General features: G+C 66.4%; 62 protein-coding genes and 2 pseudogenes. 35 read left to right on the top strand and 29 right to left on the bottom strand.

The features are described 5' to 3' along the window. Window positions 1–158: pseudogene (locus ACZY08_RS28215) on the bottom strand (DUF732 domain-containing protein); the annotation flags it as partial. A gap of 47 nt (window positions 159–205) precedes the next feature. Beyond that, complete coding sequence (locus ACZY08_RS28220) at window positions 206–1,366, bottom strand: alkaline phosphatase family protein (protein WP_463747916.1); 1,161 nt, start codon at window positions 1,364–1,366, stop codon at window positions 206–208. 100 nt (window positions 1,367–1,466) lie between these two features. Here ACZY08_RS28220 and ACZY08_RS28225 point away from each other — a divergent pair, with 100 nt between their 5' ends. After that, a complete protein-coding gene (locus tag ACZY08_RS28225; protein ID WP_463747917.1) occupies window positions 1,467–2,021 on the top strand; it encodes a hypothetical protein in 555 nt (184 codons plus the stop codon). Between the two features lie 17 nt (window positions 2,022–2,038). Here ACZY08_RS28225 and ACZY08_RS28230 read toward each other — a convergent pair whose 3' ends face one another. After that, complete coding sequence (locus tag ACZY08_RS28230) at window positions 2,039–2,350, bottom strand: hypothetical protein (protein ID WP_463747918.1); 312 nt, start codon at window positions 2,348–2,350, stop codon at window positions 2,039–2,041. Between the two features lie 329 nt (window positions 2,351–2,679). Here ACZY08_RS28230 and ACZY08_RS28235 point away from each other — a divergent pair, with 329 nt between their 5' ends. Both ACZY08_RS28235 and ACZY08_RS28240 read left to right on the top strand, forming a co-directional pair. Next, window positions 2,680–3,894, top strand: a complete 1,215-nt coding sequence (locus ACZY08_RS28235) for an acyltransferase family protein (RefSeq protein ID WP_463748065.1) — start codon at window positions 2,680–2,682, stop codon at window positions 3,892–3,894. Between the two features lie 155 nt (window positions 3,895–4,049). Then, the gene (locus ACZY08_RS28240; protein ID WP_463747919.1) at window positions 4,050–4,739 is read left to right on the top strand and encodes an Rv0518 family GDSL lipase; all 690 of its coding nucleotides are present in this window, start codon (window positions 4,050–4,052) and stop codon (window positions 4,737–4,739) included. A gap of 8 nt (window positions 4,740–4,747) precedes the next feature. Here ACZY08_RS28240 and ACZY08_RS28245 read toward each other — a convergent pair whose 3' ends face one another. After that, window positions 4,748–5,719 (bottom strand): GlxA family transcriptional regulator, encoded by a 972-nt coding sequence (locus ACZY08_RS28245; protein ID WP_463747920.1) that lies wholly within the window; start codon window positions 5,717–5,719, stop codon window positions 4,748–4,750. 141 nt (window positions 5,720–5,860) lie between these two features. On the opposite strand from ACZY08_RS28245, the gene ACZY08_RS28250 reads away from it, so the two are divergent. Further along, window positions 5,861–6,514: an HD domain-containing protein gene (locus ACZY08_RS28250; protein WP_463747921.1), complete on the top strand. Its 654-nt coding sequence runs from the start codon at window positions 5,861–5,863 to the stop codon at window positions 6,512–6,514. A gap of 27 nt (window positions 6,515–6,541) precedes the next feature. Here the strand turns inward: ACZY08_RS28250 and ACZY08_RS28255 are convergent, their stop codons facing one another. Both ACZY08_RS28255 and ACZY08_RS28260 read right to left on the bottom strand, forming a co-directional pair. Next, the gene (locus ACZY08_RS28255; RefSeq protein WP_463747922.1) at window positions 6,542–7,204 is read right to left on the bottom strand and encodes an MOSC domain-containing protein; all 663 of its coding nucleotides are present in this window, start codon (window positions 7,202–7,204) and stop codon (window positions 6,542–6,544) included. An 18-nt stretch (window positions 7,205–7,222) separates the two neighbouring features. Then, window positions 7,223–7,474 carry a hypothetical protein gene (locus ACZY08_RS28260; RefSeq protein WP_463747923.1) on the bottom strand — a complete coding sequence of 84 codons (252 nt, stop codon included), beginning with the start codon at window positions 7,472–7,474 and terminating at the stop codon, window positions 7,223–7,225. 103 nt (window positions 7,475–7,577) lie between these two features. Between ACZY08_RS28260 and ACZY08_RS28265 the strand changes: the two genes are divergently transcribed. Further along, entirely contained in the window at window positions 7,578–8,543 is a 966-nt protein-coding gene (locus ACZY08_RS28265; protein WP_463747924.1) for an o-succinylbenzoate synthase, read from the top strand. Between the two features lie 160 nt (window positions 8,544–8,703). After that, window positions 8,704–9,027 carry a hypothetical protein gene (locus tag ACZY08_RS28270; RefSeq protein ID WP_463747925.1) on the top strand — a complete coding sequence of 108 codons (324 nt, stop codon included), beginning with the start codon at window positions 8,704–8,706 and terminating at the stop codon, window positions 9,025–9,027. Window positions 9,028–9,031: 4 nt separating this feature from the next. Here ACZY08_RS28270 and ACZY08_RS28275 read toward each other — a convergent pair whose 3' ends face one another. Further along, window positions 9,032–9,925 carry an aminoglycoside phosphotransferase family protein gene (locus tag ACZY08_RS28275; RefSeq protein WP_463748066.1) on the bottom strand — a complete coding sequence of 298 codons (894 nt, stop codon included), beginning with the start codon at window positions 9,923–9,925 and terminating at the stop codon, window positions 9,032–9,034. A 61-nt stretch (window positions 9,926–9,986) separates the two neighbouring features. On the opposite strand from ACZY08_RS28275, the gene tpx reads away from it, so the two are divergent. Continuing rightward, on the top strand, window positions 9,987–10,478 hold the full coding sequence (gene tpx, locus ACZY08_RS28280) for a thiol peroxidase (RefSeq protein WP_463747926.1): 492 nt from the start codon (window positions 9,987–9,989) through the stop codon (window positions 10,476–10,478). 56 nt (window positions 10,479–10,534) lie between these two features. Here tpx and tenA read toward each other — a convergent pair whose 3' ends face one another. Then, on the bottom strand, window positions 10,535–11,218 hold the full coding sequence (tenA, locus tag ACZY08_RS28285) for a thiaminase II (RefSeq protein WP_463747927.1): 684 nt from the start codon (window positions 11,216–11,218) through the stop codon (window positions 10,535–10,537). A gap of 336 nt (window positions 11,219–11,554) precedes the next feature. Here tenA and ripD point away from each other — a divergent pair, with 336 nt between their 5' ends. From ripD to ACZY08_RS28300, 3 genes are all read left to right on the top strand, one after another. Next, complete coding sequence (gene ripD / locus ACZY08_RS28290; RefSeq protein ID WP_463747928.1) at window positions 11,555–12,181, top strand: NlpC/P60 family peptidoglycan-binding protein RipD; 627 nt, start codon at window positions 11,555–11,557, stop codon at window positions 12,179–12,181. Window positions 12,182–12,258: 77 nt separating this feature from the next. Further along, entirely contained in the window at window positions 12,259–13,317 is a 1,059-nt protein-coding gene (locus tag ACZY08_RS28295; RefSeq protein ID WP_463747929.1) for a M48 family metallopeptidase, read from the top strand. A gap of 55 nt (window positions 13,318–13,372) precedes the next feature. Next, the gene (locus tag ACZY08_RS28300; protein WP_463747930.1) at window positions 13,373–14,155 is read left to right on the top strand and encodes a hypothetical protein; all 783 of its coding nucleotides are present in this window, start codon (window positions 13,373–13,375) and stop codon (window positions 14,153–14,155) included. A 4-nt stretch (window positions 14,156–14,159) separates the two neighbouring features. Here ACZY08_RS28300 and ACZY08_RS28305 read toward each other — a convergent pair whose 3' ends face one another. The 4 genes from ACZY08_RS28305 to ACZY08_RS28320 are packed head-to-tail and all read right to left on the bottom strand — an operon-like array spanning window position 14,160 to window position 17,972. Further along, window positions 14,160–14,846, bottom strand: a complete 687-nt coding sequence (locus ACZY08_RS28305; protein ID WP_463747931.1) for a lysostaphin resistance A-like protein — start codon at window positions 14,844–14,846, stop codon at window positions 14,160–14,162. Then, on the bottom strand, window positions 14,843–15,475 hold the full coding sequence (upp, locus tag ACZY08_RS28310) for a uracil phosphoribosyltransferase (protein WP_463747932.1): 633 nt from the start codon (window positions 15,473–15,475) through the stop codon (window positions 14,843–14,845). Before upp ends, ACZY08_RS28305 begins: the two co-directional genes overlap by 4 nt. 8 nt (window positions 15,476–15,483) lie before the next feature. Continuing rightward, on the bottom strand, window positions 15,484–16,701 hold the full coding sequence (locus ACZY08_RS28315; protein WP_463747933.1) for a URC4/urg3 family protein: 1,218 nt from the start codon (window positions 16,699–16,701) through the stop codon (window positions 15,484–15,486). Further along, window positions 16,698–17,972 carry a GTP cyclohydrolase II gene (locus ACZY08_RS28320; protein ID WP_463747934.1) on the bottom strand — a complete coding sequence of 425 codons (1,275 nt, stop codon included), beginning with the start codon at window positions 17,970–17,972 and terminating at the stop codon, window positions 16,698–16,700. The genes ACZY08_RS28315 and ACZY08_RS28320 overlap by 4 nt, the downstream gene beginning before the upstream one ends. A gap of 98 nt (window positions 17,973–18,070) precedes the next feature. Between ACZY08_RS28320 and ACZY08_RS28325 the strand changes: the two are divergent. Continuing rightward, window positions 18,071–18,438, top strand: a pseudogene (locus tag ACZY08_RS28325) (NYN domain-containing protein). A gap of 6 nt (window positions 18,439–18,444) precedes the next feature. Here ACZY08_RS28325 and ACZY08_RS28330 read toward each other — a convergent pair. Both ACZY08_RS28330 and ACZY08_RS28335 read right to left on the bottom strand, forming a co-directional pair. Beyond that, complete coding sequence (locus ACZY08_RS28330; RefSeq protein WP_463747935.1) at window positions 18,445–20,022, bottom strand: class I adenylate-forming enzyme family protein; 1,578 nt, start codon at window positions 20,020–20,022, stop codon at window positions 18,445–18,447. Window positions 20,023–20,067: 45 nt separating this feature from the next. After that, window positions 20,068–20,838 carry a DUF899 domain-containing protein gene (locus ACZY08_RS28335; RefSeq protein WP_463747936.1) on the bottom strand — a complete coding sequence of 257 codons (771 nt, stop codon included), beginning with the start codon at window positions 20,836–20,838 and terminating at the stop codon, window positions 20,068–20,070. Between the two features lie 104 nt (window positions 20,839–20,942). On the opposite strand from ACZY08_RS28335, the gene ACZY08_RS28340 reads away from it, so the two are divergent. The 10 genes from ACZY08_RS28340 (at window position 20,943) to ACZY08_RS28385 (ending at window position 30,596) form a co-directional block, all read left to right on the top strand. After that, complete coding sequence (locus ACZY08_RS28340; protein WP_463747937.1) at window positions 20,943–21,275, top strand: ArsR/SmtB family transcription factor; 333 nt, start codon at window positions 20,943–20,945, stop codon at window positions 21,273–21,275. Then, window positions 21,272–21,715, top strand: a complete 444-nt coding sequence (locus tag ACZY08_RS28345; protein WP_463747938.1) for an SRPBCC family protein — start codon at window positions 21,272–21,274, stop codon at window positions 21,713–21,715. Before ACZY08_RS28340 ends, ACZY08_RS28345 begins: the two co-directional genes overlap by 4 nt. 9 nt (window positions 21,716–21,724) lie before the next feature. Further along, window positions 21,725–23,602, top strand: coding sequence for a fatty acyl-AMP ligase (locus tag ACZY08_RS28350; protein ID WP_463747939.1), 1,878 nt, complete (start codon window positions 21,725–21,727; stop codon window positions 23,600–23,602). Between the two features lie 26 nt (window positions 23,603–23,628). Then, window positions 23,629–24,096 (top strand): cyanase, encoded by a 468-nt coding sequence (gene cynS, locus ACZY08_RS28355; protein WP_463747940.1) that lies wholly within the window; start codon window positions 23,629–23,631, stop codon window positions 24,094–24,096. A 9-nt stretch (window positions 24,097–24,105) separates the two neighbouring features. After that, on the top strand, window positions 24,106–24,762 hold the full coding sequence (locus ACZY08_RS28360; protein ID WP_463747941.1) for a maleylpyruvate isomerase N-terminal domain-containing protein: 657 nt from the start codon (window positions 24,106–24,108) through the stop codon (window positions 24,760–24,762). Window positions 24,763–24,830: 68 nt separating this feature from the next. After that, entirely contained in the window at window positions 24,831–25,844 is a 1,014-nt protein-coding gene (locus ACZY08_RS28365) for an alcohol dehydrogenase catalytic domain-containing protein (RefSeq protein ID WP_463747942.1), read from the top strand. A gap of 224 nt (window positions 25,845–26,068) precedes the next feature. Further along, on the top strand, window positions 26,069–26,962 hold the full coding sequence (locus ACZY08_RS28370; RefSeq protein ID WP_463748067.1) for an extracellular catalytic domain type 1 short-chain-length polyhydroxyalkanoate depolymerase: 894 nt from the start codon (window positions 26,069–26,071) through the stop codon (window positions 26,960–26,962). Between the two features lie 118 nt (window positions 26,963–27,080). Further along, a complete protein-coding gene (locus tag ACZY08_RS28375; RefSeq protein ID WP_463747943.1) occupies window positions 27,081–28,109 on the top strand; it encodes a DUF2278 family protein in 1,029 nt (342 codons plus the stop codon). Between the two features lie 187 nt (window positions 28,110–28,296). Continuing rightward, window positions 28,297–28,965: a class I SAM-dependent methyltransferase family protein gene (locus ACZY08_RS28380; RefSeq protein ID WP_463747944.1), complete on the top strand. Its 669-nt coding sequence runs from the start codon at window positions 28,297–28,299 to the stop codon at window positions 28,963–28,965. Window positions 28,966–29,033: 68 nt separating this feature from the next. Further along, window positions 29,034–30,596 carry a threonine/serine exporter family protein gene (locus tag ACZY08_RS28385; RefSeq protein WP_463747945.1) on the top strand — a complete coding sequence of 521 codons (1,563 nt, stop codon included), beginning with the start codon at window positions 29,034–29,036 and terminating at the stop codon, window positions 30,594–30,596. 9 nt (window positions 30,597–30,605) lie between these two features. Here ACZY08_RS28385 and ACZY08_RS28390 read toward each other — a convergent pair whose 3' ends face one another. Together ACZY08_RS28390 and ACZY08_RS28395 are read right to left on the bottom strand one after the other, a co-directional pair. Then, window positions 30,606–31,454 carry an SMP-30/gluconolactonase/LRE family protein gene (locus ACZY08_RS28390; protein ID WP_463747946.1) on the bottom strand — a complete coding sequence of 283 codons (849 nt, stop codon included), beginning with the start codon at window positions 31,452–31,454 and terminating at the stop codon, window positions 30,606–30,608. 24 nt (window positions 31,455–31,478) lie between these two features. Then, on the bottom strand, window positions 31,479–31,715 hold the full coding sequence (locus ACZY08_RS28395) for a hypothetical protein (protein WP_166904819.1): 237 nt from the start codon (window positions 31,713–31,715) through the stop codon (window positions 31,479–31,481). 232 nt (window positions 31,716–31,947) lie between these two features. Here ACZY08_RS28395 and ACZY08_RS28400 point away from each other — a divergent pair, with 232 nt between their 5' ends. From ACZY08_RS28400 to ACZY08_RS28410, 3 genes are read left to right on the top strand one after another with little or no spacing between them, the layout of a single operon-like run. Then, a complete protein-coding gene (locus tag ACZY08_RS28400; protein WP_463747947.1) occupies window positions 31,948–32,355 on the top strand; it encodes a YciI family protein in 408 nt (135 codons plus the stop codon). Further along, window positions 32,356–33,525, top strand: a complete 1,170-nt coding sequence (locus ACZY08_RS28405; protein WP_463747948.1) for an RNA polymerase sigma factor — start codon at window positions 32,356–32,358, stop codon at window positions 33,523–33,525. It begins immediately after the preceding gene. Window positions 33,526–33,550: 25 nt separating this feature from the next. Further along, window positions 33,551–34,894, top strand: a complete 1,344-nt coding sequence (locus ACZY08_RS28410; protein ID WP_463748068.1) for an NAD(P)/FAD-dependent oxidoreductase — start codon at window positions 33,551–33,553, stop codon at window positions 34,892–34,894. Between the two features lie 6 nt (window positions 34,895–34,900). On the opposite strand, the gene ACZY08_RS28415 is transcribed toward ACZY08_RS28410, so the two are convergent. Next, window positions 34,901–36,115 carry an NAD(P)/FAD-dependent oxidoreductase gene (locus tag ACZY08_RS28415; protein ID WP_463747949.1) on the bottom strand — a complete coding sequence of 405 codons (1,215 nt, stop codon included), beginning with the start codon at window positions 36,113–36,115 and terminating at the stop codon, window positions 34,901–34,903. A 235-nt stretch (window positions 36,116–36,350) separates the two neighbouring features. Here ACZY08_RS28415 and ACZY08_RS28420 point away from each other — a divergent pair, with 235 nt between their 5' ends. Continuing rightward, window positions 36,351–36,866, top strand: coding sequence for a hypothetical protein (locus tag ACZY08_RS28420; RefSeq protein WP_463748069.1), 516 nt, complete (start codon window positions 36,351–36,353; stop codon window positions 36,864–36,866). Here ACZY08_RS28420 and ACZY08_RS28425 read toward each other — a convergent pair. Together ACZY08_RS28425 and ACZY08_RS28430 are read right to left on the bottom strand one after the other, a co-directional pair. After that, complete coding sequence (locus ACZY08_RS28425) at window positions 36,856–38,217, bottom strand: TIGR01777 family oxidoreductase (RefSeq protein WP_463747950.1); 1,362 nt, start codon at window positions 38,215–38,217, stop codon at window positions 36,856–36,858. The two genes, ACZY08_RS28420 and ACZY08_RS28425, sit on opposite strands and share 11 nt — an antisense overlap. A 27-nt stretch (window positions 38,218–38,244) precedes the next feature. Continuing rightward, window positions 38,245–38,661 carry a hypothetical protein gene (locus ACZY08_RS28430; protein ID WP_463747951.1) on the bottom strand — a complete coding sequence of 139 codons (417 nt, stop codon included), beginning with the start codon at window positions 38,659–38,661 and terminating at the stop codon, window positions 38,245–38,247. A 193-nt stretch (window positions 38,662–38,854) separates the two neighbouring features. On the opposite strand from ACZY08_RS28430, the gene ACZY08_RS28435 reads away from it, so the two are divergent. Beyond that, window positions 38,855–39,649 (top strand): thioesterase family protein, encoded by a 795-nt coding sequence (locus tag ACZY08_RS28435; RefSeq protein ID WP_463748070.1) that lies wholly within the window; start codon window positions 38,855–38,857, stop codon window positions 39,647–39,649. Here the strand turns inward: ACZY08_RS28435 and ACZY08_RS28440 are convergent. Together ACZY08_RS28440 and ACZY08_RS28445 are read right to left on the bottom strand one after the other, a co-directional pair. Next, window positions 39,646–40,251 carry a class I SAM-dependent methyltransferase gene (locus ACZY08_RS28440; protein ID WP_463747952.1) on the bottom strand — a complete coding sequence of 202 codons (606 nt, stop codon included), beginning with the start codon at window positions 40,249–40,251 and terminating at the stop codon, window positions 39,646–39,648. The two genes, ACZY08_RS28435 and ACZY08_RS28440, sit on opposite strands and share 4 nt — an antisense overlap. Window positions 40,252–40,297: 46 nt before the next feature. Further along, a complete protein-coding gene (locus ACZY08_RS28445; protein WP_463747953.1) occupies window positions 40,298–40,936 on the bottom strand; it encodes an FKBP-type peptidyl-prolyl cis-trans isomerase in 639 nt (212 codons plus the stop codon). A 213-nt stretch (window positions 40,937–41,149) separates the two neighbouring features. On the opposite strand from ACZY08_RS28445, the gene ACZY08_RS28450 reads away from it, so the two are divergent. From ACZY08_RS28450 to ACZY08_RS28460, 3 genes are read left to right on the top strand one after another with little or no spacing between them, the layout of a single operon-like run. Further along, window positions 41,150–41,974 carry an SH3-like domain-containing protein gene (locus tag ACZY08_RS28450; protein WP_463747954.1) on the top strand — a complete coding sequence of 275 codons (825 nt, stop codon included), beginning with the start codon at window positions 41,150–41,152 and terminating at the stop codon, window positions 41,972–41,974. 34 nt (window positions 41,975–42,008) lie between these two features. Then, window positions 42,009–42,734, top strand: a complete 726-nt coding sequence (gene scnC / locus ACZY08_RS28455) for a thiocyanate hydrolase subunit gamma (RefSeq protein ID WP_463747955.1) — start codon at window positions 42,009–42,011, stop codon at window positions 42,732–42,734. A gap of 10 nt (window positions 42,735–42,744) precedes the next feature. After that, window positions 42,745–43,140, top strand: a complete 396-nt coding sequence (locus tag ACZY08_RS28460) for a thiocyanate hydrolase (RefSeq protein ID WP_463747956.1) — start codon at window positions 42,745–42,747, stop codon at window positions 43,138–43,140. On the opposite strand, the gene ACZY08_RS28465 is transcribed toward ACZY08_RS28460, so the two are convergent. From ACZY08_RS28465 to ACZY08_RS28475, 3 genes are all read right to left on the bottom strand, one after another. Further along, complete coding sequence (locus ACZY08_RS28465) at window positions 43,118–43,696, bottom strand: zeta toxin family protein (RefSeq protein ID WP_463747957.1); 579 nt, start codon at window positions 43,694–43,696, stop codon at window positions 43,118–43,120. The two genes, ACZY08_RS28460 and ACZY08_RS28465, sit on opposite strands and share 23 nt — an antisense overlap. Window positions 43,697–43,733: 37 nt before the next feature. Continuing rightward, a complete protein-coding gene (locus tag ACZY08_RS28470) occupies window positions 43,734–44,123 on the bottom strand; it encodes a TA system antitoxin ParD family protein (protein ID WP_463747958.1) in 390 nt (129 codons plus the stop codon). 68 nt (window positions 44,124–44,191) lie between these two features. Next, window positions 44,192–45,208 carry a TIGR03617 family F420-dependent LLM class oxidoreductase gene (locus ACZY08_RS28475; protein WP_463747959.1) on the bottom strand — a complete coding sequence of 339 codons (1,017 nt, stop codon included), beginning with the start codon at window positions 45,206–45,208 and terminating at the stop codon, window positions 44,192–44,194. 164 nt (window positions 45,209–45,372) lie between these two features. Here ACZY08_RS28475 and ACZY08_RS28480 point away from each other — a divergent pair, with 164 nt between their 5' ends. The 4 genes from ACZY08_RS28480 (at window position 45,373) to ACZY08_RS28495 (ending at window position 49,818) form a co-directional block, all read left to right on the top strand. Next, on the top strand, window positions 45,373–46,728 hold the full coding sequence (locus ACZY08_RS28480; protein ID WP_463747960.1) for an alpha/beta hydrolase-fold protein: 1,356 nt from the start codon (window positions 45,373–45,375) through the stop codon (window positions 46,726–46,728). Window positions 46,729–47,124: 396 nt separating this feature from the next. After that, entirely contained in the window at window positions 47,125–47,535 is a 411-nt protein-coding gene (locus ACZY08_RS28485; protein WP_463747961.1) for a transglycosylase family protein, read from the top strand. A 498-nt stretch (window positions 47,536–48,033) separates the two neighbouring features. After that, complete coding sequence (locus tag ACZY08_RS28490; RefSeq protein ID WP_463748071.1) at window positions 48,034–49,290, top strand: S1C family serine protease; 1,257 nt, start codon at window positions 48,034–48,036, stop codon at window positions 49,288–49,290. A 132-nt stretch (window positions 49,291–49,422) separates the two neighbouring features. Continuing rightward, window positions 49,423–49,818: a tautomerase family protein gene (locus tag ACZY08_RS28495; RefSeq protein ID WP_463747962.1), complete on the top strand. Its 396-nt coding sequence runs from the start codon at window positions 49,423–49,425 to the stop codon at window positions 49,816–49,818. A 61-nt stretch (window positions 49,819–49,879) separates the two neighbouring features. Here ACZY08_RS28495 and ACZY08_RS28500 read toward each other — a convergent pair whose 3' ends face one another. Next, complete coding sequence (locus tag ACZY08_RS28500) at window positions 49,880–50,518, bottom strand: cation efflux transmembrane domain-containing protein (RefSeq protein WP_463747963.1); 639 nt, start codon at window positions 50,516–50,518, stop codon at window positions 49,880–49,882. Continuing rightward, window positions 50,518–50,847 carry an ArsR/SmtB family transcription factor gene (locus ACZY08_RS28505; protein ID WP_463747964.1) on the bottom strand — a complete coding sequence of 110 codons (330 nt, stop codon included), beginning with the start codon at window positions 50,845–50,847 and terminating at the stop codon, window positions 50,518–50,520. The genes ACZY08_RS28500 and ACZY08_RS28505 overlap by 1 nt, the downstream gene beginning before the upstream one ends. 109 nt (window positions 50,848–50,956) lie before the next feature. On the opposite strand from ACZY08_RS28505, the gene ACZY08_RS28510 reads away from it, so the two are divergent. Further along, window positions 50,957–51,640: a hemerythrin domain-containing protein gene (locus ACZY08_RS28510; RefSeq protein ID WP_463747965.1), complete on the top strand. Its 684-nt coding sequence runs from the start codon at window positions 50,957–50,959 to the stop codon at window positions 51,638–51,640. 30 nt (window positions 51,641–51,670) lie between these two features. Here the strand turns inward: ACZY08_RS28510 and ACZY08_RS28515 are convergent, their stop codons facing one another. Together ACZY08_RS28515 and ACZY08_RS28520 are read right to left on the bottom strand one after the other, a co-directional pair. Continuing rightward, window positions 51,671–52,084, bottom strand: a complete 414-nt coding sequence (locus ACZY08_RS28515; RefSeq protein WP_463747966.1) for a hypothetical protein — start codon at window positions 52,082–52,084, stop codon at window positions 51,671–51,673. A 131-nt stretch (window positions 52,085–52,215) separates the two neighbouring features. Then, window positions 52,216–53,127 carry an MBL fold metallo-hydrolase gene (locus ACZY08_RS28520; RefSeq protein ID WP_463747967.1) on the bottom strand — a complete coding sequence of 304 codons (912 nt, stop codon included), beginning with the start codon at window positions 53,125–53,127 and terminating at the stop codon, window positions 52,216–52,218. A 121-nt stretch (window positions 53,128–53,248) separates the two neighbouring features. Here ACZY08_RS28520 and ACZY08_RS28525 point away from each other — a divergent pair, with 121 nt between their 5' ends. Further along, complete coding sequence (locus tag ACZY08_RS28525; RefSeq protein ID WP_463747968.1) at window positions 53,249–53,683, top strand: VOC family protein; 435 nt, start codon at window positions 53,249–53,251, stop codon at window positions 53,681–53,683. A gap of 36 nt (window positions 53,684–53,719) precedes the next feature. Here ACZY08_RS28525 and ACZY08_RS28530 read toward each other — a convergent pair whose 3' ends face one another. Further along, window positions 53,720–54,232 (bottom strand): DinB family protein, encoded by a 513-nt coding sequence (locus ACZY08_RS28530; protein WP_463747969.1) that lies wholly within the window; start codon window positions 54,230–54,232, stop codon window positions 53,720–53,722. Window positions 54,233–54,279: the final 47 nt, after the last annotated feature.

The following is a 54,279-nucleotide window of genomic DNA, read 5'->3' on the forward strand; positions in this document are numbered from 1 at the left end:
CACATGATCTTGGCGATCCAGGCGTTGTAGTCACGCTGCCCGTAGATACCGAATGTGTGCAGCTCATTGGCGAAATCAGTATCAATCTCGGCATGTGCGGGAGCGGCGAAGGCGATTGCCGCCGCGGCACCGATCACTGCCAGCCCTGCAAGCTTCATGCGGTGAATCTTAGCCCATCTAAGCCTGTTTCGGGTGTGCGGTTCGCTCAGCCGATCGCCGACAGCAGCGGGACGTATTGCTCGGCGTGTGTCAGCGAACCGTGATGGCCGATCAATGCCGACTCCAGAGGTTCGGCATGGCGTCTCAGCAACGCGGCTGAGCCGCGCGCGGCAGCCACGACATCACCGATTCGGGGCCGGACGTCGTCACGTACCCGAGGTCCGAACCAACCCGTCGCGATGGCCTCCTCCCGAGACATCACCCACGCCGAATCTGCCAGGGTGGTGCGCCATGCGGTGAGAACGTCGTCGGCCGCACCGGCGGCGGTGTAGACGTGCCGGGCGCGGGCTTCGCCACCGACGGCGACCACCCCGTCGCGGAGCGGATCGCACTCGTCGATGTCCACCGCGGCCGCCGGGTCCACTGTGACCATGCCGTGGTCGGCGACCACGGTCAGCAGGCACTCCGACGGCAAGGCTTCGAGCACCGATTCCACCAGCCGGTCGACCTGCCGCAACTGCATCCGCCAGGCCGGGGAGCCGGGCCCGTGCAGGTGGCCCGTCAAGTCGAGGTCGGCGTGGTATCCGTAACAGAAGCCGCTGCCCGCGACGGCCGCGATGATCTCGGCAGCGAGATCGCCGAGGGCATGCACGCCGACGTAACGCCCGCCACGCAACAGCGCCCGGGTCAGTCCGGAAGTGGCGTGTTCGGCGCCCGATACGACCGAGACCTCGAACCCGGCGTCCCCGGCCCGTTCGAATGTGGTGGGTAACGGCTGGATCTGTTCGGGCACCACGCGGTCTCGAAGATCGGGTCCCCACGGATGGGGGCGCCACCGCAGCGCGTTGATCACATCGAATTCCGGTCCGGCCTCGGGCACCCGGAACGAGTAGCCGACAAATCCGTGCTCACCCGAGCGGTAGCCGGTGCCGATCGCCGCCAATCCCGCCGCCGTGGTGGACGGGAACCCGACGTGCAGTGTCCGATTGGCCGCCCGGTCCGACATGGCGGTGAGGACCGGCGCATCGGCGGCATGGGCGGCCAGCAGGTCGGCGCCGAGTCCGTCGATCAGCAGAACGCATGCTCCGCGGATGGGGCCGGGCCAGCTGATCCGCGCATCGAATCCCGGCGCGCCCATCGCGGTAAGCACCGACGGGACCACATCGGCCAGGTGGGGTGCATCGGGATCGGGACGCGCAGGCTCCACACCGCGAGCGTGCCACAGATCACGTCGGCGGGTTTGGCCGACGCAGACCTCGGCCCAAGGGCGCCCGACCACTCTGCTGTACCCGGTACGCTGGGTTTTCATGAAGCCGATGAGAGCCGTGATCCTCGCCGCCGCCCTGGTGGTGTCTGCAGGTGGGGCGTTCAGTGGCATCGCCAGCGCCGATCCGGACGCGCCGGCCCCCGTACCCGCGCCGGGCCCACCTCCGGGTCCTGTTGCCGCGCCCGGCCCTCCGCCGGGTCCCGCCGAAGCGGCCCCCGCGGCCCCTGCCGGCGGGAAGGCGATCGACCACGACGGCCTCTTCATGGTCGGTACCGATATCCAGCCGGGCAACTACGCCTCGGCCGGACCGGTCGAGGGCGGTACCTGCTACTGGAAGCGCATGGCCGATCTGCACGGCGGCGACATCATCGACAACGCGTTCAGCAAGAAGCCACAGGTCATCACGATCGAGGCCACCGACAAGGCGTTCAAGACCAGTGGTTGCCAGGCGTGGCAGCCAACCGACGCGGTCCCCGACACCCCGGCCAACGGCGCCATCCCGGCGCTGGTCGGTGGCGCCAAGCTGCGCTCGTGGATGGACACCTTGAACAACAACGCCCGCAACTATGACGGGTCGTCGGTGCCGATGCCCTGACGGCTCGGCACCGGTGATCAGCCGGGGAGCAACGGCGGCCGGCAGGCATTGCCGACCGGGTCCCACCACCAGCCGTTGTCACACATCGGCGGTGGCGACACCACCGGCGGGCGACACGTATTGGCAACCGGGTCCCACCACGCGCCGTTCTCGCACTCCAGTGGCACGACCGGCGGGCGGCACACATTCGCCACCGGATCCCACCATTCTCCGGCCCCACAGTCGGCCCAGCTGACTGCCGGTGTGGCGACCGTAACCGCTGCCATGAGACCGAACGGCGCCAATACCGCGCCGACGCCGGCGGCGCAGCGGCCGATGATGCTGGACATCTCAAACCTCCCGGGAGATCACGTAACCCGAGCCTATCGGCCGGCTGAGCTGGCTGCCAGCAATCGGACACGCCGCGTGGTCGCTGACCACGCCGATCCAGCGACAGTGCCGGCGTCGGCAGATGCGTTGCTGCACAAGATCACCCGAGCTGGTATTCGCGCACCCGGTCGTGTCCCCGGGGAAGTGCGCACCGCGCGGGGACCAAGCTCTGCAACGGCACGCTGCTAGTCTGCGAGAGCTGCCGGTTGCGCGAATCGCGGGCCGATCCGCCCGGCCAGCCGCGGCGGAAGCGTGACGGATCAGCTCAGTGGATACGGAAAAGGGTGTAGTGCGCGGCGCAGAGATCAAGGCCCTGACGGGACTGCGCATCGTTGCAGCGGTGTGGGTGGTTCTCTTCCACTTCCGGCCCCTGCTCTACCAGGTGGCCCCTGACGTCACCGAAGCGCTCGCCCCCGTCCTCGACCGCGGCGCACAGGGCGTCGACCTGTTCTTCATCCTCAGCGGATTCGTCCTGACCTGGAACTACATCGACCGGATGGGGCCGACCTGGTCCACGCGGGCCACGCTGCACTTCTTGTGGCTGCGGTTGTCCCGGGTGTGGCCGGTGTACCTCGTCACGCTGCACCTGGCTGCACTGTGGCTGATCTTCACCCTCAACGTCGGGCACATCCCACCTGAGGACACGAGTGGCTACAACGCCGTCAGCTATTTCCGGCAGCTGTTCCTGGTCCAACTGTGGTTCCAGCCCTACTTCGACGGCTCGAGCTGGGATGGGCCGGCATGGTCGATCAGCGCCGAGTGGTTGGCCTACCTGCTGTTCGGAGCGCTGATCCTGGTCATCTTCCGGATCGCCCGCGCCACCCGGGCGCGAAGTCTGGTCCTGCTGGCCATCGCCGCCGCGGTGCCGCCGGTCGTGCTCTTGATGGCCACCGGCCACTTCTACACCCCGTGGAGCTGGCTGCCCCGCATCGTCATGCAGTTCACCGCCGGTGCGCTGGCATGTGCGGCGGTTCGCAAACTGCATCTGACGGATCGGACCCAGAAGGGTGCGGGCTACCTCTCGATCTTGTTGGGTGCCGCCATCGTCGGCGGACTGTACTTCTTCGACAAGCACCCGTTGAACACGGTCGGCGATGCCGGCGGCATGGTCGACATCCTCTTCGTCCCGCAGGTTGTCGCGCTGGCGGTCGGCGTCGGGAGCCTGCCGGCATTGCTGTCCACCCGGCTTCTGGTCTACGGCGGACAAATCTCGTTCGGTCTGTACATGGTGCACGAGTTGGTCCATACCGCCTGGATCTGGACCACCAGGCAATTCGAACTGACCCTGACACCCACGCTTTCGGGTAAGGCGACGCTTCTCGGTCTGTTCGCGATAGCCGTGGTGGGCGCAGTCGCGCTGTACCACCTCGTGGAGGAGCCGGCCCGACGCTGGATGCGCAGGATGGTCGACATCCGGCCGGTCGAGCAGACGAACAAGAAACTGCACCGGATCGACACCGAGTCCGCAGACCGGTCCGACGAGGTTTCGGCCCGCGCGGGCTGACCGTTGTAACCATCCAAACTCGCTGCGCGACAGGTTGTTATGCCCTTGTTATCGCTGTGTCACCGGCCGCCTATCTACGGCCCAGGCTCACACCTTAGGCTGTCTCGGTATCGCGGTCCGGGACGAATTGGGTCTCGCCGGCAGTGGAGGTTGCAGTGGGTCGTCTGACCACTTTCATCGTCTCACTCGGCCTCACGGTCGGGCTTTTCGCGCAGCCTCCTCAGCAGCGCTACGTCACCTCGGGCCTAGATCCCCAGATCAACCACATCGCGGTGATCGGGGACTCCTACACCACGGGCATGCTCGCCGAGGGCGGCATGGGACCCAGGAACTGGGCGCCGCTGGCCTGGCAGAAACTGGCGCAACGCGGTGTGCAGGTGGACGCCGATGTGGTGGCCGAGGGCGGCGCCGGCTATGAGGCACGTGGAAACCACGGCAGCGTCTTCGCCGACCTGACACCGAGGGCGGTACAGCCCGACGACGCGTTGATTGTCTTCTTCGGGTCGCGCAACGACAAGGACGCCGATCTGGGTGTGGTCACCCGGTTGAGCCACGACGCCCTGACGACGGCACGTCAGTCCGCGCCGACGGCCCGGATGCTGGTGATCGGGCCACCGTGGGTGAACGCGGAGGTTCCGCCGAATCTGCTCGGTGTGCGTGACATCCTGCGGGATCAGGCCCGGCAGGTAGGGGCGACGTTCGTCGATCCGATCGCGGAGCGATGGTTCTTCGACAACCCGGAGTTGATTGGGGCCGACGGTATTCACCCGACCGACGCCGGCCACGCCTACATGGCGGACAAGATCGCACCGCTGATCGGCAAGGAACTCCCACGCTGGGTCTGAGCGCGGGCTCAGCTGCCGGACGTGGTGCGGAACCGGTCGCGGTAGGCCCTCGGTGACACCCCGAGGTGGTTGACGAACACCCTTCGTAGGGTCTCGGCGCTCCCGAACCCGGCCAGGCGGGCGGTTTCTCCGACGTGGCGACCTGCATCGAGGGCTGCTCGTGCGGCGTCGATCCGAACCGTTTCGACGTAGCGCGCCGGGGTGGTGCCGAGCTCCGCCTGAAACAGCCGGGTGAGTTGTCGTGTGCTCAACGAGGCCAGTGCCGCAAGGCTTTTCACGCTGTGGTCGGCAGTCGGGTCAGCCGCTATCGCGTCGGTGACCCTACGCAATGTCGACTCTGCCGGCGCGTCCGACTCGACCAACCTGGAGAACTGCGACTGGCCGCCCGCACGCTTGAGATACACCACCAGTGACCGTGCCACGTCGCGCACCAGGTCGGCTCCGCAATCCGATTCCACCAGCGCCAATGCCAGGTCGATGCCCGCCGACACTCCCGCTGAGGTGTAGATGTTGCCGTCCCGGACGAAGATCGCGTCAGGCTCGACCGAGATCGTGGGATACGCGCGCGCCAGCAGCCGTGCGTGCCGCCAGTGGGTGGTGGCCCGGCGGCCGTCGAGCAGTCCGGCCTCGGCCAGAAGGAAGGACCCGGTGCAGATCGACGCCAGCCGCCGGGTCCGCGTCGGTAGGTCGCGCAACGCTTCCACCAGACCCGGATCGATCGGCCGGCCCACGAGATTGTCTCCACCGGAGACCAATACGGTATCCACGCCATCGATCTCGGCGATTCGATCGGTCGCCGCGAACTCCGTGCCGATCGAGGTCGTGACGTCGGCGCCGTCGACCGAGGCGATCCGGAGGCGGTAGTGGGCGCCGAACCGGTTGGCCTCGGCGAAGACCTCGGCGGGCCCGGCGGCGTCCAGCAACTTCATCCCGTCGAAGACGACGATCACGATCTCACGGGGCCCCATAGCCTGCGCCATCTATCCATTGTGTCGCTTTTTGTGGGAAAGATGGCAGATCGGACATGGTCGGGGCGTTGGGCCGCGGCGCAGACTCGAATCACGCGAAGTGCACCCAGAGCGCCGAGCCAGGTAAAACCGTTATGAGACAAAGGGACCGACATGACAACGTCGACAGCCAACACCATCGCCGGAATCCAGCTCCCCGATACCGCGCTGGTTCGAGATACCACCGAATACATCCGCGACGTCGAGGATGACCTGCTGTTCCACCATTCGCGCCGGGTGTTCTACTTCGGTGCGCTACAGGGCCTGCGTCGGGGACTGAAGCCCGATCTCGAACTGCTGTACGTCGGTGCGATGTTCCACGACCTCGGGCTGACGGAGCGGTACCGTACGACGTCGCAACTGCGGTTCGAGGTCGACGGTGCCGAAGCCGCGCGGGACTTCCTGTTGCAGCACGGGTTCGACGATGCCGCCGCCCGCAAGGTCTGGCTGGGCATCGCGTTGCACACCACCCCGGGCGTCCCCGAGTTTTTGGATCCCGAGATCGCGCTGGTGAGCGCCGGTGTGGAAACAGATGTGCTGGGGATCGGCCTCGACAATCTGGCGCCGGGGGATCTGAGTGCCGTCACCACGGCGCATCCGCGGCCTGATTTCAAGAACCGGATTCTGCAGGCATTCACCGACGGGGTGCAGAAGCGTCCGGGGTCCACCTTCGGCACGGTCAACGCAGACGTGCTCGCCCACTTCGACGATTCGTTCGTGCGCGAGGACTTCGTCGAGGTGATTCTCGCGAACAAATGGCCGGAATAGCCTGTCCCACAGGCGAACCCCGGGTAATCAGGTCGAGGCGGTCCGGCGTTCGGCGAGCTCCCGCAGCGGGTCGGGGAGGGCGGCCGCGCGCAGGATCGCGGGCAGATGCTGTGGCTCGAGGGTCAGCGCACGGAACACGAATCCGACGGTGATGTCGTGGTCGGGCCGATCGGTCACCACGATCTGATCGCCGGAGGATACCGATCCGGGTGTCACCAGACGCAGATACGCACCTGGAATCGCCGCTCTGGTAAAGGTTTTGACCCATCCGTTGAGCTCCAACCAGTTGGCGAACGTCCGGCAGGGGATACGTGGCCGGGACACTTCGAGCTCGAGCCCGTCGGATCCGATGCGCCACCGTTCACCGATGACGGCGTTGGTGACGTCGATGCCCGCGGTGGTGAGGTTCTCGCCGAACACTCCGTTGGCGATCTCGCGGTCCAGTTCGGTCTGCCAGCCGTCGAGGTCTTCGCGTGCGTAGGCGTAGACCGCCTGATCGTCGCCGCCGTGGAACTGTTGGTCGCCGATCGTGTCGCCGACGAGGCCGCTGCCGAGCCCGCCGTGCATCGGGCCCGGCGCGCGGACCGCGACGGCCCCGTCGACGGGACGTTTGTCGATGCCGGTGACGGCACGCCCCTCGGCGGTGTTGGGTCGTGGATGAGCCACGTTCACCGTCAGTACCTGCGCCATGACGCCCAGCGTAATGGCTTAGAAAAGTGGTGTCGCAACGCCATTCGGAGCGGGTGGCGGGGGCGGAACCGGCAGGCACAGCCCGGTCGCGGTGTCGAGTTGCCTGCCCGGTACGCAGAACGGAGAACAACCGTTGGTGACGCCGGTTTCCCCGGGTTGGCATGCCGAGCTCGGGGCCGGCGTCACGATCGTGGCGACTGCCATCGATCCGGCTGACAGCACCGCGGCCGACACCACCGTGAATACCCCGCGCCACACTGCGCTCGTCATTGGCTGTCTCCTCATCGGCAGCACCGCTTCAGGACCTACGGGCGCAGTCTAAGCCGCGGGTTGTCCGCCCACGAGCGGTTCGGTCCGCTAGCGTCACGTGGTTGTGCAGACCCTGATCGACTTTGACCGTGCGCCGGTTTTCGCCATCCCGACCCTTGAGCCGGTCGGTGGGCTCACGGTGCGTGAGGGAATGCTCATCGAGGGGCCGCAGGGCTGGGGGGAGTTCAGCCCACTGCCGCACGAGCGTGCGCTGGGCCGCTGGCTCACGGCGGCCACCGAGCCGGGCACTGTCGGCTGGCCGGATCCGGTGCGTGGACGAGTACCCATCGCGGTCACCATTCCCGCCGTCGACGCCGCGCGGGCGCACGAGATCGCCGCCGCATCGGGTTGTCGGACCGCGGCGGTCGAGGTGGGCGCCGGGGGATTGGCGCAGGATGTCGAGCGGGTCCGGGCGGTGCGCGACGGGCTCGGCGCGGACGGCGTCCTGCGGTGTGACGCCAAGGGGCGGTGGGATCCGGACACCGCGGTCACCGCCATCGCTGCTCTCGATCGGGCAGGCGGGGGTCTGGAGTTCATCGCGCAGCCGTGCCCCACGATCGGTGAGCTGGCGCAGGTGAGGCGCCGGGTCGAGGTACCCGTCGCGGCCGGCGAGTCGATCCGCGAATCCGGCGACCCGATCGGCCTGCGCCTTGGCGAGGCGGCCGACATCGCCGTGCTCGCGACCGGGCCGTTGGGCGGAGCCCGGCGCGCGTTGCGCGTCGCCGAGTCCTGCGGGTTGCCCTGTGTGGTCACCTCGACGCTGGAGACGACCATCGGACTTGCGGCGGGGCTCGCGCTGGCGGGCGCGTTACCCCAGCTCGCGTTCGCGTGCGAGCTGGGGACCAGGCGATTTCTCGCCGGCGACGTCGTCGCGGATTCGCGTTCCCTGGTCGCGGTGGATGGCTACCTACCTGTCGCGCCGATGCCCCCGGCGCCGCAGCGCGACCGACTCGAGCAGTACGCCGTCACCGACCCGGCCCGGCTGGCGTGGTGGCGCGAGCGCCTGCAAAGTGCCATTACTGCATCGTGAACTGCCCCGATGCAGTATCGGGTGAGGCGACTCGGGAGCGGGAGCAGCAATCTTCACCGAACAGATTCAAGTAGCGCACTACGCATGTGCGCGACCTGGCGGCAACTCGAGAATCGACTTCGTCAGCTACCGCTGGCGGGGAGATCCAACGGAGGATGCCATGTCGTTGTTCGCGAAGCTGTCGGAACTTCGGGCGGTGAGAACCCAGGATTCCGGCGGAGCCGACGAGCTCAGCATCAGCCGAGCTGATGGGTTTCAGTTCAAGGCCGTCTCGATGTGCCAGGGGGATGTGGTGGATCTGGACCGGCTGCTGCCGTTCGACGGCCAGTTGGAGATCGTGTTGAGGGAGGTGGACGCCGGTACCGACGAGATGGAGGACGTCGGCTCGGTAGTCATCCGCTCCGACGAGTTGGGGCGCGGAGAGCTCACCCAGCAGGTCAGCGGCGCAGGCGCACTGTACGAAGTCACCTACAAGGTCATCTGAGGCGTCAGTCCTGCACCGCCTTGGCGATCGCCACACAGGTGGTCAGCCAGTCCGCGTCGGGTTCGGGCGTCTCGGTCAGCTCCCACATCGCGTTGTGCACCATCCGTACGATGACCCAGGCTCGGGCCCGGTCGACATCCAGGCCGGCAGCGTCGACCAGAGCCGACAACCGGCGCCGGACCCCGTCGCGAACGTAACCGGCCAGCTCCTCCCGTCGGTTCCACAGCATCGGCGCAACCGCGTAGTGCGGGTCCCCGTTCATCGGCTTGGGATCGATCACCAGCCATGGCTCGCGGTCAGCGGCGAGGACATTCTCGTAATGCAGGTCGCTGTGGATCAGGGTGCCGGTGGCGGCGGTATCGGTGGCCAGGTGCGTGCCGAGCGTGATCGCCTGTTCCACGAGCCGGCGCGGAATCGGGGCGTTGCGGGGGAGTCGCACCAGATCGGCCGTCCACTGTGACGTGCATTCGGCCAGCGAACGTAGCTGGGGCAGCGACGGAACATGGATCCGGCCGTACAGCTCGGCGACGATCTCACACGCCTCAATATCCCAGAGCTCATTGAGATTTCGTCGGTACAGCCGTTCCAGCAGCATCGTCCGCCGGTGTGGATCGGCCCGGAGCAACCGGACCGCTCCCGCACCTGCCCAACGTCGCAACGCGAGGTGTTCATGTTCGGACTCGTCGTCGGGGAAGGCCGCCTTGAGGACCGCGGGCACACCCTCTCCGGTGTGTACCGGCAGCACGATCGAGCAATGGCCGTGTTCAGCAGGTCCGTCGGCCCGCAGATCCCATTCGTCGAATTGGTCCCGAATCATGCGGGGCAAGCCGTCCACCCAGGACTGCCACTGCGGTCCTCGCCTGCCCATCGCGCGCACGGCCTCGGGCAGATCGATCATCGCGCCCATCGTCGCACCCCGGCCCGCCCGCCGAGCACCCGGTTTTGACAGACTGTGCTCCATGGCACAGATAACCTTCAAGGGAAACCCCATCAATACGGTCGGCGACCTGCCGGCAGTCGGTAGCCCGGCCCCCGGCTTCGCGGTCACCGGCACCGATCTCGGCACCGTCACCAACGACCAGTTCCAGGGCAAGTCGGTGCTGCTGAACATCTTCCCGTCGGTGGACACCGGGATATGCGCCGCCAGCGTGCGCACCTTCAACGAACGGGCGGCTGCCGCCGGGGCAACGGTCTTGTGCGTGTCGAAGGATCTGCCGTTCGCGCTGAGCCGTTTCTGCGGAGCCGAGGGCATCGAGAACGTCATCACCGCATCGGCCTTCCGGGACAGCTTCGGCGAGGATTACGGGATCACCATGACCGACGGCCCGATGGCCGGTCTGCTGGGACGCGCCGTCGTCGTCATCGGTGCCGACGGCAAGGTGGCCTACACCGAACTGGTGCCCGAGATCGTTCAGGAACCGAACTACGACGCCGCGCTGGCCGCACTCTGATCGTCGTCACCCTCCCTCACCGGCGCACCTCGCGCCGGTGAGGGACCGGCCGGCGTTCAGACCGGCCACTGCTCGCGGCGATGGGCCGCGTCGAAGAACATCCATTCGTATTTCGCCGTGACCTCGAAATGGGCTCGTGCGGCGGCCTCGTCCGCCCCGCCCAGCGTCGGCCCCAGCCGATCCGTCAGGTCGAGCACCTCGGCAACCGTGGCGGCGTACTCGTCACCGCCGTAGCTGTCGATCCAACGCTGATAGCGCCGATCGGGCGAACCGCGTTCCAGCAACGCCGTTCCGACCCGGGCGTAGATCCAGTAGCAGGGCAGGACCGCCGCCAGGCCTTCGGCGAACGTGCCGCTGTATGCGGTGGCCAGCAGATAACTCGTGTAGGCGCGTGTGGTCGGGGCGACCGGCGTCGCGTTCAGCGCTGCGATATCCAGCCCCAATTCCGGGAGCAGTTCGTTGTGCAGACCCAATTCGACATCGAAGACCTCGGCGGCATGTCGGGCGAACATCGCGGTGTCGGCCAGGGTGGGTGCCTTGGCGGCGACAATGGCCAACGCGCGGGCGTAGTCGCGCAGGTAGTGGACGTCCTGTGCCACGTAGTGAGCGAACGCCGCGCCGTCCAGGCTGCCGTCGGTCAGTCCGGTCAGGAACGGGTGGGCGAGGATCGCGGTGAACGTCGGCTCGATCGGCTCCCAGAGTCGGGCCGACCAGGATTGCGGATGCGCGTCGGGGTGCATGTCACCATCGTGTCAGGTGACCCGCAAACGTGGTGAACCCTCCCGGTGCACCATGTACCGCAACGATTTTCACGGCGGCGGAGTCAAATCGGAGCTGCCCCGCGAACTTTGCCCGCCGGCAGGCGCGCCGGTGCCCGGCGCGGACGGTGTCACCGGCGCCCCGACGTGCCGCGATAAGCATGTGCGGTAACTGTTCGGTCACAGTCCTGCATCTGATCGTCCCTGCGCCCCAAACTAATTGGGCAATCCTGGCGCCCAGGGGTACAAATGGTTGACCCGGCTGACAACGACCAGCGGCCGGTGTCGCCTTCCGGTGGTCGAGAGAGTTGATGTTCGATGAGACGTACCTTTGCCCTGGTGTTCGGTCTGGCATTTCTGGTAGCGGCTCCCGGACTGGCCGGCGCCGCACCGATCGAACGCCCCACCGGCAACCAGCGCTATGTCGAGCTTGTGATCGCCCGCGCGATGTCACAGCGCGGTGTGCCCTTCAGCTACGGAGGCGGGGACGTGAACGGGCCGACCCGTGGCGTCGCTCGCAGCCTTCCCGCCCCGGGCCTGGCACCCGCCACGCCGCAGCTCGCCGGCGGCGGTCTGACACCGGGTCTGTCGACCCCCGCGGTGACCGCGCATGTCGCTCCGGTGCTGACCCCGGGTCTCGGTGTCGCGCCGGATCCATCGGCGAATGTGGTCGGATTCGATGCCTCCGGCCTCATCGTCTACGCGTTCGGCGGAGTAGGGGTGAAGATGCCTCGGTCGTCCGGCGAGCAGTACAAGGTCGGGCAGAAGGTACTTCCGTCGCAGGCGCTGCCCGGTGACCTGATCTTCTACGGACCTGAGGGCACCCAGAGTGTGGCGCTCTACCTCGGCAACAACCAGATGATCCAGGGCACCGAGCCCGCTGTCGCCGTCACACCCGTGCGCGCCGAGGGCATGACACCGTATTTGGTCCGCATCATCGCCTGACCCCGTATTGGTGCGCCTGAGACGGCTCAACCCTCCGTAGGCTTTGAGCTGTCGACGAGGAAGGGCGCTCAGCACCGATGGAACAGATACCTGCGACTACGCGGACGGTTTTTGCGGGCATCAGCTCGCGGGCCTGGGAGCATCCGGCGGACCGGACCGCGCTGACCGCGCTCCGTCGGCTCAAGGGATTCGATCAGATCCTCAAGGTGCTGTCGGCCATGCTGCGCGAACGCAAGCACCGGTTGTTGTATCTGGCGAGTTCGGCACGGGTCGGTCCGCGGCAGTTCGCCGATCTGGATGCGCTACTGGACGAATGCGTGCAGGTTCTCGATGCCCCGGTACGTCCGGAGATGTTCGTGATTCAGGCGCCCGAAGCCAACGCCTACTGCATCGGTATGGACGATCCGTTCATCGTCATCACCTCCGGCATGTACGACCTGATGTCGCACGACGAGATGCGGTTCATCATCGGTCACGAGCTCGGCCACGCGCTCAGCGGCCATGCCGTGTACCGCACGATGCTCAATCATCTGCTGCGGCTGGCTTCGTCGTTCGGCTTCATCCCCCTGGGGGGCTGGGCCCTGCGGGCCATCGTCGCCGCTTTGCAGGAATGGCAACGCAAATCCGAACTTTCGGGGGACCGGGCGGGTCTGTTGTGCGGGCAGGACTTCGACATGGCGATCCGGGTCGAGCTCAAGCTAGCGGCGGGCAGCCATCTCGAGAAGCTCGACTCGCAGGCGTTCCTCGCCCAGGCGCGTGACTACGAGGCGACCGGCGATATGCGCGACGGACTGCTCAAACTTCTGAATCTGGAGATGCGTACGCATCCGTTTTCGGTGCTCCGGGCGGCGGCGCTGACCAAGTGGGTTGATACCGGCGGATACGGGGCGATCATGGCGGGTGATTATCCGCTGCGGTCCGACGATGACACGGCCAGTTGGAACGACGATGTCAGCGCGGCGGCCCGTCATTACAAGGACGGTTTCGACCAGTCCGAGGATCCGTTGATCCGCGGGATCCGGGACGGCCTGGGCGGCGTGGTCGACGGAGTCGGCCAGGCCGCGACCAGTGCGGCCGACGCGATGGGCCGCAAGATCTCCGAGTGGCGTCGCAACAACAGGCCGGGCGAAGAGTAGCGGGCCGACGGGTGATTGCCGTCGGGCCTACGGTAAGCCTCTAGACTAGGCGGCCGTGGGCATCCTGTTTGGCTTCGCGCCGTGGATCATCTATTGGGTACTCGTCGGCAACGTGCCGTTCCTGGTCGCCGTGCTGGTGGCGCTCGCGGCGGCGATCGCCACCTTCACGATCAGCCGCATCTCCGGCGCGCCGGGCCGCACTCTCGAGGCCGGCGCGCTCGCCACCTTCGTGGTCCTGACGATCTTGACCCTGGTACTCAACCAGGACGTGATGGAACGCTGGATGCAACCGCTGAGCAACGCGGGCATCTTCCTGGTCGCGTTGACCGGGTTACTGCTCGGCAAGCCCTTCGTGCTGGAGTTCGCGGCGGCGGGCCAGCCCCCGGGGGTCGTGGAAAGTGATCTGTTCCAACAGATCGTGAAGATCCTCACCTGGATCTGGGTGGGTGCATTCGCCGGAATGACGGTCTCTTCGGTGATCCCGCCGATCGTGCAGGGCGACGCCACGATTCTGGACACCAAGTCACCGCTGTCGTTCATCTGCTACTGGGTCATCCCGTTCACGCTGCTCGGTCTGGCGGCGCTGGCGTCACGCGTCCTGCCCGACCGAATGACGGCGGGCATGAACGACATAGTGCGCAAGACCACGTTCGTGGCATTTTCCGAAGCTGAGATCGACCAGCTCTACTACCTGGCTCAAGAGCACGCCAATCGCGAGGTCGGCGCGGGACAGGAAGCCTATGACGTTCGGGTGGGAGGTTCGGGAACGCCGTTGGTGGGCGATGAATCTCGCATGTCGTGGCCCTCGACGTACAAGGTGCGCGATCGCAAGAGGTAGCACCTCAGCGGGCCGGCATCATGCCCAGCAGTCCGAACATCATGACAAGGCCCGGCAGCAGGTTGGTCACCTGGTGGGCGATGATGCCGCCCCACAGGCTTCCGGAGTACAGCCGCGCCAATGCTATCGGGATGGCGACCACCAGCAGCAGCGGAGCCCGCTCGGGTTCCAGGTGGGCCATGGCAAATACGAGGGTGGACACGACCACCGCGACGATGCGCCCCCACCGTTGCTCGAGCGCACCCCACAGCAGTCCGCGATACACCACCTCCTCGCAGATCGGTGCGATGAACGCGACGAGCAGCAGGACGACCACCGCCAGCGGCCACCCGGTCCGGACGCCTTCGTAGACCCCGCCGACGGCCGAGGTCGCGTCGGGTCCGACGATCGACTGGTAGAGCAACGCGGCCGGCAGTGTGACGAACAGCCCGCCGATGCCGAATGCCAACCCGAGACCGACTGCACGCCAGGACCACTGCCATCGAAAGTCGATGCGGGCACCGTTGCCGCGCCATTTCGCGATGGCGACGGCCAGCGTCGCGGCGACGAGTGTGGGCACCCCGATCGCCAGCGTGATCAATTCGGCCGGCGGCGGGCCCGGGGGTGCGAACACGCCGAACGCGGCCGAGGCGAGCAGATAGACGGCCTCTACGACGACGAAGGCGCCGAGGCCCCAGCGGTGTGCGCTCACTTGGTCCCGAAGATCCGGTCACCGGCGTCGCCGACGCCGGGGACGATGTAGCCCTGCTCGTCGAGTTCTCGGTCGAGTGCCGCGGCGTAGATGGGGACCTCCGGATGCGCCTGATGCATGGCTGCGACGCCTTCCGGACACGTCAGCAGGCACACGAACTTGATGGATCGGGGCCCGTATTCCTTGATGCGGTCGATGGCGGCGACGGCCGAGTTGCCGGTGGCCAACAGCGGGTCGACGACCACCACGTCGCGCTCGTGGAGGTCACTGGGCAGCTTGCAGTAATACTCGACGACCACCCGGGTTTTCGGATCCCGGTACAGGCCGATATGGCCGACCCGGGCATTCGGCATCACACTGAGCATGCCGTCCAGGATGCCGCTGCCGGCGCGCAGAACGGACACGAACACCAATTTCTTGCCGTCGATCACGGACCCTGTGGTGGACTCCAAGGGCGTCTCGACGTCGATGTCGTGTACCGGGATGTCGCGCAGTACCTCGTAGCTCATCAACATCGAGATCTCATTGAGCAACTGGCGAAATCCTTTGGTGGACACGTCCTTCTGCCGCATCAGGGTCAGCTTGTGCTGCACCAGCGGGTGGTCGATGACATGCAGGTTGCTGCCCATCTGCCCTCCTAGAAGACCGTGCCGTCGCTGACAACGGACAGGGGAGGGCGGCCGTCTCGCAGGTGCGCGGCGAGCGCCCGCCCGGCGGCCCACGTCCCGCCCTCCAGCACGCAGGCCAGAGGCAACTGCGAGGCCCCGAGATGGCCGCGGATGAGCGGAGCCAGTTCATCGAGCAGCGCGACGGTCAGGGCCCGCCACTCCACGACGAGCTCGTCGTTCACCGCCCAGTCCGACTGCGCGAGTACAGGATCACGTAACCGCAGCACGCCGGTGTCGAGCAGCAGGCCGCCGTTGCGATACTCGGGCAACCCGGTCAGCGCGTTCAGATCGGTGACTGCAATGCCCGCCCACTCGAACGGCTCCAGGAGTGAGTAGGTCAACCACTGAGACAGTTTGTGAAACGGCATCCATCCGCGGGAGAGGCCCGGACCGGGTACTGCCCGGTGCCGCCAACAGTCACCGAGCGGTTGACCCGCGATGGCGTTGCCGGTGAGCCACACTCCGGACAGTGTGTTCAACACCGTGGCGAGGAGATCGTGGGCGGCGATGGACGGGCCGGTCGCCGTATCGAACAATCTGCCGGGACGGCCATCCGGACCGAACACGTCGGGGCGAGTGGCCAATTGCGTCCCGAGGCGATGCAACAGCTGAACGCGACCGGCGAGACCGACCAGTGGATTTCCGGGATTCACCTGAAAGGCCGCGGCCAGGCTTTCGACGTCGAGGCGGCGCAACGCGGCGGCATCGACCCGCAGCGGATCGCCGGGGTCGATGGAGAACATGCCACCGCAGAAAGCGTGCCAACTGGCAACGCCCAATCCTTCCGAGCGGGTCAGATCGAGGCCGGTATCGGATTCGACGTAGTGCCAATCAGTTCCGGCGCCGGCGTCGAGCAAGACGCTCACCACGGTCAGGTCGATCATCGAGCGGGCCCGGGCTGCAGTATCCAAATCGGCTGTGTGCGATTCCAGTTGAGCGCGGCGATCCACGCCTCCGGCCTCGAAATGTCGCCACCTGCTGTGGTAGGGAATGGCAAGTGTGGGGTACCGGGTACGGGTGACGTCAGCGACCTCGGCCGCTGCCTGGTCCAGCGCTTCCTCGTCGACCAGAAACCAGGCGGAGCCGCCGTCCCGGGCGCGCTGCAGAAGATGTTGAGCCCGTTCACGGATCGCAGACGTGGTGCGCAGGGCCGCGACGGCCGCCGAGCTGTCCAGGGTTGTGGTCATGGCATGAGCCCGCGACCCTTGGCCATCTTGAGTTCGTAGATACCCGGGACCGGTCCGGGGGTGAAATAGCCGGCGGCCGTCTTCGCGTCGATCTCGACCCGGGCATCGGCCGGGATCAGCTCGTCGGGAATGTTGACCCGTTCCCCGACCTCGATCCCCGAACCGGTGATCGCGTCGTATTTCATGTTGCTCATCGATACCAGACGATGGATCTTGCGGACGCCGAGCCAGTGCAGGACATCGGGCATCAGCTCTTGGAACCGCATATCTTGCACGCCCGCCACGCATTCGGTGCGGGCGAAGTACTGGTCGGCGGTGTCGCCGCCCGCCTGGCGTTTGCGGGCGTTGTAGACCAGGAATTTGGTCACCTCGCCCAGTGCGCGTCCTTCCTTGCGTGAATAGGCGACCAAACCGACCCCGCCACGCTGGGCGCCGGCGATGCATTCTTCGATCGCATGTGTGAGATAGGGCCTGCAGGTACAGATGTCGGAGCCGAAGACATCTGAACCGTTGCACTCGTCGTGTACCCGTGCAGTCAGTTCGACCCTCGGATCGGCCAGATCGCTTGGCGCGCCGAATATGTAGAGGGTCTGCCCGCCGATGGGGGGCAGGAACACCTCGAGATCACCACGAGTGACGAGCTCTGGGTACATGCCCCCGGTCTCCTCGAACAACACCCTGCGCAGTGTGGTCTCCGTGCAGCCGAATCGGGCTGCCACGCCGGGTAGGAACCACACCGGCTCGACGGCGGCCTTCGTCACCAATGCCGCACCGCTCTCCAACAGCACCCGGCCATCCGGGTGCAGGCGCCCGGCGGCGATGGCCGCGGCGATCTCCGGCACGATCACGTGAGCTTTGGTGACCGCGATGGTCGGCCGGATGTCATAGCCCGCGGCCAGTTCGGCGGCGAACGCGTCGGAGACCATCGCGCCCCACGGATCCAGGCTGACGATCGCCTCCGGTCGACTCCACTGTGGATACGGCCCGATCACGTCCGTGGGGGCGGTGTTCGTCAGATCGGCCCGGTGCTCCGGCGAGAGCGCGCCCGCGGCAACAGCCAAGGCCCGGTAGACGCTGTACGAGCCGCTGTGGGTGCCGATCACATTGCGGTGCGCGCGTGTGGTGGTGGTGCCGATCACCGGACCGCGCTCGGCGGCGCTCGGTGCCGCCCACTGGATCGTCGGGGTACCCGCGACAGCGCTGTGGGACGTCAACCGGATGTGGCGGGCCTTCGCCGGCTCCGCGGACGCACCACCTGATTCGGCGACCATATCGGTGCTCCTTCCTCCGCGCATGCGCCCGGCTGAGACAGTCCAGTCAACTCCGATTCGGCAGGTTCTGCATGCGGTGTGCCCGTACCGTCGATCGGGTGCGCTGGATAGTGGACGGCATGAACGTCATCGGCACCCGGCCTGACGGTTGGTGGAAGGACCGCCACGGCGCGATGGCCGGTTTGGTCGAGCGGCTCGAGCGTTGGGCCGCGGCCGGGGACACCCGGTGACGGTCGTGTTCGAAGGGCCGACGACGCCACCCATCGAGTCGGGAGTCATCGAGGTGGGTCACGCTCCGCGGGCCACCGCGAATTCCGCGGACGACGAGATCGTGCGGTTGGTGCGGGCTTCTCCTCGACCGGACGAGATCACCGTGGTGACTTCGGACAGCGGGCTGGCCGCGAGGGTCCGCGGGGTGGGCGCGCAGGTTCAGCCGGCCGCCGGCTTCCGCGAGCTGATCGAGTGATTCTGACTACTGTGCGGGGCGTTGTGCGGGCTGAAGTCGTTTGGCCTCGATCTCTCCGTCGATGATCAACTGCCGCAATGTTTTCCGGTCGAACTTTCCGCTGGGCAGGGTCGGGATCCGTTCGCTGTCGGTCAGCGCCCAGCGGGTAGGCACCTTGTAGGCGGACAACTGTTCCCGGGTGTAGGCGGCCAGGGCCGGCAGGTCGAGTTCCGCCGCGGGCACAACGACCGCGCAGACCTCCTCGCCGCGGTGTGGGTCGTCGATGCCGACGACGACGCATTGCGCGACGCCGGCGTACTCGGCAATGACAGCCTCGACCTCTAACGGGGACACGTTGGCCCCGGCGGCCTTGATCAGATCAGTGGTGCGCCCGACGTAGAACAGCCGGGGATCGCCGTCGCGCCGGTACACCTGGTCGCCGCTGTGATACCAGCCGTCGGCGTCGAACGTCTCCGACCGTTCGCGCTTGTTGTAGCCGGCCATCACCCCGATACCTCGGACCAGGAGTTCGCCGGTGTCCCCGGGCGCCACCGGGATGCCGTCGTCATCGACGATGACCATGTCGGTGAAGGCGAAGCCGCCTGCGGTCTCAGACATGGTGCGGTGCACCGGAAATCCGTCGGGTACATCGGTCATGGCGATGTCCAGCGGGCCCTCGCGCAGCATCGGTGCACTGCTCAGATCCCGGTCGGCGAACGACGGATGATCGCGCAACCGCTGCGTGAACGCCGGCCAGCCCACGATCCCGGTGATCCGTTCCCGCTCGGCCAGGTCCAGCGCGGTTTCGGGTTCCAGTTTCGGCAACACCACCAAGCTGACGGGTTCATGCAGGGCCCCGGTCACCGCGAGCAGTCCGCCGATCCAGAAGAACGGCATCGCGCACAGCACCCGAGACTCGTCCTGCGAGCGGGTGATGGCCCGGATGGCGGCGGGCCAGGTCGAGGTTTGACGCACGAGGGTGCCATGGGTGTGCAGGACACCTTTGGGATCGGCAGTGGATCCGGACGTGTGCACCATGATCGCGAGGTCTGCAGGGGACACCTCGGCTTCCGCGGCGGCCAGGACGTCGGCCGGCACGCCGTCGCTGGTTTCATCGCGGCCGCGCGACGCCCAGGCCCGGTCCGCCGAGCCGATCATCGCGATGCGGCGCAGATAGGGAGCGGCGCGCAGGGCCAGCCGGCTCGTGGACTGGCCGGACAGTTCGGGCAGGGCCTTCTCCAGCCGTTCGGCGACATCGATGTTCAGCACCGAGTTCGGCGCGATGAGCAGCCCGATGTCGGACAGGCGCAACACCTTTGCGATCTCGGCCGGCGCGTACATCGTGCTCAGTGGCACCGCCACCGCCCCGATTCGCGACACCGCGAGCCACCACGTCACCCACTCGGAACCGTTGGGGAAGAACAGGCCGACACGACTGCCTTTGCCCACTCCTTCGTGCAGCAGCCATCGCGCCAGCTGCGCGGACCGATGCTCGGCCTCGAGGTAGGTGAGTCGATCGGTCGGCGTGACCAGATAGACGGACTCGCCGAACTCGGCGACGCTGTGGTGCAGCAGAGCGGGGATGGTCAACGGGGATTGCGTCACCTGCCCATCTTCTCCAATGGATGTCGCCGGTCTACTCGAGGTGGGTCAGCGACTCCCACAGGCGGCGCAGTCATCACGTGGCGGACGTGGATCGTGCGCGTTGTCGGGGTCGGGGGCACCGAACCACCGCGACGGTTCGTGCTCGGGATAGGCGTCGTGCCAGGACCACCACTCGTAGGGCTTGGTCTGCGGGTATCCCGGTGGCGAGTCCTCCCAGTTCTCCTGGCGGCCCAGCGCGGTCATGTCCAGGAAGTTCCAGGTGTTGACGAATGCCTCGTCGCCCCGGTCGTTGATGAAGTAGGTGCGGAAGACCTGGTCGCCGTCCCGGATGAACGCATTGGTGCCGTGCCATTCGTCGACGCCGAAGTCCACGTCGAACTCTGCGCCTGCCCGGGGAACCATGGTGTACCAGGGATGGCTCCACCCCATGCGCGTCTTGATCCGGGCGATGTCGGTCTGCGAACCGCGTGAGGCGTACACAAGGGTGGTGTCCCGGGCGTTGAGGTGGGCCAGGTTGCCGATGTGGTCGGCCATCAACGAACAGCCGACACATCCATGGTCTGGCCAACCGTGCACATCCGGGTCGAGGAAGGCGCGGTAGACGATCAGCTGGCGACGCCCGGCGAACAGGTCGAGCAGGGTCGCGGTGCCGTCAGGGCCTTCGAACTCGTAATCCTTGGTCACCGGCGTCCACGGCATGCGCCGGCGCAGCGCGGCGAGTCGGTCCCGCGCGTGGGTGAATTCCTTTTCTTTGACCAGCATTTCGTCAAGTGCGGCTTGCCATTCCGTTGCCGGCACGATCGGTGGGGTCTTCATTTCTGCTCCCGTCGTCGGTATCTTGCGGCGTTCCCAAAATATTCAACAACTCAGTTGAATAACCTTCCTCGAGCGAACCACGGCTCGCGGCTATAGTCAACAATGTGGTTGAAGATCAAGTTCTGGACCGCGCATATTCGGCCCTGGCCGATCCGACACGTCGGCGGCTGCTGGAGACCCTGCGTCAGGGTGACGCCCGGATCAGCGACCTGGCCGCCCCGTTGCCCATGACGTTCGCCGGGGTGTCGCGGCATATCGGGGTGCTGGAAGCCGCCGGTCTGGTGCAGCGCGAGGTCCGTGGACGCGAGCACTGGGTGTCGCTCAAGCAGGACGGGTTGACGATGGCCCAGCAGTGGATGAGCGAGCAGACGGACTTCTGGTCGACGCGCGCCGATGCGTTGGCCGCACGGTTACGGCGGAAGGCGGATCCTCGATGACCGAGGCGGCGACGGTCCGCGTGCGGCGGCTGATGCCCGCGGCCCCGGAGTTGGTGTTCGACCAATGGCTCGATGCAGAGTCGCTGCGGGAATGGATGTGTCCGCGCCCGGTGCGGTGCGTCGAAGTCGTGGTCGAACCCCGGGTCGGGGGGCTGGTGCGCTTCGACGTCGACGATTCCGGTACCGGCGTCCTCATCACGGGCCAGTTTCTGACCATCGATCGCCCCCGCGTGCTGCGCTTCACCTGGAGTAACTCGGACTGGGTCGATCCGACCGTGACCAGCATCGTCAACGTCGAATTCGAGCCGGCCGGCGACGGGCAGACGATGATGTCGATCGAGCATTCCCTTTTGCCGCCAGAGGAATTCGACAGCTTCCACAACGGATGGATCCTCACTTTCGAGCAGCTGGGAATCCGCCTCGAGCGCGCCGCGACCTAAACTGCGGTCATGGACAGCGGTACCCAGGTTCAATACGAGGCCCCTGCAGGCCTGCTCCGCATCGAGGACTGTCTGGACGACGATGGCGGCATCGTGCTGCCCCCGGGCACCACGCTGATCTCGCTCATCGACCGCAACATCGCCCACGTCGGCGACCTGGTCGCCTACCGCTATCTGGATTACAGCCACGGCGAGGAAGAGATCTTCGAGCTGACCTGGACCCAGCTGGGCGTCCGGCTACGGGCCGTCGCTGCGCTGCTGCAGCAGGTCGCCGCCCGGGGTGACCGTGTTGCCGTCCTCGCACCGCAGGGCCTTGACTATGTTGTCGGCTTCTTCGCGGCGATCAAGGCAGGGAACACCGCGGTGCCGCTGTTCGCGCCGGAATTGCAGGGTCACGCCGAACGCCTCGAAACCGCGCTGCTCGATTGCCGTCCGACGACGGTGCTCACCACCGCAGCCGCCGCCGACGCGGTACGGGCGTTCCTGGCGAAGCTACCTGACACCGTGCGGCCCCAGGTGGTGATCATCGACGAAGTGTCCGACTCGGTGGGGGACGGCTTCACCCCGATCGAGGTTGGTCCCGACGACGTCTCCCACCTGCAGTACACCTCGGGCTCGACACGTCCGCCGGTCGGAGTGGAGATCACCCACCGCGCGGTCGGCACCAACCTGCTGCAGATGATCCTGTCCATCGATCTGCTGAACCGAAACACGCACGGCCTCAGCTGGTTACCGCTGTATCACGACATGGGACTGTCGATGATCGGATTTCCCGCGGTATACGGCGGGCATTCGACGCTGATGTCTCCGACCGCGTTCATCCGGCGACCCGAGCGGTGGATCCGGGCGTTGTCGGAGGCGTCGAAGCTCGGCCGCGTCATCACCGCCGCACCGAATTTCGCCTATGAATGGACCGCACAGCGCGGTGTGCCCGCAGCGGGGGAGGACATCGATCTGAGCAACGTGGTGCTCATCATCGGTTCGGAACCGGTGATCCCCGAGGTGATGACGGCATTCAATGAGGTGTTCGCCCCGTACGGGCTGCCGCCGACAGCATTCAAGCCGTCCTACGGTATCGCCGAGGCCACCCTGTTGATCTCGACGATCGCCCCGGCCGAACAGCCGTCGGTGGTCTACTTCGACCGCGAGCAACTCGCCGCCGGGCGAGCAGTCCGCGTCAGTGCCGATTCGCGGGCTCGCGCCGAGAGTGCCGTCGCACATGTGTCGTGTGGCCACCCGGCCCGCAGCCTGTGGGCGGTGATCGTCGATCCGGCGACTGCCGAGGGGCCGGCAGCCGAGCTGCCCGACGGTCAGATCGGGGAGATCTGGTTGCACGGCAACAACATCGGCCGGGGCTACTGGGGCCGTCCGGAGGAGACGCGCAGGGTCTTCGGTGTATCGCTGCATTCGCGCCTTGTCTCGGACAGTCACGCCGAGGGGCTTCGGCAGGACGTCACCTGGCTGCGCACCGGCGATCTCGGGGTGTACTTCGAGGGGCAGTTCTACGTGACCGGGCGGATGGCCGACCTGGTGCAGATCGACGGTCGCAGCCACTACCCGCAGGACATCGAGGCCACCGTGGCAGAGGCCTCGCCGCTGGTCCGGCGTGGCTATGTCACGGCGTTCACCGCACCCCCCGACGCCGACGACGACGACGCCGACGGTGCCGGATTGGTGGTGATCGCCGAACGTGCGGCCGGGACCAGCCGAGCCGACCCCACCGAGGCATGCGATGCCATTCGCGCGGCGGTGGCCGATCGGCACGGATTGACCGTGGCCGATCTGCGGTTCCTTCCGGCCGGGGCGATCCCGCGGACCACCAGCGGCAAGCTGGCCCGGGTGGCATGTCGCAGTGAGTATCTGGAGGGCACATTGGGCGTGCGGTGACCACCCGTCGCAGGCATGCTGCTGGTATGAGCAGAGACGAGATCACCGCCGCGATCGTGGAAGCCCGCCTGACCAAGGGCCTGACCTGGCAGCAGTTGGCCGATGCCATCGACAAACCATTGGTGTGGACGGTGTCTGCGCTGCTGGGACAGCATCCGGTTCCGGCCGAGTCCGGCAAGATCATCGCGGACCTGCTGGGTTTGGACGATTCGGTCATCCCGGTGCTGGCCGCGGTGCCGATGCGTGGCGGTTTGCCGACGGCCGTGCCCACCGACCCCACCATCTACCGGTTCTACGAGGCACTTCAGGTATACGGAGGGGCACTCAAGGAAATCATCCACGAGCAGTTCGGTGACGGCATCATGAGTGCCATCAACTTCAGCGTCGACATCCAGCGCAAATCGCACCCCGCCGGGGACCGCGTGGTGGTGACGTTCGACGGCAAGTTTCTGCCCTACGACTGGACGGCGGCCGAGAAAGTGGTTCGCTGCTAGTTTGCAGGCGTGAGCCAGTTCTCGGATTCGTGGGCGCCATTACGTGCGGCGGTGGCCGGGCTCGGGCCGGAGGAGTTCGAGCTGGCCTCCGGCTGTGCCGGGTGGTTGATTCGAGACCTGGTGTGCCACCTCATCATTGACGCCCAGGATGTGTTGATCACACTGGCCACCCCGGCCGATGCTCACGCGACCTGCAACGCGCTGACCTACTGGGACGTGTCCGGTACGCCTCCCACCGGTGCGGATCCCTTGGATGCGCTGACCGTGCGGCTGGCCGCCGCATACGAGGATCCGGAACTGCTCAAGTTCCATCTGGACGATCTGGGTTCGGCTGCGGGCCGGGCGGCGGATCTCGCCGACCCGGATCTGCCGGTGGGCACGAAGGAAAAAGTTCTCACCGTCGGCGACTACCTCGACGCCTACGTTCTCGAATCGACGTTGCACCACCTTGATCTGGTCGCGCATCTGCCGGCGGCAGCCGGACCGCCGGCAGCCGGGCTGGCCCGATCACGCGTGATGTTCTGCGATATCGCGGGCCTCCCATTCCCGGCAGAATTCTCGGACACCGACGTACTGCTGGTGGGCACGGCCCGGCGGGTCCCCACCGATTCGGAGAAGACCGCTCTCGGTGCAGCGGTTGCACGGTTGCCGTTCATCCTGGGCTGACGCTGGCCAAGTGGGCTGTCAACGGTCGATGATGGCCTGGTACACCGACGGCGACAGTAAGGACTCCCATGGCTACTCATCGAGCTGTTCACGTCCAGTCTTCTGGCGGCACCCTGGAACTTGTTGACGCCCAAACACTCTCACCGGATCGGGGACAGGTCCGGGTGGCTGTGGCGGCATGCGGCGTCTGTGGCACCGATCAGGCCATCGTCAACGGCGGGTTCCCGGGCATGGCCTGGCCGGTGACTCCCGGCCACGAGATCGCGGGCACCATCGCCGAAGTCGGCGCGGGTGTCACCGATTTCGCGGCGGGTGACCGCGTCGCGATCGGCTGGTTCGGCGGCCACTGCGGGGTGTGCATCCAGTGCCGTAAGGGCCTGTTCATTCACTGTGAGAAGGGGCAGATTCCGAGCCTGCATTACCCGGGCGGCTATGCAGAATCGGTGACGGTCCCGGCCAATGCGCTCGCCCGGATCCCCGACGAACTCTCCTTCGCCGAGGCCGCCCCGATGGGGTGTGCGGGGGTGACCACGTACAACGCGCTTCGTCACACCCGCGCACTCCCTGGTGACCTGGTTGCGGTACTCGGTGTCGGCGGCTTGGGCCACCTCGGTCTGCAGTTCGCCCACGCGATGGGCTTCGAGACGGTGGCGATCGCCCGTGGCCCGGGCAAGGAGGCGGATGCGCGATCGCTGGGGGCCGGGCACTACATCGACTCGACCGCCGGGGATGTCAGCGGCGCCCTGCGTGACCTGGGCGGAGCGGCGGTGGTGCTGGCCACGGTGGGCAACTCACAGGCGATGGCCGACACCGTGGGCGGGCTCGCGCCGCGTGGGGAGCTGGTCGCGATCGGGGTGTCGGCCGATCCGTTGCCCATCAGCCCGGTGCAACTGATCCAACCCGCGCTGAGTATCTCCGGGCACCCGTCTGGTACCGCACGTGACGTCGAGGAGACGATGCACTTTGCGGTCCTGTCGGGGGTTCGGGCCCGGATCGAGGAGCGCCCGCTCGACGAGGCAGCGAGCGCCTACGCGGCGATGGCGCAGGGGCAGGCGCGCTACCGGATGGTCCTGACCGTCTGATCGATGGTCGAATCCGGTTATCTCGCCCCGCTGGTCACAGCGAACGGGTAGCGTCGTGACTTCGTTTGCTGGACGACGAATCGGTGGGGGCCGGGATGGCGTGGAAGCGGATGGCGACGGTTGCCGACAGGATTTTCTCCGGTAGGTCACCTGGCGTTGCCCCAGAGTTCGCTCGTGATATCTACTCTGCCCCGGTGCTTTTCACGCCGGGACGGCTCAGAACAGTGGTATCGGCTGCGCTCATCGCGCTGACATGGTGCGCGGCCGGGGTGACGCCCGCAGCGGCTGCGCCCTTGCCGTCGGCACAGATCGATTTCGGCGGAGTGATGCGCACCTACCGGCTGCACCTGCCGCCCGGCGGCCCACCTTCGGGGCTGGTCGTCAATCTGCATGCCGCCGGCGCGACGGGGGGCGATCAGGCCGCGCTCACCCATTACGACGCGGTGGGCGACGCCCACGGGTTCGCTGTGGTCTACCCGGACGGTATCGATTACAGCTGGGCGGACGGCCGTGGTGCGTCGGTGCCGGACCGCCAAGGGGTCGACGACGTCGGTTTCATCTCGGCCCTGGTCGAGCGTCTCGTGGCGGAAAACGGCATCCCCGGGGGCCGCGTATATGCCACCGGTTTGTCGGCGGGCGGCTTCATGGCCAACCGGCTGGCGTGTGACCGCGCCGACCTGTTCGCCGCGATTGCCCCGGTCGCCGGCACGCTCGGAACGAATGTGGGCTGCAGTCCGTCGAGGCCTGTTTCGGTGCTCGCGACGTATGGGACGGCTGACCCGGTGGTGCCGTTCAACGGCGGGCCGATGACGGGGCGTGGGGGAGGGAGCACCGTGGTTTCGGGGCCGGCGATGGTGGACCGGTGGCGCCAGATCAACGGCTGCCCGGCTCCGTCTGACGAGGTGCTGCCCAGCACTGGTGACGGCACGGAAACCCACCGCATCGCCTCCGACGGGTGTGCCGCCGGAACTTCGGTGGTGTTCATGCGGGTCGACGGGGGCGGGCACACCTGGCCGGGTGTGCCCGAGATCCTTCCCGCGCAATCCGTCGGAGCCGCCAGCCGGGCTTTCGATGCCTCGGACGCCTCCGGGCAGTTCTTCGCCTCACACGGCAGATAGAACGCGCCGCCGAATCGCGTAGTCGGCTACGCGTGTCGATGCTGCGCCGGGCCGATACGTTCTGCGAATGCGGGCACGTGAAAGTCCTTGTGTCCGCATCGAAACGGAGGAGTCGATCATGGCGATCAGTTACGGCGTCCTGCGTGCACGACCGGACCGGTTCGTGCGCGAGGACGGGCAATCCAGTCCGCACCTGCAGATCCGGGCGGTTGACGACTCCGGGCAACCGTGGCGGGTCGCGGTCAACGTCGAGTCCAGCGACGGCAGCGAGGTCGTCTTCTGGGTGGTGGATCCGCTGGTCGGGCACCCCATCGTCGACGGGCTGGCCGCCGTGGCGTCGGGATTCTCTTTCACCCAAGGCAGCTCGGCGGCATCGTTGGACTACGTCAAGGCGCCGATGTTCGATTTCACGCTCGGGCGGGCGCTTCCGCCCAGCGGCAACGCGAACGCCGATGACCTGCAGGACCTCTTGAGCCTGTACCTGACCCAATGCCAGGCTGCGGGCGGTGAGCTCTACGCCTTCGGTGCGAAGTTCGACCGCAACCTGCAGAAGCCGATCGATACCGAGTTCGGCAATGCCGACGGTCTGCACGGAGTGCACGACATCCACATGAACCAGGGCAACGTCGGCGCCCACAGTGCCGACAACGGCGCGTTCCACGACGGCGGGCTTCTGCTGGCCTTCCCCGACCGGACCGTGGGCATCCTGCTCGCGTTCCAGACCCAGCGGGTACCGACCGATGCGGAGGGAAATGCGGCCCCCGCTGCCCAACCGCTGTCCCGGTTGATCGGGCCTGCACCCGTCGGGCAGATGAGTCCGGGATCGGCGTATCTGGAGCGGGCGCTGATCAACCCCGCCGGCCCGGATCCCGGACAGGAGGCCGTGGTGATCGGCAACTACGCGACCACGACGGTCTCGTTGCACGGTTGGCGGCTGGTCGACCGCAACGGCCGGGAGAGCAAGCTGGATGCGGACCTGCCCGGCGGCGCGTCGGCCGTCATCGGGCTCGACGGATCAGGTGCCCAGCTCGGTAATTCGGGTGGAAACCTGCTGCTGGTCGATGATCACGGCACTCAGATGGACAGTGTCACCTATTCCCAGAGCGAGGCAGGCATCGTGGACCGCTATGTGCGATTCCAGCGGTAGTCGCCAGTATTCATCACGCCGCGATTAACTCCGCCCGAGCTCCGATCGGCCCGCTGGGGACTATCGAAAAGTGGCTTTTCCCAGCTGAATTCACGATGCCGTCGCGCCGGTACATGGTCAAGTGCAGCAGCGCCCGGCCGTCCTGCAATGGCGCGGGCGAGGGTGCTCCGGCCATAGGGTTCCTCCCGTGGTGGATTGGCACAGCTGGCACGAAGACTACGACCGGCCCGATTCGGCGTTGGCGCACCGACTTCGCGCGGTGCAGACATTGATCAGACAGGCGTTGGATGAGGCTCCGGCCGGCCCACTGCGGGTCGTCAGCCTGTGCGCCGGGCAGGGCCGCGACCTGCTCGAGGTACTGGCCGGCCATCCGCGACGCGATGACGTCCGGGCGCGCCTGGTCGAGTTGGATCCCCGCAACGCCGCAGTCGCCGCCGATGCGGTGAACAAGAGTGGACTGACGGGGGTAGAGGTGGTGACCGCCGATGCCGCGCGTATCGACCACTACCAGGATTTGGTGCCCGCCGACATCGTGGTGGCCTGCGGCATCTTCGGCAACATCACCGATGAGGACATCGAGCGGACCATCGGCTTCCTCCCGCAGCTGACCAAGTCCGGCGGCACGGTGCTGTGGACTCGGGGGCGCACTGTTCCGGACCGGGTTCCCTTGATCCTCAACTGGTTTGACGAGCGCGATTTCGACCTGATCTGGGTGTCGCAACCGGATGTGAGCTACGGCGTGGGAGCCCATCGCTTCACCGGGCAACCCGAACCACTGGCAGCCGGCGCCCAGATCTTCACCTTTGTCGGCTCTGATGTGATCCGGGCCGCGGACCGCGCCCGCCACGCCGGCTGACGACTCCCGCCGGAGGCGCCGCCTGTCTTCCACCAGCACAAGCGCGTTCATCAGTACGCTTTCCAACGATGGCTGAGGAAGGTCTGAACGGCAGGGATCGCTTGCGCGGTGGGCTGCGCATGGCTCTGCGGGGACGCCGCGACCCGGCACCGGTGGCCGGCCGGCGCAGTCGCGCGTCGGCCGGGATGGGCGACGTGCACACCCGCAAGGTCCTCGATCTGACCATCCGGCTCGCGGAGGTCATGCTGTCGTCGGGCTCGGGTACTGCCGATGTCGTGGCCACTACCCAGGACGTCGCGCAGGCCTACCGGCTCACGGACTGCGTTGTCGACATCACCGTCGCGACGATCATCGTGTCGGCGCTGCCCACCGCGGACAGCCCGCCGGTGACGATCATGCGGGCGGTGCGGACCAGGTCCACGGACTACACGAGGCTCGCCGAACTCGATCGGCTGGTGCGGCGCATCACCTCCGGCGGTATCACCGTCGACGAGGCGCACGAGGCCATGGATGAGCTGACCGAGAGCCCGCATCCGTTCCCGCGGTGGCTTGCGACCGCCGGCTGGGCCGGGTTCGCGCTCGGTATCGCGATGCTGCTGGGTGGCAACTGGCTGACCTGTCTGCTGGCCACCGTGACGGCCGCATTGATCGACCGGGTCGGCCGGTTGTTGAATCGAATCGGCACCCCGTTCTTTTTCCAGCACGCGGTCGGAGCCGCGATCGCGACATTGATCGCGCTGGCTGCCTACCGGTACGCCGGTCAGGGTCTCAGTGCGCTGGTCGCCACCGGGATCGTGTTGTTGCTGTCCGGCATGACTTTGGTCGGTGCCGTGCAGGACGCGTTGACCGGCTACATGGTCACCGCGATGGCGCGGCTCGGTGACGCGGTGTTTCTCACCGCGGGAATCGTCGTGGGCATCACCGGTGCACTGCAGGCCGCCACACTCCTGGGGATCGAGATCGAACTGCACGTCAACACGGCGGGCACCTTCATAACGCCGAGAGGACCGGTGGCGATCGTCCTGGCGGTGCTGGGCGCCGCGCTGGCCGGGATCTGCCTGACCATGGCCAGCTATGCACCACTGCGGTCATTACCCACCGCCGGGTTGGCGGCCGCGCTGGCCGAGCTGACGTTGATCGGGCTCGGGACCGCCGGGTTCGGCCAGTGGGCGGCCACCGGGATCGCGGCGGTCGGCGTCGGTCTTCTGGCCACCCTCATTTCCATTCGCCGGCAGGCTCCCGCGCTGGTGACGGCGACCGCGGGCATCATGCCGATGCTGCCCGGGCTCTCGGTGTTCTGGGCGGTATTCGCATTTGCCGTCGACGAGAAGTTCGGTGAGGGGCTTGCGCACCTGCTCAGTGCGGCAGCGACGGCGTTGGCACTCGGCAGCGGCGTGGTGATGGGTGAGCTGCTCGGCTCGCCGCTGCGGTACCGCGCCGGCCGCATCGGTGAGTTCTTCCGTAAAGAAGGACCTCCCGGGTTGCGCCGGGCAGTGGGTCAGGAAGTTGTCCGGCTGCAACCGGCCGACAACACCTCGGCCATCACCGCACCACGCGCGGAAAGCGTTCCCTTGGAAGCAGTCCCGGCCGAGGAGCCCGACGACGACGAGAGTGCAGAGACCGACAGCTGAATTACGAGATCAGGGCGATCCGGCGGCGGGAATGTCGACACGCGCCTGCAGGATTCGTCCCGTCGACGAGCCGGCCAGAAGACCTTCGTGGGTTGTGTCGTCGACCACGAGGTACAGCGTTCGGCCGTCGGGCCCGCCCAGTGCCGGTGCCACCGCCCATCCACGGTCGATCTCGATGCGGTGGGTGATCTCGCCCCCGGCGACCACGCGCAGAAACTCCCCGGTGTCATAGCAGCCGACCCAGACTCCTCCCGCTGTGTCGACGCACAACCCGTCGGGATGCCGGTCCGGGCCAAGATCCGCGAAGATGGTGGGTTCACTCAGGCTGCCGTCGGGGCCGGCGGTGAACGCCACCAGCCGTGAGCCGTGTGTTTCGCTGACCACCAGGGTCGACTCGTCGGGCAGGAGTCCGAGGCCGTTGGGCATCGACAGTCCAGTGGCGACGACTCGCACGGTGCCGTCGGGGGCAACCAGTCCGATCCCTCCGCTCAGGCCGCCGCCGTCAGAGATGTAGAGGTCGACGTAGGCCCGGCCGTCCGGCGTGACCAGCAGATCGTTGGTGGACCATGCGATGTCGCTGACGTCGTAGCTGGCTGTCACGTTCCCGCGGGCATCTGCGTGGTGCAGCTCCGCTGAGAAGAGGGTCGACACCACGAGTGTCCCGTCGGGTAGCCACCCGAGCCCGGAGGCACGCGCGAGCTCGACCTCGACGGTGAGGTCAGAGTCTGCGCCGGCCGAGTACACCCGGCCGGCCAGACCGTCGGTGAACCACAGCCGGTCACCGTGCCAACGTGGCCCCTCGCCGTAGACGATCCCGTCGATGAACGGGACGGCGGCGATGGCCGCGGCCGATGTCATCGGGCCTGCAGGTCCGGTGTTCGATCAGGTGAACGGGAGGAAGTCGCCGTTGACCCAGACCCCCCAGTGGCCGCCGGCAGGCAGGTTCCACCAGACCATCGGGTGGCCCTGCCACGTCTCAGCCGGCTTCTTCGGCGCGTTCGGCGGCGGCGGCAGGCTCGGGTCGGGTTCCGCGCTCGCGATGGCGGTGCCCAGGCCGAGGGCGGCGCCGATCAGGCCGGTGGCGGCGATGGTCGCCAGGGTTGCCTTGCTTCCGAACATGAATGTCCACCTCGGTGCTTGACTCTGAACTTGGATACCCGAAGCTTAGCCAAACGAAGTGATCGAGTCTGCACTTGAGGTCGGCGACGGGCTGATACGTCATCCTGGACCCTTGTGACGCGGCCTGACAATGAGATCAGAAATATTTCGGGCCTCGGTGTCGAGAATGCCGCGGCGGCTCCGTCCCCGTTGTGAACGACCAACCACGGTCGCGAATCCGAAGGAGAATCCCATGGCGAAGTACTTGTTTCTCAAGCACTACCGAGGTGCCCCCGCGTCGGTCAACGACATTCCGATGGATCAGTGGACGCCGGAGGAGATCCAAGCTCACATCCAGTACATGAACGATTTCGCCGATCGGCTCAAGGACAGCGGCGAGTACGTCGACAGTCAGGCCCTTGCCCCGGAGGGCGCGTGGGTGCAGTACGGCGGTGAGGGGAAGCCGCCCGTGACCGACGGCCCCTTCGCGGAAACCAAGGACCTGATCGCCGGCTGGATGCTCGTCGATGTCGACTCCTACGAACGCGCCGTCGCGTTGGCCGGAGAACTGTCGGCCGCGCCGGGTGCGGGCGGGCGGCCCATCCACGAGTGGCTGGAGGTGCGTCCGTTCCTGACCGCTCCGCCGACTGTCACCGAGTAGATGGACGCCGGTGCGGTGGACGAGGCCGGGCTCCGGGATCTGATTCCCGGTGTCCTGGCGGTCCTCGTCCACCGCGGGGCCGACTTCGCGACTGCCGAGGACGCGGTGCAGGAAGCCCTGGTCCGAGCCTGGGAAACCTGGCCGAGCCGGCGACCCGACGATCCCAAGGGCTGGCTGATCACGACGGCGTGGCGGCGTTTCCTCGACCTGACCCGATCCGAGGTCGCGCGGCGCAACCGCGAGGTCCGGGTTTCTGCGGAGCCGGCGGCTGGGCCGGCCCCCGCGGTGGACGAAACCTTGCAGCTCTACTTCCTGTGCGCGCATCCGAGTCTGACCCCGTCGGCGGCTGTCGCCCTGACACTGCGTGCCGTCGGGGGTCTGACCACGCGCCAGATCGCGCAGGCCTATCTCGTACCTGAAGCGACCATGGCGCAACGGATCAGCCGTGCCAAGCGCACCGTGAGCGCGGTCCGGCTGGATCGTCCCGGCGACCTGCACACTGTGCTGCGCGTGCTGTACCTGGTCTTCAACGAGGGTTACAGCGGCGATGTCGACCTGGCAGCCGAGGCGATCAGGCTGGCCCGCCGGCTGGCCCGGACCACCGACGATCCGGAAGTCGGTGGCCTGCTCGCGCTGTTCCTTCTGCACCATGCCCGGCGCTCGGCGCGTACCCGTGCAGACGGGACCCTGGTTCCCCTGGCGGAGCAGGACCGCGCGCTGTGGCGGCGCGATCTCATCGCCGAAGGGGTGTACGTGCTGCAGGCGGCACTGGCGCGCGACCGACTCGGGGAGTACCAGGCCCAGGCGGCGGTGGCGGCGCTGCACGCCGACGCCCAGTCTGCCGAGGAGACGGACTGGGTGCAGATCGTCGAGTGGTACGACGAGCTCGTCGCACTCACCGACAGCCCGGTGGTACGGCTCAACCGCGCCGTTGCCGTCGGGGAAGCCGACGGGCCGCGAGCAGGCCTGGCCGCCCTCGCCGAGCTCGACCCGGCGCTGCCGCGCCACACCGCCGCGGCGGCCTACCTGCATGAGCAGGCCGGGGACATCGCATCGGCGGCGCAGCTGTATGTGCAGGCCGCCGCCGAGGCTCAATCACTGGCCGAGCGCAATCACCTCACCCTGCGCGCATCTGAGCTGCACCGTCGCATTTCCGAGGCGGGCGGTTAACCTCCTAGGTGTGGGCAACAGTCGGATGAGGGTGTTGATCATCGGTGGGGGATTCGGCGGGCTGTTCTGTGCCCGCCGGCTGGGCGGGGTCGATGTCGACGTGACGCTGCTGGATAGGGCGGCGGGACATCTGTTTCAGCCGCTGCTCTATCAATGCGCCACCGGGACTTTGGGCTTCGGCCAGATCAGCCGGCCGCTACGCGAGGAGTTCGCGCGACACCGCAACGTCACCACGCTGCTCGGTGAAGCGATAGACCTCGATCCCGAGTTGCGCCGGGTCACGGCCCGCCGGCCCGATGAGACGACATTCACCCTCGACTACGACGTACTTGTGGTGGCCGCGGGGATGCAACAGTCGTACTTCGGCAAAGAACATTTCGCGGAGTGGGCGCCGGGGATGAAGACGCTCGACGACGCGCTCAACATCCGGCAGCGGGTTTTCACCGCCTTCGAGATCGCCGAGACACTGCCACCCGGTCCGGAGCGCGATGGTTGGCTCACGTTCGCGGTCGCCGGGGGCGGGCCCACCGGTGTCGAGTTGGCCGGGCAGATCCGCGAGATGGCCACGCGCACCTTGGCTCACGAGTTCCACAGCATCGAGCCCGAGGAAGCCAGGGTGCTGCTGTTCGACGGTGGGGAGCGGGTGCTGAAGTCCTTCTGCGCCGAACTGGGGGAGAAGGCGACGAAGTCGCTGCAGAAACTCGGTGTCGAGCTGCACATGGGTGTACACGTGACGGACGTCAATCGGGACGGGGTGACCGTCAGCCCGAAGGCCGGTGGGCCCGACGAGCAGTACGCGGCACGAACCGTGTTGTGGACGGCCGGCGTTGAGGCCGTGCCGTTCGCCCGGCACCTCGCGCAGGTGCTGGGAGTGGAGGCGGATCGCAGCGGGAGAATCGCTGTGGGACCTGATCTTTCGGTCGACGGCCGTCCCGAGATCTTCGTGATCGGAGATCTTGCCGGCCGGGAGAACCTGCCGGGTGTTGCCGAGAACGCGATGCAGGGTGGGCTCCACGTCGCCTCGTGCGTTCGCCGGGAACTCGACGGGAAACCCCGGCGGCCGTTCCGGTACCGAGACCTCGGTTCAGCGGCGTACATCGCCCGCCGACAGGCACTTCTGCAGGTCGGTCCGGTGAAGGTCGCCGGGTTCTTCGGCTGGCTGGCTTGGGGTTTCATCCACATCGCGTTCCTCACCGGCGTACGAAACCGCGTCAGCACGGTGACCACGTGGCTGACCACCATCGCCCGCGAGAATCGCTCGCACCGTGCGTTCATGCTCGGTGCCAGCGGTCTACCCGATCAGCACTACACGTGGACCGTATGGGACGCGGTGACGCCGCCGCCTGAGGCGGAGCGAGGGGAAGGCTAACGGCAGTCACCCTCGGGGTGGGCGCTCCTGAAGATCGGGTGCGGCGGCTGCGAGCAGGGTCCGCCGATCGCCGGTCAACGGCGGGTAAATCCGTTCGGTGTTGATGGTCTTCTTGGTCGCCTTGGCCACCGTGCCCGTTGCCACGACATCGCGATCCCAGCCTTCGGTGTAGACCGCACCGGCCGGGCCCAGATCGAGAACGGTGACATACCAGGGGATTCGGAGCGTGCGCATGGGCCGGCTGAGGAGGTCGCCGATCACGTTGTAGCCGGCGTAACGGCCCATCGGCCGACCGTGTTGACACGACATCACCGACAGGTGGCTGTCATCGACCCGCGCGGCGGCCACGTCGCCGGCCGCGAACACCGCGGGTACGCCTTCGACGCGGAGGTAGTCGTCGACGGGCAGTCGGCCGAACCGGTCCAGCATCACCGGCAGTTGGGCCGTCAGCGGGTTGGCCCGCATTCCCGCGCACCACACCACGGTTGCCGTCGGCAACGCCTCGCCGGATGACAAGGTCACGGCGCCGGTGTCGACGGAGGTCACGGCGACACCGGTCATCGTCTGAACTCCGTTGTCGGACAAAGCGGTTTCGATCACCGGGCGGGATGCGTCGCCCATATCCGAGCCGATCTGTGGGTTGTGGTCCACGAGCACGACCTTCGGTGCGACGCTGCCATCGAAGAGCGCGGAGAGCCGCGACGGCAGTTCGCATGCGGTCTCGATACCGGTGAGCCCCGCTCCGACGACAACGACCGTGCCGGCGCCTGATACCTGGGGATCGGCAGCCAACGTATCCAGGTGACCGGCAAGGCGCCTGGCCCCGTCGAATGTATCGACGTCGAAACCGAATTCGGCAAGCCCGGGGACAGCCGGTCGCGCAACTCGACTGCCGGCGGCCAGGACCAGCCGGTCATAGCCGATGACGCGCGTTCGGCCATCTTGTTGCGTGGTGACGTTGCGGGCTTCGACGTCGATTGCCGTGACCTCGGCAGCAACGTGGTCCACACCGACGGGATCCAGCAGCCCCCGCAACGGGATGCGGCAGTGGGTGAGATCTGTCTCGTAATTGCGGACGCGAATGTCGTGGAAGGGATGCTCACTGATCACAGTGATCTGCACGCCGTGGGCCGCCGCTCCGAGTTCGTCGATGCGTCTGGCGGCCCCGAGTGCTGCCCACAGCCCGGCGAAACCCGATCCGACGACCAGAACCCGAGACACGGATTCAGCCTGCCACGCGAGACACACCGGGGTCGCCGGGACGCGCTCACGCATCGCCCTCGCGGCATGTCCGAGGCACCATCATGGACGCTCTAACCCAGCGCGTCCTCGGGGCGGTGTGCGACGATGCACGGACCGCCCGGTATTCGCCCTGATTCCCGAGCCGGAGTTTGTGCGGGTGCATCGAGAGAGGACCGCCGGATAGATGACCGAAGCGCACCGCGCCACCCTCGCCGTGAACGGGGCGAAGCTCGCGATCGCAGGCCTGGCCGCCGTCGGCGCCATGCTGGCCGCGGGAGGGCAGGCCGCAGCGGACCCTGTCGTGCCTGATCCAGCGCCCGCACCGGCGGATCCCGCACTGGCTGCGCCTCCGCCGCCGGCGCCGGCCGGTCCTCCGCAGGTGCCCGAGATCGCCAACCCTGTGTACGGCTCGGGCCAGTACGGATCAGGACCCGTCGGCACCCTGAGGGATCTGTGGCATCAAGCTCACGACCCGGGCGGTTTCCAGGCCGGCGGGGGAGCGCCCGAAGGAGTTGCACCGCCTCCCGGTTCTGGTCCGGCTCCGCCGCTGCCGCCCGGATACAAATCGATCAACGCTCCTGGCTCGGAGACACCGATCACGGCGCCGGCACCCGGTAGCGGTCCAGCTGGTCCGCCACTGCCACCTGGCTATTACTCGCTGAACGGCCCGCCGCCGCCCGGATACGACTACAACTCGCCGGGGCAGCCGCCGGCGGCTCCTACGCCGTAGGCGACTGTCCCAATACGTGGCTCAGCGCCTGCTCCAGGCGCGGGTGGCGGAAGCCGTGACCGCCGGCCGACAGGACTGCGGGAACCGCACGTTGGCTCGCGCATGCCAGTTCGCGGGCACCCTGATCGCCCAGTAGTAGCCGTGGACCCAGTGTCGGCACCGGCACAACCGTCGGGCGGTGCAGAACGCGGCCGAGCGTGTCGGTGAATTCGGCGTTGCGCACCGGCTCCGGTGCCACCGCGTTGACCGGGCCCGTCAGCTGCTTGTCCCATAATGCGCGGTAATAGATGTCGATCAGATCGTCGATACCGATCCAGGGCAACCACTGTTGTCCATCGCCGATGCGGCCACCGAGTCCGGCGGCGAAAAGTGGACGCAGCAGCCGTAACGTGCCGCCGCGCGGGGACTGGACGATTCCGGTACGGATTCGCACCACTCGTGTGCCTGATCGTTCAGCCGGGGTCAGCGCGCCTTCCCAGTCGGTGACAACCTCGGCAAGGAAGCCATCGCCGCGTTCGCTGGTCTCGGTGAGAACTTCGTCGCCGCGGTCGTATCCGTAGTAGCCGACCGCCGAGGCGCTGACCACCACCTGCGGACCGGGATCGGTGTCGGCGATCAGTTCGGCGAGTCGGCGGGTGGGCTCGATGCGGCTGTCGCGAATCGCCCGGCGGTGTCCCTCGGTGAACCGGCCGGCGATCGACGCGCCGGCCAGGTGGATGACGGCATCCACCCCGGTGAACAGGCCGGGGTGGGGGTCGGCCGGGTCCCATTGCCGCTCATCAGAGTTGGAAGATGCGTGGCGGACCAGCCTGATGACCCGGTGGCCACCGGTGCTCAGGAACGCGGTCAACGCTGACCCCACCAGCCCGGACGCTCCGGTGATCGCAACAGTCAGCGGCGGCAGACCCTGTGCGCGGGCCCTTTGGTGGGCTGCGAGGTCGTCGGCGAGTTGGCGATGGCGGTAGCTGAACATCGGGCGCAGGAAACGGCCGGGCACCGGAGTCTCGACGCGGTCGGTCATCTGGGTGTGGGTCGCATCGAGCGCTTCGAATTCGTGAATGTGCTTCCAGCGCATTACCAATGCCGCGGGGAGAGAGGCCGGCCCGCCGCCGGCGATCTCGTCAACGAAGCGCCGTGGCGGGTCGTAGGCGTCAGCTTGGTGCTGAGCTACCCACCGCAAACCGCCGGGTAACGCGAGTTCGGCACGGCCGTCACGCAGTGAGGCCGCCTCGGATCTGAGCTTCATGGCTTGCCACGGCGGTGCCAGCCTGGCGAACGCCCCCGGGCGGCCGTGCCACGCGAAGACCTCTTCTTGTGGGGCATCGATGATGCTGGAGTACACCAATCCCATCGGTCGACGTTACCCGCGGAATCGCACCTACGCCGCAGCCCGCTTCGCCCGTATGCCCGCATAGGCGAACAACAGTCCGGTGCCGATCTCGGAAAGCGCTGTCACCCAGGAGAACCAGGTGACGTTGATGCGGGGACCGCTGAGATAGCTGTCCTGGAAGTCCGGCCAGAAATTCGGCAGCAGGTGCGCGTAGGTGAACACAACTGCACTACCGATACCTGTGAAGATCGCGAGGTCGGGCGCGCGGGGATGCGCGCGCAGGGTCATGGTGATCGCGATGATGACGATCACGCCCTGGATCATGCCGCCGGCCATGACAAACATCGGTGATGCCGACATTCCTCGCAGTAGGTGGTCGATAACGTGCAGACCCCACCCGAGCAGGAACATCAATGCCGCCAGACGCAGAAAGCGTTGTGTCTGAACGAGTATCGGTGACGTCATAGGCCCCCCAAGTAACTACTACAGGCGATAGTAGAACGAAGGGGCGCTCGTGGCAATAGTCCTGTGCCCGATCGTCGAAATCCGTGGCACCGAGCACCCGGCCATATCGTGGCAACAACTGTAGGCATATCTGTAATAGAGTCCGTGCTTGCCTGAAGTACCGGACGAAAGGGCACCTGTGGAGCGCACTGCGATGACGCCGTTCTTTGTGAGCAGTGACGACGGGTTCGTGCCGAACAAGATCGCACACGGAGGGTGGGGGCCCACCCTGGGCGGCCAGGTGGTCGGCGGCCTCCTGGCCCGTGCCGTTGAGCAACTCGTCACCGACGACGGGCTCCACCCCGCCCGGTTCACCGTGGAGATACTGCGCCGGGTCGCTCACGCTCCGGTCCGCGTCGCTGCCTCGGTGGTGCGATCCGGATCCCGGATGCAGGCGGTCGATGCGGAGATGACCCAGGACGATGCGTTGGTGGCGCGGGCTTCGGCGCTATATCTACGACGCGGCGTACAGCCCGACGGACAGTTCTGGACCACCGAGATCGCCCTTCCGGCACTGCCCGAGGAACCGGACGAGTTCGACGACACAGTGCCGATGTTCATCAGGGCGTATGGCCCGCACGAGAATTGGACGGGCGAGGGGTTTCCGTGGCAACAATCCGGCCCGCGCTATGCATGGCTGCGCGAGGTCCGTGAGCTCGTTGCCGGCGAAGAGCTCACGCCATTTGTGCGAGCCGCTCTGGCGGTCGACGTCACGAGTTCGATGAGCAATTTCAGTTCGGCCGGGTTGGCTTTCATCAACGCCGATTACACGCTGGCGCTCAGTCGGTTGCCGGTCGGCCCGTTCATCGGCATGGCGGCAGTAACCCATACCAGCGCTGAGGGCGTGGCCACCGGCAGTGCGTGCCTGTACGACGCGTCGGGCCCGATCGGCACCGGATTGTCCACCGCGATAGCCAATTTCAACTTCAGCCCGAACGGTTCGAGCTAGGCGCGACGCAGGATCGCCACCAGGAAGTCCGAGCCTTCGGTGAAGGGGCGGACGTCCCAAGCGGACAGCAACAGGTCGGTGGTGAATCCGGCCGCGACCGCGTCGTCGAAGAATTGACCGAACTCGTATTCGCGGCCGGCTCCGAACCCGATCACCGCCCGGCCGTCGTCGGCGAGATGCGCGCGCAGCCGCGTCAGGACCCGAACCCGCGTGCTCGGGGCGAGGAAGGTCATCACGTTGCCGGCCGACACGATGATGTCGAACGGGTCGGCGATACCGCGTGCCGGTAGGTCGAGCTCGGCGAGGTCGCCGACGAGCCAGCGCGGACCGGGATGGTCGTGCACGGCCGCGTCGATGAGCACCGGGTCGACGTCGACGCCGACTACCTGGTGCCCGGCCTCGGCGAGGTATCCACCCACCCGGCCGGGACCGCAGCCGGCGTCGAGGATGCGGGCATTGCGCGATGCCATCGCGTCGATCAGACGGGCCTCACCGGCCAGGTCCTGACCGGCACGCTCCATGGCACGAAAGCGTTCGACGTACCAATCCGAATGCCCGGGATCGGCTGCCACCTTCTGCATCCAGATGCTGCGCTCGACCATGGGAGCATTGTCGCAAGCGGGCTCCGGGCCCGGGTGGGCGGTGTGACTAGCCCCGGGCGTCGAGGATCTTGATCGCGAAGACCAACGAGTCGCCGGGCTGGATGCCTGCGGCGGGCTGACCCTGGGGGTAGCCGTCGGCTGAGGTCATCGCGACTGCCACCGTGGAGCCGACCTTCTGTCCGGAGATGGCCTTCTGGAAGCCGGGCACAACGCCGTTGAGGGGGAAGTCGACCGGTTCGCCGCGCTCGTAGCTGCTGTCGAACACCGACCCGTCACGCCCGTTGACACCCATGTAGCAGACCGAAACGTTCGCCGACGGCGCGACGACGGGGCCGTCCCCGGCCTTCAGGGTGTGCACCTGGGTCTCGGCCACGCTGAACGGTCCGGTCACCTTCACCACCGGCGCGGCCGTGTCGGTGGAGCCGGTGACCGCGACACTGCCGGTCGCCCCGGACATCGTCCATTCGGGGGTGCCGGCGCCCTGCGGCGCCGCCGTCGGGCAGGTGGTGGCCTCGGTCGCGGTCTGTGCGATGGAGGGCGTGAGCACCTCAGCGACGGATGGCGTGCTCGTCGAGGACGAAGCCGCGGAGGTGTCCGTGTCGGAGCCGCATGCGGCAAGCGTCATGGTCAACGACGCGGCACAGGCCACGAGCGCGACGGTGGAAGGCACGCGAATGGAGTTCATGCGCGTCACGCTACAGCGGAGAGGGCGCGCGCCTGCCGATAGCTGGGTGATGGTGCCCCGGTGAACAAATTGCCGCCAGTGAATCTTGTCGTCATCGTTGAGTTTCAATGACCACGCCCAGGGGTTGGAAGTTTCATCGATAAGCGTCGAGCCACGTTTGCCCGTGATAGCGTCGCCGCAGGCAGACCGTTTATCCACCTGAGGACACGGAATATGGCCAACAATTCCATGGGTGATTTTGTCAGCCAGTTGCGCCCGGCATTACATCGGCTGCAGGACTGGCCCTACCCCGATCAGATCGACCACACGCTTTTCGGTGCGTTCATGAAGAATCCGCACGACGTCGGCGGTGATCCCGACGCACCCGCGATCTTCGAGGAGAAGCAAGAAGAGGCGTGGGAGCTCAATACCTTTGTCACGTGTGAGGTCCTCGGCTGGCGTGGCATCTGGACGTCCGAAGAACGGCGGCGGCTCGGAAACGTCGATGTGGGCCGGACGATTTACCACGGCTTCCCCTATTACGGCCGGTGGGTGTGGGCTGTCGCCCGATGCCTCGTCGAGAAGGACCACATCACGCTTCGCGAGTTGCTCGAACGGGTCGACGAGGTGCGGGCCCGGGTGGCCGCCGGTGCTGACGACGCACTCTCGGCTGCACCCCGCAGCGTCGGTGATCCGACGCGGGTCTCCAGGAACCGGCATCACATCGAGGCGCTCGGCAAGGGGGATCCCCAACGGTTCGCCGGCCAGGCCGGGGAACCTCGATTCGCTGTCGGCGACCGGGTGCGTGTGCGGGACCTACCGACGATCTTCTACACCCGTACCCAGGAGTATCTGCGCGGGAAGCCCGGGACGATCGTCGAGGTGTCCTACGAAAGTCTGGTACCCGAGGACGAGGCGTTCGACCGTGAAGAGCAGAAGCCTCAGTGGTTCTACATCGTGCGCTTCAACATGACCGACGTGTGGGAGCCGTACGCGGGCGCCGAAGGCGACACCCTTCAGGCCGAGATCTCCGAATTGTGGTTGCGGCCGCTCGCTTAGACCTCTCATTCGACGGAACGAACAGGAATCCGACATGACCCACGACGACGCGGCGCACACGCATCACGAAGCCCAGGAGCGGCACGCGGCACCCATGGTCGAGGAAGTGACCGATTTCGAGGTCTTGGAGATCGCGCTCCGCGAATTGGCGATCGAGAAGGGCCTGTTCACTGCCGAAGACCACCGGCACTACACCGAGTTCGTCGAGCAGATCGGCCCGGCGCCGGGCTCCCGACTCGTCGCGAAGGCTTGGGTGGATCCGGATTTCAAGCAGCTGGTGCTCCGGGACCCCATCGCCGCCAGCCGGGAAGTCGGAATCGATTGGCTGCACCCGACCGGCTTCGGGACACCCAGCGATTTCACCGCCTTGGAGGTACTGGAGAACACACCGAGTTTGCACCACGTGATTGTCTGCACATTGTGCTCGTGTTATCCGCGGCCGTTGCTCGGTAATTCTCCCGAGTGGTATCGGACGCCCAACTATCGGCGACGCATTGTGCGCTGGCCGCGCCAGGTTCTCGGCGAGTTCGGGCTTTTCCTGTCCGACGATGTCGAAATCCGGGTCGAGGACTCCAATTCCAAACGCCGGTTCCTGGTCCTGCCGGTGCGGCCCGCCGGAACTGAGGACTGGACCGAGGAGCAACTCGCCGAGATCGTTACCCGCGACTGCATGATCGGTGTCGCCTTGCCGAAGCCCGGGGTGACCGCGAATGCGCCTCGGCCGGTGCATCTTGCGGTCCGCCCGGCCGACGGGTACTGAGGGGCAACCGATGACCGACGAAGATGACGTCACCGCAGTCAGGGTCCGGACGCTGGAACAGATCGTGAGGCGGGGGCAGTCGTGGCCCCGCATGGCGCAGAAGTACGGCGTCTCCAATCCGGTACCGCCGTGGAAATCGAGTCTCGACGGGATGTGCGAGGCACTTGACCACGAGGGCGCGACACTGCCGCTGCTCGCTCGTCGAACCGATGAGGATCGCCTGGTTCAAGAGGTTTATGTGACATTGCCGTACCCCGAGAATCAGCTTGTCGCACTGACGCATTCACTGGTGGCCAGGCATGTCATCGATGAGGAGACACTGGCCCGGCGAATGCGAGAAGTCCGGGACCGCCTCGAGGGGTCTGACCCTATACCTCCCGTCGCTATCGATTCCATCGGGAATTGAGCGCCGCCGGCGTCCAGCTGGGCCAGGCGGGCGATCCGATGACGAACCCGCCGGCGATCTGAGCGACTATCTGCGGGCCCTTGACGGTGCTGTTGTCGTAGAACATTGCCGAGTCCACCCGGTCCGCGGCGATTGCGACGAGATTCCAAAGTCGTTGGTAGCGTTCACGAATCTTCGTCTCGGGAACGTGGTGGCCGCCTGCCTGCACGCGGTGGCGCACTCGGTGCACGGCCAGCTCTTCGGGGATTAGCACGCAATGCAGGATCACGGTGTACCCGGCGGCGTGCGCATGGTCGATGAGTTCGAGTTTGGAGGGATGAGAGAACACTGTCTCGGCGATGAAGGACTCGCCGAGTTCGATGAGTTTTGCCCGCGTTTCGGCGGCGACCAGCGCGGCCTCGTAGGAGTGCGGGGCGGGATCTTCAGGCCAGCGACGCTTGGCGATTTCGTCGGCGTTGACGAAGGGGCTACCCGGAAGCAGTGGGGAGAGGGTGAGTTCGACAAAGGTGGACTTGCCGGCGCCGTTGCATCCGACGACGAGATCGAGACGCTTCACCGCGCGACGGTACGGCCCGCGTCACGGTGCGCCAGGATCACTGCTGCGGCGTCAGCACCGTGGTGCTGCCGTCCGGTTGGTATTGCACGATCGCGCCGTCCTCGTCGAGTGCGACGGTCGTGATGCCGCGGGCCGCCAGCGTCGCACCATAGTCGGCGCGCGCCAGGCTCTCCTCGATGGACGCGGCGATCTCGGCGTCGAACACCGCACCTTCCTCGGCGGTCAACTCCCGAAGCGGGATGTCGCCGGCCAGGGCGGCCTCGACCTTGCGGCGGGCGGCGCTGTGGCGGCTCGATACGGCACGACCCACGCGCGCCCAGTGGTCGAGTTGCTGTTTGGCCGACCGGCTCTGACGTGCACCTTCTGCGGCCGCACTGTCGACGAGGTCGGCGGCGAACCGGGTCACCCGATCTGCGGTCTCGGTCATGAGAACCTCCCTGGTAGCACTCTGAAACAAGCGTAGCAGAATGCTACGAGACGGGACGGTCTCTCGCCTCAGACCGTCGACAGGCGCTGTGCGATCTCGCCGTACCGTTCGAGACGGTCGGGCCTGCCGAGCGCGTTGTAGAGCACGACGCGGGTGGCGATTCCGCCGTATTTGGCGGTCAACGCGTCCGCCAACCCGTCCCACGTCGATTCGGTGGCAAAGGCGGCGATGTGGTCGTCGGTGATCTGCGCCGCCATGCCGGCGATGTCACCGGCTTTTTGCTTCTCCCTGAGGCGGGCGGTGGTGCCCTCGAAGCCGGCCTCGTCCCAAATGAACGCATAGTTGGGCGTGCTTCCGTAGAAGCTCATACTGGCCCGCACGAACTCGCGCTCGTTGGCGCGTTCCTCGTCGCTGTCGCCGACGATCGTCATCACGGGGATGATCTTGGCGATGTCGTCAGGGGAGCGGCCCGCTTTGGCCGCACCCGCGGCGACGTTGGGCAGGACGTGGCGGGCGATGTAACCGGGCTCTCCGATCGGGTGGATGTGGACACCATCGGCGACTTCGCCGGCCATGCGCAGCATCCACGGATTCACCGCGGCGATGTCCACCTTGGGATCGGGTGCATCGATCGGTCCGGGGTTCCACTGCGGCGTGATGAAGTCGAGATCGTAGAAATCGCCGTGATGCTCGAGCTTGCCGGTCCGGAAGGCAGCGAAGCAGTCCTTGACCGCCAGCACATAGTCACGCAGACGCGGGCCGGGCTGCTCGAAGGGCACTCCGTAGCGACGCACGACATGTGTGCGGACCTGGGTACCGATACCGAGCCGGAATTTGCCGTCGCTGGCTTCCTGGAGTTCCCACGCTGAGGCCGCGGTGACAAATGGGCTGCGCGGAAAGGCAACGGCAACACCGGTCGAGAGCTCCAGTCCGGGAGCGGACTGTGAGGCGACCGCCGCATTGAGATACGCGGTGCGGCCTGTCTCGGTGAGCAGGAGCCCGGAGAATCCGGCGGACTGGACACGGCGGGCAAGCTCTCCGATTTGAGCCAGGGGCTGCGGAACGGACATCACGTCGACGTACACGTGGGGGAGCGTACGTGAATCAGCATGCCGAGAACTCGTAATGCCTTAGAAGTCAACCATTTCACGCTGTCGGCCGCGGGCCTAGACTTGTTGACATCAGGGCAACCGGCGTCGTAACCACAAGCGCCAGGACCAGAGCTAGTTGCAACTGAAGGAGGGGAACCATGGTCAGGATTCATACGGTTGTGCCGGGGGAAACGCTGTCAGCGTTGGCATTGCGATTCTACGGGGATGCCGAACGCTACCGACTGATCGCCGCGGCCAGCGGTGTATCCGATCCCAACGTCATCCAGGTGGGGCAACGGCTGCTCTTTCCCGACTACGCGCGATACACCGCGGCCCCGGGGGATACGTTGTCGAGCGTGGCGTCGCGCTTCTATGGGCAGACCGATCTGTCGCGGCTGATCGCCACTGCCAGTGGCGTCGGCCCGGATGCCGGCCTCAATCCCGGTCAGCAACTGATCATCCCGGAGCTGAGGAAATACCTGGTGGCTCCGGGAGATACGTTGTCGGCGTTGGCATCACGCTTCTACGGTGACCCGTCGTTCTATCCACCGATCGCCGGTGTGAATGGCATCACCGACTCCGGCGCCATAAACCCCGGACAGTCGCTGGTCATATTCACCGGGCGCGGCGACGGATTCGGCCTGCGGATCGTGGACCGTAATGAGAACGATCCTCGCCTGTGGTACTACCGATTCCAGACTGCGGCAGTCGGCTGGAACCCCGGCGTCAACGTCTTGCTTCCCGACGACTATCACACCAGTGGGCGCACGTATCCGGTGCTCTACATGTTCCACGGCGGCAACGACGATTTCCGTTCGTTCGACTTCATGGGTATCCGTGACTGGACCGCCGGAAAGCCGATCATCGTGGTGATGCCCGACGGTGGGCACGCCGGCTGGTATTCAAACCCGGTCACGTCTTTCTCCGGACCACGGAACTGGGAGACGTTCCACATCGCCCAGTTGCTGCCCTGGATCGAAGCGAACTTCCGGACGTACGCGGAGTACGACGGCCGAGCGGTCGGCGGATTCTCGATGGGCGGCTTCGGGGCGCTGAAGTACGCGGCGAAATACTACGGCCACTTCGCTTCGGTCAGTGCCCATTCGGGCCCGGCAAGCCTGCGCCGCGATTTCGGCCTCGTCGTGCACTGGGCAAACATCACGTCCGCGGTGCTGGATCTGGCAGGTGGCACGGTTTATGGCGCCCCGCTGTGGGACCAGGCCAGGGTCAGTGCCGACAACCCGGTCGAGCGGATCGAGAGCTATCGCAACAAGCGCGTCTTCCTCGTCGCCGGCACCAGTCCAGATCCGATCAACTGGTTCGACAGTGCCAACGAGACTGAGGTACTCGCCGGCCAGCGTGAGTTCCGCGGCCTTCTCGACCACGCAGGAATTCCATATGAAGCGCATGAGCTGCCCGGTGGTCACGTCTTCCGTCCCGACATGTTCTTCGTCGACCTCGACGGGATCATCGCCCGGCTGCGGCCCGCGGCCGTAACCAGTAATTCGATGTAACAATAACCACACCTACCTCACCAGTAACATTGGCATCAAAATTCAATTCTTTCACTGGCATCTCATGGGAAACTAAATTCACAATAGGCCCCAAATTTCACAGCACCTGACGCCGAACTCTGTGAAACCAGACGCGCGCGATTGCCTCCGCCCTTGGCGTGCGGTCATGGCTTTGAACTGGGGTTTTGGCGCGGAACAGACGGATGGGGCTATCCCCACCGGCCCCATGAGACCCATAACTATTAAATAAACTCAAAGAAGATAATTAGACTCTCTAGCACGGCTATTTTACTTCCGCCCCATCGGTAAACTCTGTATCACGATGGGCTGAAAATGGTCTGTCGCCCCGCCATTACCGGCGTGCATCCAAGCGCACGCCGCCATGAAGGGATCGACATGCGCGTGCGCAAGGTCGTCACCGTAATCGGGTTCGTCGGTGCGATCGCCCTGACTCAGACACTCCTGACAGTTCCGAACGCCGGCGCCGAACCGAACTGGGACGCGATGGCTCAGTGCGAATCGGGCGGAAACTGGGCGGCGGACACCGGCAACGGCTTCTACGGCGGGCTGCAGTTCACCCCGGCTACGTGGGCCTCGCACGGGGGAATGGGGTCGCCCGCCGCGGCGAGTCGCGAGGAACAGATCCGCGTGGCTCGCAACGTGATGCAGACCCAAGGTCTCGGCGCCTGGCCGGTCTGCGGGGGCCCGATCGGCCAGGCGACGGGAACCTGCCGTCAGGTGATGGTCTGGATCCCACTGAGGAACCTGCCGCGGTTGTGCACCTTCGTGCTCAATCCGCTGGGCTGATCAACCGACCGTGATCATCACCCGGACAGCAAACCTCGCCGCGCTCCGCCACGCCTAGCGGCTGGGTTCACGCGCGTGGAGACGTTCGAGCAATTCGACGCGGAGCAGATGCTGGCCGGCGCTGAGCCGGGGGGCTTTCTCCGGCAGTAGCGCCTTGCGGCGCCGAAAAAGTCTTGGGCAGCACCGAACTCACTCTCAGCAAACCCTCAGTGGGGCACTGCACCATCTAGATAGGCGCCGGCACGGCGCATATATGTCGGTGTCGCAAGGGAAGAAGCAATCGGAATGAATTATTGGTCGGGTAAGTCGCCGCAGAGTAGCAATCGCGAGTGGACTGCGAAACAGGCGGAGGATCAACGGAATCCAAGCCCATGGAGCCGGACCGGCTATCAGCAACCGTTTCCTCCGTATGGATTGCATCCTGGGACGACCCAGACGTTCGATGCGCCTCCGGTACAGGACGTTTCACAGCCGAAGAAGAAGTCCCGCGTCGGCGTGCTGGTCGCCGGCACTGCCGCGGTGGCCATGGCCACCGGCGCAGTCGCAGCGGTCGCGGTAGTCGACCAGGCCGGAAAGCCCACCGCTGTCGCACAGGCGCCGGTTGCTGACCACGCCCGCATACCGGCGCCGACCACCGGATCCGCCCCCGTACAGCCGAAGGGTTCCGCACCGGCCGGATCGGTCGAACAGGTATCTGCCAAGGTGCTGCCCAGTGTGGTCAAGCTGCAGGTCGAGACCGGGCAGGGGCGCGAGGAGGGATCCGGGATCGTCCTCAGCGAGGACGGTCTGATCCTCACCAACAATCATGTCGTGGCGGCCGCCGCGCGCGGAGCGGGCACTCAGGGACCGCTGGCCGCCGACGGCTCACCTGATGGCGAGTTCCCCGGAATGCCGCGCGGACTGTTCCCCGGTGGGCAGTTCCCGGGTGACGATCAGTATTCGCCTGACGGGCCGTCGGCCAGGACTTCCGGCCGGACCAACGGCGCCATGCAGGCAACCGTGACCATGTCCGATGGCCGAACGGTGCCGTTCACGGTCGTCGGCACCGACCCCGACGACGACATCGCGGTGGTGAAGGCACAGAACGTGTCCGGGTTGACCCCGATCACGATCGGTTCCTCGAAGGACCTGAAGGTGGGGCAGAACGTCGTGGCGGTGGGCTCGCCGTTGGGGCTGCAGGGAACGGTGACCACAGGCATCATCAGCGCGCTGGATCGTCCGGTCGCCACAGGCGATGAGCAGAGTGGCCAGAATTCGGTGATGAGCGCCATCCAGACCGACGCCGCGATCAACCCGGGCAACTCCGGCGGTGCACTGGTCGACATGAACGGCGACCTCATCGGAGTGAACTCGGCGATCGCATCGTTGGGCGGTGGTCAGGGTTCGCAGGGCGGTGGGCAGGCCGGGTCGATCGGTCTGGGCTTCGCGATTCCGGTGGATCAGGCCAAACGCATTGCCGACGAACTGGTTTCGACCGGGACCGTCCAGCACGCCTCGCTGGGTGTCCAGCTCTCCGGTGACGATTCGCACGGCGCGACGGTCGCCGGCGTGGTCGCCGGAGGCCCGGCAGCCGCGGCCGGTCTGCCCGACGGCGCGGTGATCACCAAGGTCGACAACCAGGTGATCGACGGTCCCGATGCCCTGGTCGCTGCCGTGCGCTCCAAGGCGCCGCGGGACACCGTGACGCTGACTTATGAGGATCCGTCGGGTGCTCCGCGCACCGTCGACGTCACCCTCGGACAGGTCCAGGCGTAACAGTAGGCAAGTCAGTGGGCCCCAGCCGGTTTCCGGGCTGGGGCCCCTTGCTGTGTCGTTCATCGGTGTCAATCGGCATGGCGGCACAAAATTCGAGTGACCCCGGCACACAACGTATGTGACGATTCCCCGATGCCCAGCACACTCATCGAAGTACGGCGGCCTTATCGCGAGTCCGCAGAGGTGGCGATCATCGATGCGGTGCACGACGCGCTAGTGGCCGCCTTCCAGATCCCGGCCGGCGACAAGCACGTCCGACTGGTATCCCATGAGCCTCATCGGTTCTCGCATTCGCCCGGCGTGGCGCAACCCGAGCTGTGCACCCTCGTGACAGTCGACTGCTTTGCCGGCCGTTCCGTGCAGGCCAAGCGGAATCTCTACCGGGAGATCGTCAATCGCCTGGAGGTACTGGGCATCCCGCCGGACCACGTCACCATCGTTGTACGCGACCATCCGACACAAAACTGGGGCATTCGGGGCGGGCAGGCCGCCTGCGATGTCGACCTGGGATTCGACGTCAATGTGTGATCGGTGCCCTGGGCTTGTCCTCAGGTGGTCGCGGGCTTGTCGGCGACGAGCCGCCGGGTTCTCATTCTCCACAACAGGTTTCGCCCCGCCACGCTTCGCGTCCTTCGTTGACGGCAACGCCGGCGAGAATGAGTGCGGCGATCGAATCGGCCCAACTCCAGCCGAACATACTGTTGAGGACCAGCCCCGCGAGGACCACCGCGGACAGGTAGGTGCACAGCAGCGTCTGTTTGGAGTCCGCCACTGCTGAGCGGGAACCGAGTTCGCGACCGGCGCGGCGCTGGGCAGTGGATAGCACCGGCATGATCACCAGGCTGGCCGTGGTCAAGGCGATGCCGATCACCGAATGTCTGGCCTCCTCCGCTCCGGCGAGCGATCGGATCGATTCGACGGTGACGTAGGCGGCCAACGCGAAGAACGACACCGCAATGATCCGCAGCGCGGTCTTCTCGCGAGCCTCCGGGTCCGGGCCCGAGAACTGCCAGGCGACGGCGGCGGCCGAGGACACCTCGATCACGGAGTCGAGTCCGAAGCCGATCAGCGCGGTCGACGACACCCGGGCACCCTCGCCGATCGCGATGATCGCCTCGATGACGTTGTAGGTGATGGTCGCGGCGACGAACCACCGGATCCGCTGGTGCAGCAACGCCCGTCGTGCCGGGGCCAGAGGAGTGCCGGGCATCGGGACCTCTGGCGCCATCAGCAGCACCCATCGGATGCCGCGTCCGGGCACTGCCCGGGGTCGCCTGCCAGCACCACATGTAACAGGTCGTTCAGTGCGTGGGCGAGCCTGGGGTCGGCGAGTTCGTAGCGGGTGCGCCGACCTTCCGGGACCGCGACAACCAGACCGCAACCACGAAGGCAGGCAAGATGATTGGACATGCTCTGCCGGGACACACCGGCCTGATGGGCCAGATCGGCCGGATATCCCGGGGCGTCTTTGAGTGCGAGCAGGATCTTGGACCGGGTCTGATCCGAGAGGGCATGACCGAACCGGGCCAGCACCGCGACCTGCGTCAGCGTCTCCATGAGCTCAGAGTACATCGGATTGTGAATACAGAGAACACTGAACTATCAAATGGGGTAGCCGGATACTTGTTGCGACAGCTGGTGTGCGACGCATCCTGATCCTGGACGGTTGCCGCAGTTCACCGAACGGAAGCTTGATATGCCGGTCAACGACTTGGACATGTTGCTCGTCCACCGCGTGTTTCGCCGCGAGTTCGGTGAACTGGCGGAGCTGATCGACGGCGTGCAGCCCGGCGACACCTCGCGTGCGCGGATTGTCGGTGACCACCTGCAATTCATCACCGAAGCGTTGCATCACCACCACGCGGCCGAAGACGAGCTGGTCTGGCCGATCCTGTCGGCCAGAGTGCTGGATCGGAGATCCGACTTCGAGCTGATGGAAGCGCAGCACGGGCGTATCGCAACGGCACTCCACGAGGTACAAGCAGATCGCGTGTCGTGGACGAATTCCGCGCAGCGATCGACCACTGACCGGCTGCGCGAGTCGTTCGCCCAGCTGTCCGAACAGGTGCTGACCCACCTCGATGAAGAGGAGCGAGACGCCTTGCCGGTTATCGTCCAGCACCTGACTGCGAAGGAGTGGGAAACCGCGGTCAGGCGGGGAGCGTCGTTCTTGACCAAACATCCACGATGGGGCATCCGCCTCGGCGGACTTGTGCTGGATTACGCTTCCCCCGAAGAGCGCCGCTCTTTCCTGGCGGGAGTGCCACTGCCGCAACGGCTTTTGGTCAAGGCGCTGGGCGCGCGGTCGCTGGCGGCATACCGCAAGAAGTTGTACGCCGTGCAGATCTAGCCTGTGCCGGCCGGCGTGGAGGCGTCGCCGCTAGATGGCCCCGGGTGTCCCAGGTGGGCTCATCGATCCGTCGACATTCGGCACCATCGCCGGGGCCGGTATGCCCCCGTCCGCGGCGTTGTCTCCGGGGATCCCGTCGTCTGGCGTCTGGTCGTACATGCCGCCCCAGCAGGCTGGATTCCATCCCTCCGTGGCGCACGCCGGATCATCCGGGCTGGTGGGGGAATCGAGAGCCGTGGGTATGCGCGGTGCCGCTGAAGCGACGGACGCCGTAGTCACCGGAGTAGCCGCGGCCAGCGCAGCGATCCCGCAGATTGCGGCCACCGCAGATCTTGTCAGCATGTGTCGCGCCTCAGAAGCCGTCATCGAACGCATCTTCCACTCCTTCACCCCGGCCAACCAAGCCAGTTTGACGTTTGCCAACGCCGCACCGTCATTGCTCATGCTCGCAGTTCCACGCCTACCACGGGTGGAAACCGAAACTTCGCTGGTAGAAATCCCCACGCCATCATGGTCCGGAACGCGTGATTGGCCGGCGCTCCCCGTAGGGAGCGCCGGCCAATCACGGCAGGCGATCAGTAATCCCAGCCGGCCGGTACACACCGGAAGGCGTCGCCGGCGGTCGCCACGTGGCAGACGGATGGGAACGGCAGGTGGGTGGCCACCAGCGATTCTCCCGTCGCCGCCAACTCGCGCAGAAGCTCGATGCGGACGCGGGCCGCCTCCTCGGGATCGTGTTCGAATCCGTTCTGCCACTCGGGGTTGTCGAACCCGGGTGCGAACACGGCGTCGCCGGCGAATGTCAGCTTCTCGCCGCCGGACGCCAGGCGGACCACACTGTGTCCGGGAGTGTGACCGCCGGTGCGACTGACGAGCACGCCCGGTGCCACTTCGTACTCCGTCTCGAACGTCCGCAGCTGGCCCCGGTAGTCGTCCAAGAACTGCGTGGCAACCCTCCGAAGCACATCCGGGATCGGCTGCGGCATCACAGTGCGGGAGAAATCGGGCGACTCCCAGAATTCAGCCTCGGCAGCCGCTGCGTGGACCCGCAGGTCCGGCCGCAGCCGTTCCTTCACCCCTTCGGTGATCAGTCCGCCCACGTGGTCCATGTGCATGTGGGTCAGCACGACGTCGGTCACAGAACCGAGATCGACACCTGCAGCCTCCAATCGCTGGACCGTCTGGCCGGCGCGGGGGAAGTCCGGGAATTCCAGCCCCAGCCCGGCGTCGACGAGGATGGTCCGATCACCGCTGCGGACCACCACGATGTTCAGCGGCCAGTCGACCACCTCCGGCGGCAGAAAATTGTCGTCCAACCAGCCCGCCAGGTCCGCCTGGTCGACGTTGGTGGCCAACGTCGAGGCCGTGATCGGCAACACTCCGTCGCTGATCACCAGCACCTCGATGTCACCCACCTGTACCGCGTAGCGCGACGGAACCAACTCGTCGACCGGACTTCCCACCCTTGTCATGTCGTCCAAACTCATACCGTGTTCCTCCTGAGGGCCGCACCGAAGACATGTCGAATGACCTGTCTTTCTCGTGGGAACGTCCTCGAGCCGCCGGAACTATCCAGCGATCACCTCGGCAGCTGGTTAGGGTCGGCTGATGGGCTCGGTCAAGCAATTTCAAGTGACTTTCGATTGCGCGGATCCGGAGCGCGTAGCTCGCTTCTGGTGCGAAGTGCTGGGATACGTGGTGCCTCTGGCACCGCCGGGATTTGACACCTGGGCGGACTTCGATCGGTCCCTGCCCCCCGAGCGTCAGGGATCGGCGTTCGCCTGCATTGATCCTTCGGGTGTCGGCCCACGACTGTTCTTTCAGCGCGTACCCGAAGGCAAGACCGCCAAGAACCGTGTGCATCTCGACGTCCGGGTGGGCATCGGACTCGTGGGGCCAGAGCGCCTGGCAACGCTGGAAGCCGAGTGCGCACGCTTGGTGGCGCTGGGGGCCGTGCGGGGGCGAATAGTGCCGGCTGACGGCATCAACGAGTCGTACATCGTGATGCAGGACATCGAGGGTAACGAGTTCTGTCTCGACTGAGGCACGTTTGGCCCTTGTGCCCAAGCGCGTTTGAGGTCAAGAAGTTTGGCGGGTTCTGCCGTCAGAGCGGGTCTCATCGATTTGTTCGCGAAGAATGTCGCCGTGCCCGGCATGCCTGGCGAACTCTTCGATCATGGCGAGCAGGGTCCACCGCATGCTCACAGTTCCCTCCGCAGGGATGTCTATGGTGGCGTCGAGGTCGAACCGCGACGCGATGTCGCGTGATCGCTGACTGGCGCGCTGGAACTCGGCGATCACGTCGGGCAGCGACTCGTGATCGCCGACAGCGAACGTGCCTTCGTCTCGCCTCGAGTACCCGTCGCATTCGGATTCGTCTAGTCCGGCCCAGAACCTTTGGAACCAGATTCTCTCCGCTGCGGCGGCATGCTTTATCAACGAGATCGGCGTCGTCAGCGACGTCACGAGGTGCCGGCGGGCGTCGGCTTCAGCCAGCCCGCGTGCGGTCGCGATCAATGCTTCACGGTTTCGGTCGAGTGTGTTCTCGATGAGGGTGCGCTCGGATCCGTTGGTGATTCGCTTGGTACCCATAGTTTTTACTCTGCTCTGTCGTGCGGATGAAGACATGCTCAGGTGGC

The sequence above is a fragment of the Mycobacterium sp. IDUB_9 genome (genome assembly GCF_055419505.1).

Bases quoted from the DNA above. Each gene is read 5' to 3' on its own strand.
- ACZY08_RS28320 (WP_463747934.1), bottom strand. From the start codon at position 17,972: ATGGTCGCCGAATCAGGTGGTGCGTCCGCGGAGCCGGCGAAGGCCCGC.
- ACZY08_RS28515 (WP_463747966.1), bottom strand. From the start codon at position 52,084: ATGAGCAATGACGGTGCGGCGTTGGCAAACGTCAAACTGGCTTGGTTG.
- ACZY08_RS28395 (WP_166904819.1), bottom strand. From the start codon at position 31,715: ATGTTCGGAAGCAAGGCAACCCTGGCGACCATCGCCGCCACCGGCCTG.
- ACZY08_RS28335 (WP_463747936.1), bottom strand. From the start codon at position 20,838: ATGAAGACCCCACCGATCGTGCCGGCAACGGAATGGCAAGCCGCACTT.
- tenA (WP_463747927.1), bottom strand. From the start codon at position 11,218: ATGCACCCCGACGCGCATCCGCAATCCTGGTCGGCCCGACTCTGGGAG.
- cynS (WP_463747940.1), top strand. From the start codon at position 23,629: ATGAGCAGAGACGAGATCACCGCCGCGATCGTGGAAGCCCGCCTGACC.
- ACZY08_RS28480 (WP_463747960.1), top strand. From the start codon at position 45,373: ATGGTCAGGATTCATACGGTTGTGCCGGGGGAAACGCTGTCAGCGTTG.
- ACZY08_RS28385 (WP_463747945.1), top strand. From the start codon at position 29,034: ATGGCTGAGGAAGGTCTGAACGGCAGGGATCGCTTGCGCGGTGGGCTG.
- ACZY08_RS28520 (WP_463747967.1), bottom strand. From the start codon at position 53,127: ATGAGTTTGGACGACATGACAAGGGTGGGAAGTCCGGTCGACGAGTTG.
- ACZY08_RS28345 (WP_463747938.1), top strand. From the start codon at position 21,272: ATGACCGAGGCGGCGACGGTCCGCGTGCGGCGGCTGATGCCCGCGGCC.
- ACZY08_RS28255 (WP_463747922.1), bottom strand. From the start codon at position 7,204: ATGGCGCAGGTACTGACGGTGAACGTGGCTCATCCACGACCCAACACC.
- ACZY08_RS28405 (WP_463747948.1), top strand. From the start codon at position 32,356: ATGGACGCCGGTGCGGTGGACGAGGCCGGGCTCCGGGATCTGATTCCC.
- ACZY08_RS28470 (WP_463747958.1), bottom strand. From the start codon at position 44,123: ATGACCGAGACCGCAGATCGGGTGACCCGGTTCGCCGCCGACCTCGTC.
- ACZY08_RS28495 (WP_463747962.1), top strand. From the start codon at position 49,423: ATGCCCAGCACACTCATCGAAGTACGGCGGCCTTATCGCGAGTCCGCA.
- ACZY08_RS28260 (WP_463747923.1), bottom strand. From the start codon at position 7,474: ATGACGAGCGCAGTGTGGCGCGGGGTATTCACGGTGGTGTCGGCCGCG.
- ACZY08_RS28275 (WP_463748066.1), bottom strand. From the start codon at position 9,925: ATGATCGATCTGCCCGAGGCCGTGCGCGCGATGGGCAGGCGAGGACCG.
- upp (WP_463747932.1), bottom strand. From the start codon at position 15,475: ATGGGCAGCAACCTGCATGTCATCGACCACCCGCTGGTGCAGCACAAG.
- ACZY08_RS28430 (WP_463747951.1), bottom strand. From the start codon at position 38,661: ATGACGTCACCGATACTCGTTCAGACACAACGCTTTCTGCGTCTGGCG.
- ACZY08_RS28295 (WP_463747929.1), top strand. From the start codon at position 12,259: ATGGAACAGATACCTGCGACTACGCGGACGGTTTTTGCGGGCATCAGC.
- ripD (WP_463747928.1), top strand. From the start codon at position 11,555: ATGAGACGTACCTTTGCCCTGGTGTTCGGTCTGGCATTTCTGGTAGCG.
- ACZY08_RS28375 (WP_463747943.1), top strand. From the start codon at position 27,081: ATGGCGATCAGTTACGGCGTCCTGCGTGCACGACCGGACCGGTTCGTG.
- ACZY08_RS28230 (WP_463747918.1), bottom strand. From the start codon at position 2,350: ATGTCCAGCATCATCGGCCGCTGCGCCGCCGGCGTCGGCGCGGTATTG.
- ACZY08_RS28460 (WP_463747956.1), top strand. From the start codon at position 42,745: ATGACCGACGAAGATGACGTCACCGCAGTCAGGGTCCGGACGCTGGAA.
- ACZY08_RS28350 (WP_463747939.1), top strand. From the start codon at position 21,725: ATGGACAGCGGTACCCAGGTTCAATACGAGGCCCCTGCAGGCCTGCTC.
- scnC (WP_463747955.1), top strand. From the start codon at position 42,009: ATGACCCACGACGACGCGGCGCACACGCATCACGAAGCCCAGGAGCGG.
- ACZY08_RS28245 (WP_463747920.1), bottom strand. From the start codon at position 5,719: ATGGCGCAGGCTATGGGGCCCCGTGAGATCGTGATCGTCGTCTTCGAC.
- ACZY08_RS28390 (WP_463747946.1), bottom strand. From the start codon at position 31,454: ATGACATCGGCCGCGGCCATCGCCGCCGTCCCGTTCATCGACGGGATC.
- ACZY08_RS28530 (WP_463747969.1), bottom strand. From the start codon at position 54,232: ATGGGTACCAAGCGAATCACCAACGGATCCGAGCGCACCCTCATCGAG.
- ACZY08_RS28435 (WP_463748070.1), top strand. From the start codon at position 38,855: ATGACGCCGTTCTTTGTGAGCAGTGACGACGGGTTCGTGCCGAACAAG.
- ACZY08_RS28445 (WP_463747953.1), bottom strand. From the start codon at position 40,936: ATGAACTCCATTCGCGTGCCTTCCACCGTCGCGCTCGTGGCCTGTGCC.
- ACZY08_RS28485 (WP_463747961.1), top strand. From the start codon at position 47,125: ATGCGCGTGCGCAAGGTCGTCACCGTAATCGGGTTCGTCGGTGCGATC.
- ACZY08_RS28250 (WP_463747921.1), top strand. From the start codon at position 5,861: ATGACAACGTCGACAGCCAACACCATCGCCGGAATCCAGCTCCCCGAT.
- ACZY08_RS28525 (WP_463747968.1), top strand. From the start codon at position 53,249: ATGGGCTCGGTCAAGCAATTTCAAGTGACTTTCGATTGCGCGGATCCG.
- ACZY08_RS28425 (WP_463747950.1), bottom strand. From the start codon at position 38,217: ATGGGATTGGTGTACTCCAGCATCATCGATGCCCCACAAGAAGAGGTC.
- ACZY08_RS28365 (WP_463747942.1), top strand. From the start codon at position 24,831: ATGGCTACTCATCGAGCTGTTCACGTCCAGTCTTCTGGCGGCACCCTG.
- ACZY08_RS28505 (WP_463747964.1), bottom strand. From the start codon at position 50,847: ATGGAGACGCTGACGCAGGTCGCGGTGCTGGCCCGGTTCGGTCATGCC.
- ACZY08_RS28315 (WP_463747933.1), bottom strand. From the start codon at position 16,701: ATGACCACAACCCTGGACAGCTCGGCGGCCGTCGCGGCCCTGCGCACC.
- ACZY08_RS28450 (WP_463747954.1), top strand. From the start codon at position 41,150: ATGGCCAACAATTCCATGGGTGATTTTGTCAGCCAGTTGCGCCCGGCA.
- ACZY08_RS28440 (WP_463747952.1), bottom strand. From the start codon at position 40,251: ATGGTCGAGCGCAGCATCTGGATGCAGAAGGTGGCAGCCGATCCCGGG.
- ACZY08_RS28225 (WP_463747917.1), top strand. From the start codon at position 1,467: ATGAAGCCGATGAGAGCCGTGATCCTCGCCGCCGCCCTGGTGGTGTCT.
- tpx (WP_463747926.1), top strand. From the start codon at position 9,987: ATGGCACAGATAACCTTCAAGGGAAACCCCATCAATACGGTCGGCGAC.
- ACZY08_RS28270 (WP_463747925.1), top strand. From the start codon at position 8,704: ATGTCGTTGTTCGCGAAGCTGTCGGAACTTCGGGCGGTGAGAACCCAG.
- ACZY08_RS28500 (WP_463747963.1), bottom strand. From the start codon at position 50,518: ATGGCGCCAGAGGTCCCGATGCCCGGCACTCCTCTGGCCCCGGCACGA.
- ACZY08_RS28400 (WP_463747947.1), top strand. From the start codon at position 31,948: ATGGCGAAGTACTTGTTTCTCAAGCACTACCGAGGTGCCCCCGCGTCG.
- ACZY08_RS28410 (WP_463748068.1), top strand. From the start codon at position 33,551: ATGAGGGTGTTGATCATCGGTGGGGGATTCGGCGGGCTGTTCTGTGCC.